The 57,519-nt window shown below is 56.8% G+C and carries 51 protein-coding genes, 1 tRNA gene and 1 pseudogene (1 of these 53 running past the window's edge); 29 read left to right on the forward strand and 24 right to left on the reverse strand.

Translation table 11 applies throughout. The features are described 5' to 3' along the window. The 4 genes in view from JYG33_RS16470 to coq7 are tightly spaced (at most 31 nt apart) and all read left to right on the forward strand, a layout consistent with a single transcriptional unit that may run on beyond the window. Window positions 1-213: the 3' end of a cytochrome c gene (locus tag JYG33_RS16470; protein ID WP_207873236.1), read on the forward strand. Its footprint begins 375 nt before the window's first position; the window shows 213 of its 588 coding nt (coding positions 376-588); its start codon lies beyond the left edge, outside the window; it ends in the stop codon at window positions 211-213. A 21-nt stretch (window positions 214-234) separates the two neighbouring features. After that, window positions 235-870 carry an SCO family protein gene (locus JYG33_RS16475; protein ID WP_207873237.1) on the forward strand — a complete coding sequence of 212 codons (636 nt, stop codon included), beginning with the start codon at window positions 235-237 and terminating at the stop codon, window positions 868-870. Next, window positions 870-1,505, forward strand: coding sequence for a hypothetical protein (locus JYG33_RS16480; protein ID WP_207873238.1), 636 nt, complete (start codon window positions 870-872; stop codon window positions 1,503-1,505). The genes JYG33_RS16475 and JYG33_RS16480 overlap by 1 nt, the downstream gene beginning before the upstream one ends. A 31-nt stretch (window positions 1,506-1,536) precedes the next feature. Next, window positions 1,537-2,205, forward strand: coding sequence for a 2-polyprenyl-3-methyl-6-methoxy-1,4-benzoquinone monooxygenase (coq7, locus tag JYG33_RS16485; protein ID WP_207873239.1), 669 nt, complete (start codon window positions 1,537-1,539; stop codon window positions 2,203-2,205). Window positions 2,206-2,341: 136 nt separating this feature from the next. Here coq7 and JYG33_RS16490 read toward each other — a convergent pair whose 3' ends face one another. From JYG33_RS16490 to gcl, 7 genes are all read right to left on the reverse strand, one after another. Further along, on the reverse strand, window positions 2,342-5,635 hold the full coding sequence (locus JYG33_RS16490) for an autotransporter outer membrane beta-barrel domain-containing protein (RefSeq protein ID WP_207873240.1): 3,294 nt from the start codon (window positions 5,633-5,635) through the stop codon (window positions 2,342-2,344). A gap of 832 nt (window positions 5,636-6,467) precedes the next feature. After that, window positions 6,468-7,889: a pyruvate kinase gene (pyk, locus tag JYG33_RS16495; protein ID WP_207873241.1), complete on the reverse strand. Its 1,422-nt coding sequence runs from the start codon at window positions 7,887-7,889 to the stop codon at window positions 6,468-6,470. A gap of 29 nt (window positions 7,890-7,918) precedes the next feature. Further along, complete coding sequence (locus JYG33_RS16500) at window positions 7,919-8,317, reverse strand: heme-binding protein (protein ID WP_207873242.1); 399 nt, start codon at window positions 8,315-8,317, stop codon at window positions 7,919-7,921. A 23-nt stretch (window positions 8,318-8,340) separates the two neighbouring features. Then, the gene (locus JYG33_RS16505) at window positions 8,341-9,618 is read right to left on the reverse strand and encodes a glycerate kinase (protein WP_207873243.1); all 1,278 of its coding nucleotides are present in this window, start codon (window positions 9,616-9,618) and stop codon (window positions 8,341-8,343) included. 194 nt (window positions 9,619-9,812) lie between these two features. Further along, window positions 9,813-10,697, reverse strand: a complete 885-nt coding sequence (locus JYG33_RS16510; RefSeq protein ID WP_045930827.1) for a 2-hydroxy-3-oxopropionate reductase — start codon at window positions 10,695-10,697, stop codon at window positions 9,813-9,815. Between the two features lie 40 nt (window positions 10,698-10,737). Then, window positions 10,738-11,526, reverse strand: coding sequence for a hydroxypyruvate isomerase (gene hyi / locus JYG33_RS16515; protein WP_207873244.1), 789 nt, complete (start codon window positions 11,524-11,526; stop codon window positions 10,738-10,740). Window positions 11,527-11,554: 28 nt separating this feature from the next. Next, the gene (gene gcl / locus JYG33_RS16520; protein WP_207873245.1) at window positions 11,555-13,330 is read right to left on the reverse strand and encodes a glyoxylate carboligase; all 1,776 of its coding nucleotides are present in this window, start codon (window positions 13,328-13,330) and stop codon (window positions 11,555-11,557) included. A gap of 110 nt (window positions 13,331-13,440) precedes the next feature. Here gcl and JYG33_RS16525 point away from each other — a divergent pair, with 110 nt between their 5' ends. Further along, on the forward strand, window positions 13,441-14,358 hold the full coding sequence (locus JYG33_RS16525; RefSeq protein ID WP_026485032.1) for a LysR family transcriptional regulator: 918 nt from the start codon (window positions 13,441-13,443) through the stop codon (window positions 14,356-14,358). 58 nt (window positions 14,359-14,416) lie between these two features. Here the strand turns inward: JYG33_RS16525 and JYG33_RS16530 are convergent, their stop codons facing one another. The 6 genes from JYG33_RS16530 to uraD form a co-directional block, all read right to left on the reverse strand. Then, window positions 14,417-15,292, reverse strand: a complete 876-nt coding sequence (locus tag JYG33_RS16530; protein WP_207873246.1) for a hypothetical protein — start codon at window positions 15,290-15,292, stop codon at window positions 14,417-14,419. Window positions 15,293-15,490: 198 nt separating this feature from the next. After that, window positions 15,491-16,975, reverse strand: a complete 1,485-nt coding sequence (locus tag JYG33_RS16535; protein WP_207873247.1) for a nucleobase:cation symporter-2 family protein — start codon at window positions 16,973-16,975, stop codon at window positions 15,491-15,493. Window positions 16,976-17,349: 374 nt separating this feature from the next. Beyond that, on the reverse strand, window positions 17,350-17,535 hold the full coding sequence (locus JYG33_RS16540; protein ID WP_153229067.1) for a 4-oxalocrotonate tautomerase: 186 nt from the start codon (window positions 17,533-17,535) through the stop codon (window positions 17,350-17,352). Between the two features lie 25 nt (window positions 17,536-17,560). Further along, window positions 17,561-18,352 carry a class II aldolase/adducin family protein gene (locus JYG33_RS16545; RefSeq protein ID WP_207873248.1) on the reverse strand — a complete coding sequence of 264 codons (792 nt, stop codon included), beginning with the start codon at window positions 18,350-18,352 and terminating at the stop codon, window positions 17,561-17,563. After that, complete coding sequence (locus JYG33_RS16550) at window positions 18,349-18,861, reverse strand: ureidoglycolate lyase (protein ID WP_207873249.1); 513 nt, start codon at window positions 18,859-18,861, stop codon at window positions 18,349-18,351. Before JYG33_RS16550 ends, JYG33_RS16545 begins: the two co-directional genes overlap by 4 nt. 147 nt (window positions 18,862-19,008) lie before the next feature. Beyond that, entirely contained in the window at window positions 19,009-19,539 is a 531-nt protein-coding gene (gene uraD / locus JYG33_RS16555; protein WP_207873250.1) for a 2-oxo-4-hydroxy-4-carboxy-5-ureidoimidazoline decarboxylase, read from the reverse strand. A gap of 289 nt (window positions 19,540-19,828) precedes the next feature. On the opposite strand from uraD, the gene JYG33_RS16560 reads away from it, so the two are divergent. The 9 genes and pseudogenes from JYG33_RS16560 to JYG33_RS18780 all read left to right on the forward strand — a co-directional run bounded on the left by JYG33_RS16560 (window position 19,829) and on the right by JYG33_RS18780 (window position 30,567). Beyond that, window positions 19,829-20,785 (forward strand): LysR family transcriptional regulator, encoded by a 957-nt coding sequence (locus JYG33_RS16560; RefSeq protein ID WP_207873251.1) that lies wholly within the window; start codon window positions 19,829-19,831, stop codon window positions 20,783-20,785. A 199-nt stretch (window positions 20,786-20,984) separates the two neighbouring features. Further along, on the forward strand, window positions 20,985-22,109 hold the full coding sequence (locus JYG33_RS16565; RefSeq protein WP_207875905.1) for a glycosyltransferase: 1,125 nt from the start codon (window positions 20,985-20,987) through the stop codon (window positions 22,107-22,109). Between the two features lie 55 nt (window positions 22,110-22,164). Further along, window positions 22,165-23,439, forward strand: coding sequence for a Vi polysaccharide biosynthesis UDP-N-acetylglucosamine C-6 dehydrogenase TviB (gene tviB / locus JYG33_RS16570; protein WP_279382254.1), 1,275 nt, complete (start codon window positions 22,165-22,167; stop codon window positions 23,437-23,439). A gap of 14 nt (window positions 23,440-23,453) precedes the next feature. Next, complete coding sequence (locus JYG33_RS16575) at window positions 23,454-24,479, forward strand: SDR family oxidoreductase (RefSeq protein WP_207873253.1); 1,026 nt, start codon at window positions 23,454-23,456, stop codon at window positions 24,477-24,479. Continuing rightward, on the forward strand, window positions 24,476-25,837 hold the full coding sequence (locus tag JYG33_RS16580) for a lipid II flippase MurJ (protein ID WP_207873254.1): 1,362 nt from the start codon (window positions 24,476-24,478) through the stop codon (window positions 25,835-25,837). Before JYG33_RS16575 ends, JYG33_RS16580 begins: the two co-directional genes overlap by 4 nt. 39 nt (window positions 25,838-25,876) lie before the next feature. Continuing rightward, the gene (locus JYG33_RS16585) at window positions 25,877-26,986 is read left to right on the forward strand and encodes a glycosyltransferase family 4 protein (RefSeq protein WP_207875907.1); all 1,110 of its coding nucleotides are present in this window, start codon (window positions 25,877-25,879) and stop codon (window positions 26,984-26,986) included. Window positions 26,987-27,049: 63 nt separating this feature from the next. Beyond that, a complete protein-coding gene (locus JYG33_RS16590) occupies window positions 27,050-28,177 on the forward strand; it encodes a glycosyltransferase family 4 protein (RefSeq protein ID WP_207873255.1) in 1,128 nt (375 codons plus the stop codon). Beyond that, window positions 28,174-29,196, forward strand: a pseudogene (locus JYG33_RS18775) (glycosyltransferase); the annotation flags it as partial. The gene JYG33_RS16590 and the pseudogene JYG33_RS18775, both read left to right, overlap by 4 nt. A 255-nt stretch (window positions 29,197-29,451) precedes the next feature. Then, window positions 29,452-30,567, forward strand: a complete 1,116-nt coding sequence (locus tag JYG33_RS18780; RefSeq protein WP_347708954.1) for a glycosyltransferase family 4 protein — start codon at window positions 29,452-29,454, stop codon at window positions 30,565-30,567. 265 nt (window positions 30,568-30,832) lie between these two features. On the opposite strand, the gene JYG33_RS16600 is transcribed toward JYG33_RS18780, so the two are convergent. Continuing rightward, window positions 30,833-32,221 carry a phosphomannomutase/phosphoglucomutase gene (locus JYG33_RS16600; RefSeq protein WP_207873257.1) on the reverse strand — a complete coding sequence of 463 codons (1,389 nt, stop codon included), beginning with the start codon at window positions 32,219-32,221 and terminating at the stop codon, window positions 30,833-30,835. 128 nt (window positions 32,222-32,349) lie between these two features. Here JYG33_RS16600 and JYG33_RS16605 point away from each other — a divergent pair, with 128 nt between their 5' ends. Further along, window positions 32,350-33,765, forward strand: coding sequence for an FAD-binding oxidoreductase (locus JYG33_RS16605; protein ID WP_207873258.1), 1,416 nt, complete (start codon window positions 32,350-32,352; stop codon window positions 33,763-33,765). A 21-nt stretch (window positions 33,766-33,786) separates the two neighbouring features. Beyond that, window positions 33,787-34,473, forward strand: coding sequence for a phosphatase PAP2 family protein (locus JYG33_RS16610; RefSeq protein WP_207873259.1), 687 nt, complete (start codon window positions 33,787-33,789; stop codon window positions 34,471-34,473). Between the two features lie 164 nt (window positions 34,474-34,637). Here JYG33_RS16610 and fahA read toward each other — a convergent pair whose 3' ends face one another. The 6 genes from fahA to mutM form a co-directional block, all read right to left on the reverse strand. After that, a complete protein-coding gene (fahA, locus tag JYG33_RS16615; RefSeq protein ID WP_207873260.1) occupies window positions 34,638-35,963 on the reverse strand; it encodes a fumarylacetoacetase in 1,326 nt (441 codons plus the stop codon). Then, on the reverse strand, window positions 35,960-37,264 hold the full coding sequence (gene hmgA, locus JYG33_RS16620) for a homogentisate 1,2-dioxygenase (protein WP_207873261.1): 1,305 nt from the start codon (window positions 37,262-37,264) through the stop codon (window positions 35,960-35,962). Before hmgA ends, fahA begins: the two co-directional genes overlap by 4 nt. A 15-nt stretch (window positions 37,265-37,279) precedes the next feature. Next, window positions 37,280-37,489, reverse strand: a complete 210-nt coding sequence (locus JYG33_RS16625; protein ID WP_207873262.1) for a DUF2783 domain-containing protein — start codon at window positions 37,487-37,489, stop codon at window positions 37,280-37,282. After that, entirely contained in the window at window positions 37,477-39,150 is a 1,674-nt protein-coding gene (locus tag JYG33_RS16630; protein WP_207873263.1) for an FAD-dependent oxidoreductase, read from the reverse strand. The genes JYG33_RS16625 and JYG33_RS16630 overlap by 13 nt, the downstream gene beginning before the upstream one ends. Window positions 39,151-39,174: 24 nt before the next feature. Next, window positions 39,175-40,131 carry an MBL fold metallo-hydrolase gene (locus JYG33_RS16635; protein ID WP_086069418.1) on the reverse strand — a complete coding sequence of 319 codons (957 nt, stop codon included), beginning with the start codon at window positions 40,129-40,131 and terminating at the stop codon, window positions 39,175-39,177. A 165-nt stretch (window positions 40,132-40,296) separates the two neighbouring features. Further along, on the reverse strand, window positions 40,297-41,124 hold the full coding sequence (gene mutM, locus JYG33_RS16640) for a bifunctional DNA-formamidopyrimidine glycosylase/DNA-(apurinic or apyrimidinic site) lyase (protein ID WP_207873264.1): 828 nt from the start codon (window positions 41,122-41,124) through the stop codon (window positions 40,297-40,299). Window positions 41,125-41,246: 122 nt separating this feature from the next. On the opposite strand from mutM, the gene JYG33_RS16645 reads away from it, so the two are divergent. From JYG33_RS16645 to JYG33_RS16695, 11 genes are all read left to right on the forward strand, one after another. Beyond that, window positions 41,247-42,992 (forward strand): tetratricopeptide repeat protein, encoded by a 1,746-nt coding sequence (locus tag JYG33_RS16645; RefSeq protein WP_243430210.1) that lies wholly within the window; start codon window positions 41,247-41,249, stop codon window positions 42,990-42,992. Beyond that, a complete protein-coding gene (locus JYG33_RS16650; protein WP_207873266.1) occupies window positions 42,989-43,585 on the forward strand; it encodes an outer membrane lipoprotein LolB in 597 nt (198 codons plus the stop codon). Before JYG33_RS16645 ends, JYG33_RS16650 begins: the two co-directional genes overlap by 4 nt. Before the next feature lie 20 nt (window positions 43,586-43,605). After that, window positions 43,606-44,544, forward strand: coding sequence for a 4-(cytidine 5'-diphospho)-2-C-methyl-D-erythritol kinase (gene ispE / locus JYG33_RS16655; protein ID WP_207873267.1), 939 nt, complete (start codon window positions 43,606-43,608; stop codon window positions 44,542-44,544). A 5-nt stretch (window positions 44,545-44,549) separates the two neighbouring features. Next, window positions 44,550-44,626, forward strand: a tRNA-Gln gene (locus JYG33_RS16660). 105 nt (window positions 44,627-44,731) lie between these two features. Then, window positions 44,732-45,682 (forward strand): ribose-phosphate pyrophosphokinase, encoded by a 951-nt coding sequence (locus tag JYG33_RS16665; protein ID WP_042483022.1) that lies wholly within the window; start codon window positions 44,732-44,734, stop codon window positions 45,680-45,682. Window positions 45,683-45,779: 97 nt separating this feature from the next. Then, window positions 45,780-46,379: a 50S ribosomal protein L25/general stress protein Ctc gene (locus tag JYG33_RS16670; protein WP_207873268.1), complete on the forward strand. Its 600-nt coding sequence runs from the start codon at window positions 45,780-45,782 to the stop codon at window positions 46,377-46,379. Window positions 46,380-46,507: 128 nt separating this feature from the next. Beyond that, a complete protein-coding gene (gene pth, locus JYG33_RS16675; RefSeq protein ID WP_207873269.1) occupies window positions 46,508-47,104 on the forward strand; it encodes an aminoacyl-tRNA hydrolase in 597 nt (198 codons plus the stop codon). 3 nt (window positions 47,105-47,107) lie between these two features. Then, window positions 47,108-47,926, forward strand: coding sequence for a CPBP family glutamic-type intramembrane protease (locus JYG33_RS16680; RefSeq protein ID WP_207873270.1), 819 nt, complete (start codon window positions 47,108-47,110; stop codon window positions 47,924-47,926). A gap of 130 nt (window positions 47,927-48,056) precedes the next feature. Further along, window positions 48,057-49,148 (forward strand): redox-regulated ATPase YchF, encoded by a 1,092-nt coding sequence (ychF, locus tag JYG33_RS16685; protein ID WP_207873271.1) that lies wholly within the window; start codon window positions 48,057-48,059, stop codon window positions 49,146-49,148. A 177-nt stretch (window positions 49,149-49,325) separates the two neighbouring features. Next, complete coding sequence (locus tag JYG33_RS16690) at window positions 49,326-49,478, forward strand: hypothetical protein (protein WP_243430354.1); 153 nt, start codon at window positions 49,326-49,328, stop codon at window positions 49,476-49,478. A 71-nt stretch (window positions 49,479-49,549) separates the two neighbouring features. Further along, on the forward strand, window positions 49,550-50,326 hold the full coding sequence (locus JYG33_RS16695; protein ID WP_207873272.1) for an aminoglycoside adenylyltransferase domain-containing protein: 777 nt from the start codon (window positions 49,550-49,552) through the stop codon (window positions 50,324-50,326). Window positions 50,327-50,415: 89 nt separating this feature from the next. Here the strand turns inward: JYG33_RS16695 and JYG33_RS16700 are convergent, their stop codons facing one another. Further along, window positions 50,416-52,029, reverse strand: coding sequence for an ABC-F family ATP-binding cassette domain-containing protein (locus JYG33_RS16700; RefSeq protein WP_207873273.1), 1,614 nt, complete (start codon window positions 52,027-52,029; stop codon window positions 50,416-50,418). A gap of 361 nt (window positions 52,030-52,390) precedes the next feature. On the opposite strand from JYG33_RS16700, the gene JYG33_RS16705 reads away from it, so the two are divergent. Continuing rightward, window positions 52,391-53,032: a DsbA family protein gene (locus JYG33_RS16705; protein ID WP_207873274.1), complete on the forward strand. Its 642-nt coding sequence runs from the start codon at window positions 52,391-52,393 to the stop codon at window positions 53,030-53,032. 85 nt (window positions 53,033-53,117) lie between these two features. On the opposite strand, the gene JYG33_RS16710 is transcribed toward JYG33_RS16705, so the two are convergent. Further along, complete coding sequence (locus JYG33_RS16710; RefSeq protein ID WP_207873275.1) at window positions 53,118-54,917, reverse strand: autotransporter domain-containing protein; 1,800 nt, start codon at window positions 54,915-54,917, stop codon at window positions 53,118-53,120. Window positions 54,918-55,179: 262 nt separating this feature from the next. After that, window positions 55,180-55,830 (reverse strand): carbonic anhydrase, encoded by a 651-nt coding sequence (locus tag JYG33_RS16715; protein WP_207873276.1) that lies wholly within the window; start codon window positions 55,828-55,830, stop codon window positions 55,180-55,182. Window positions 55,831-55,938: 108 nt separating this feature from the next. On the opposite strand from JYG33_RS16715, the gene cynR reads away from it, so the two are divergent. Further along, the gene (gene cynR, locus JYG33_RS16720; RefSeq protein ID WP_207873277.1) at window positions 55,939-56,826 is read left to right on the forward strand and encodes a transcriptional regulator CynR; all 888 of its coding nucleotides are present in this window, start codon (window positions 55,939-55,941) and stop codon (window positions 56,824-56,826) included. A 45-nt stretch (window positions 56,827-56,871) separates the two neighbouring features. On the opposite strand, the gene JYG33_RS16725 is transcribed toward cynR, so the two are convergent. Then, on the reverse strand, window positions 56,872-57,408 hold the full coding sequence (locus JYG33_RS16725; RefSeq protein WP_207873278.1) for an ureidoglycolate lyase: 537 nt from the start codon (window positions 57,406-57,408) through the stop codon (window positions 56,872-56,874). Window positions 57,409-57,519: the final 111 nt, after the last annotated feature.

Here is a 57,519-nt window from a genome sequence, read left to right on the forward strand (position 1 = left end):
AAGGGTAATAAGTACAATGGTGCGATGCCGGAATTCCGCGAGAAGTTCAACGACGAGGAAATGACGGCAGTTGTTAACTACCTGCGTACTGAATTAGGTGGCAACAGCGCCGATCCGGTGGATATGGCCTTTGTCAAAGCCGAACGTGAAAAAACAGCCGATAAAACCGATCATTGGAATGGGGACGCCGACCTGGCTCCCATGGAAGAGTAAGACTGAAATGATGGGCCAGCGATGAGACTATTTATCAGTATTCTCCTGGTTTTTGCCCTGGGTATTGGGGCTCTGGCCCATTTGACGCAAGGGTTTAACGCCCTGACAGCCGAGACAGCCCGTCGCAATGATGTGGCTGCCTCACCGCGTCTTATCTCCGATGTCGAAGTACTGCTCCCGGCCGGGGGCAGTGCGCAGCTCAGTTCCCTGCTGCAAAATGATGGTCGCATCACCATCGTCAATTTCATCTATACCCGCTGCGTCACGCTATGTCTGGCGATGGGCTCGGAGTATCAGCAACTGCAAAAAGCGATTGTGGACGAAGGCTTGCAGGACCGTATCCGCCTGCTAAGCATCAGTTTTGATCCCACCGATTCGCCCGATCACTTGCGCCGTTACAGCAAAACCATGAAGGCCAATCCGGACGTCTGGCAGTTTGTCACCATGATGCCCGGCGAGCAGCGTCAGCGCGTGCTGGACGATTTTGGCATTGTGGTCATTCCCGCTCCCTTTGACGAGTACGAGCATAATGCGGCGTATCACGTCGTCAGCTCCGAGCCGCGTTTGGGCCGCATTGTGGATTATGGCGAACCTATGCTGGCCTTGGCTTATGCCAAACGTGCTGTCGAGGAACTGGATCAGAAGGGGGCGATGTAATGTCTTTGAAGCGTGTCGTCGAAGCCACCAAAGTCCGGCCTTATCTGGGTAGTGCCCTGGCCTTGCTGGCCGCCTTGTTGTTTGCGGCAGCGGCTTTTTGGGACCGTCCCCTGACGGCATCCATGAGTCTGCACATGCTGGTGCATATTCCGCTATTGGTGCTCTCTGGCGTTGCCTTGCAGCTTTCCATGCGCTATCAGGGTGTGGGGCGCTCTCCCGCCATGCAGGCCTTGCTGCGCCCTTATTACGCCCTGAATGAATATGGTTTGCCCGGCCTGATCCTGGTCAGCTTTGCGGCGGCTTACTGGATGGTGCCCAAGGCGCTGGACGATGTGCTGGTGTCGCCTCCCATGGCCACTGCCAAGTACATTGGACTGGTGCTGATGGGTATGTTGTTCATGGAGTCCTGGCGACGCGCCCATCTGGTGTTTCGCCTGTTCTTCTTCGGTAACTTCAGTTGGATGATGGCAATTGTTGGCCTGCTGTATTACGACAATCCGGTTCGGCTCTGTAATTTCTATCTACAGTCCGACCAGGAGATTGCCGGCATAGGTCTGGTCATTATGGCTTGTGTGCTGCCATTGCTTTGGCTCTTGTCCGAGAGCAAGGCAGTGATCGGCTTTTTGCGGCAATAATACCCATCCATTTTGTTTTGCAGGTGTCCTCATGAGCCATACCGTTTCCAACAGCGATACCCGTCTGTACCGACGTAACAGCTTTTTTGACCAGATTCTGAGCGAGACGAATCGGGCCCTGGAAGTCCTGGGACGTTCGGCACGCGCTTCGCGTCCGAATCCCGCAGGCAAGGAAGTGTCCGAGATCAGCACCGACGAAGCTCGCCATGCCGCAGGCTTGATGCGTGTGAATCATGTGGGCGAGATCTGCGCCCAGGCCTTGTATCGTAGTCAGGCCATGCTGTGCAAAGATCCGCAAGCGACTGAAGTGCTGTTGCAGGCCGCTCAGGAAGAGGTCGATCACCTGTCCTGGTGCGACGACCGTCTGCGCGAGCTGGACAGCCGCCCTAGCGTCTTCAATCCTTTGTGGTATGCCGGTTCCTTCGCCTTGGGCTTGCTCGCCAGCCGGGCAGGGGTGCCGTATAACCTGGGTTTTATGGCCGAGACCGAGCGTCAGGTTGAAGAGCACCTGGAAAGCCATCTGGAGTCTTTGCCTGCCAGCGACAATCGTTCGCGTCGCATTGTGGAAAAAATGCGCGATGACGAAATTGAGCATCGTCGTACTGCCGAGAATCATGGGGCTGTAGGTTTGCCTCCACCCGTTAAAACCTTGATGCGCATGATGTCCAAAGTCATGACGACGACGGCTTATCGCTTGTAATTCATTTTTCTCAATTGGCGGCTGTGTGCAGCTTGCTGGATGAGCTAAGAAAAGAGGGGCTGTTCCTGGAACGGCCCCTCTTTTTTGTTCAAGCCGCCGGTTTGTGAAAAAAATGCAGTGGCCGGAGTCTATTGCTTTACCAGCGGTAGTTCAGATTCACCATACCGCTCATGCCGTAGGACGAACCCGAGCCTTGCTCACGGATAAAGCGGGCCGAGACCAGGGTGCTCTTGCTGATTTCGCCATCTACACCCAGTTGGATCTCGCCTGCATTGCGCGCGTTGCTGGCTTTGAAGCGGCTGTCGCCCACGTAGATGCCCGTGTCATTGAAGCGGTGTACCCAGGCCAGTTCCACGAAAGGACGCAAGGGCAGGGTGGTGGTGTCCGGGGCAGCCTCTACTCGCACACCAATGCGGGATTGGGTCGTGCTCTTGCGTTGAACGGCGTAGCTGGTGCCTTGCACTTCCCCTTCATCACCCGACAAGTGGCTGTATAGCAACTGGGCCTTAGGAGTGATCAGCACGGCGCTGTCCGGCGCGTACTTCCAGCCATAGCCGGTTTCAGCCGCCACTTGCCACAGATTGTTATTGTGTTTCAGCTCGCCCAGATCGCTGGTGAGCTTGCCACGGTAGTGCGTGAATTGCAGGGAGCTATCGACGAACCAGCCCTGGCGACTTTGAGCATCTTGCAGGTAGGTCGCGTATGCGCCCACGTTGTAGCCGGTACGTTTGTCCTTGGCATGCAGAGTGCTGTGACTGTTGAGATTCGCCGGGTCAATGAACTGGTTGCGAGACTTGGCCGAGATTTCGCCTACACCCGCCATCAGGCCGGTACGAAAATCGCCTTTTTCAAAGTTCTTGCCCCAGACATCACCGCCAAGCTGGAACATGCTGCTGTTGACCTTGGCATCGACGGAATCGTAATCCTCAAATCCCATCTTCTTGTCTGTACGCACTTGTGCGCGAGCCCAGATTTTGCGCTGCCCGGCGGCCAAACCTTGCTGGTTCAGCTCGCGCTCGTGGAAGGTATGGGCAAACAGATTCTGAGAAACGCGGTGGGCGGCCAGGTAAGCAGGGGCTTCCGGGGAGACGTTAACGTGCCCATCGGTTTCCGGGTCGGTGGGAACTTCGGGGTCCGGATTGTTGGTGGAGGAGGTCAGATACCACTGGTGGTTGTTGCTTTGGTCTTTGTCTCGGCTGACCAGACTGTATTCATAGCCATTGGCTGAGACGGTGTGTGTCGCAGGGCGGTAGCCGCTGGATTGGGTGCTCAGGGTGAAGGCGTCGTTGGCAATCGTCGCGCCAGTACCACTGACGACGAGCGGAATGCCGTGAACGGTCTGGCCGCCTGGGCCGCGCACGTTCAGGATATGCAGCTCGGTGTTGCCTGTCACTTTACCGTTGTCGCCAATCACCAGTCGGTCGGAGCCGGAGCCATCGCCTTCCAGGTAGACGCTCATGGCCATGTGGCCGCCACCTTCGTACTCATTCACGCTCAAGGTTTTAAAGCGCGTGCTCAGGTCTGGCTGGAACAGCAGGTAGCCGTCTTTATTGACGACCTTGTCCAGTTGGGAGGAGCGGGTCATCAACCAGGTGCTGCTGTTTTGCAGGTTTAGCGTTCCGACCGAGCTGTCCGCATCTTTATCAATACCGCCGACCCAGGCACTGCGTTCGTCCAGCGTCATGCTGTCCAGCTTGGCACCATTGCGTAGCTTCAGGTTGCCAGCCAGGGTGGAGCGTGTGCTGTTCAGGCTGGAGGAGCCCAGATTGGCTTGTGTGCCGTCCAGGGTCAGGAGCTGGCGACCATGAATGTTGCTGTCGCTGATATCCAGTGCCACGCCCACATTGCTGGCGCGCAGCGCACTGGCTTTGGCCGAGATGATGGAGCTGTTCTTGATGCTCTTGGCAATCTGAGTGCCGTCATTGCTGGCGTTACTCAAGCGGAAACCGTCGGCGTTGTTGCCGGAGGTTCGGACATTGAGCTGCTCAAAGTTGAAGATGGGATTCTCGCGCAAATACACACCTACGGCGCCATCACCCAGGGTGGTAATGTTGGCGACACCTTTCATGTCCAGGCGCGGGGTGCCGACGTCAGTACCGTCAAACATATGGACACCGTGGGCGCTGTTGCCTTCGGTCAGGATGTTGATGTTTGTAGTGCTGGCCGCTACATCCAGGCCGACGCCGTTATTGGTCAAGATATAGATGCCAGCGGCACCGGCGGCTTTGGTGTGGACATTGATGTCCTTGCCGTGGAATACAGCCAGGTCTTGACCGGGAGTTCCAGCCCAGGCGGGGTGCCCTTGCACGTAAATACCGTGTGCCGCTACGCCGTTAGCTGTGGTGGTGATGTTCACGCGCTCAAAAATGGCCAGACCCTGGCGCATATCAATCCCGGCGCGACCCACTTCCATGTCCACGTCCTGCATATGGATGGTGGCGTCATCCACGACCCAGACGCCAATAGCCGTGTTTCCGTTGGCCGCGCCCGTATCCTTGATGGATGTCTTCTTGACCGTCATGGTGCCGCCAGGCTGATCTAGTTTGAGGATCTGGCTACTATTGGCGCCTTCATAAAAGATTTTGCTGTCTGTAATCGTGGCGGTGCCACCATAGACACCAACACCGGAGGTGGCAGCCCGGCTGCTGCTGTCTTTCAGATCTGCGCCACCAATGTGAATTTCGCTGTTCTTGATGTTCAGTGTGCCGTCTCGATTGGCGCTGACGGACTGACCAAAAGAGCGCAAGACAGAGTTTTCAATATTCAGGGTGCTATCGCGGGGAACGGAAGCGATTCCCCCCGCTGTGTTCACTTGCACATTGCTCCAGTTCTGTGTGCTGCCGGAACTCATGTCCATCAGCGTGGATGCGCCGTTGCGGTGATTCAGGACCGTATCTTGCAGCCTGAGCGTGGAGTTCGAGCCTTGAGCAATCAGGTATTGTCCGTTGCCGCTGATGGTGCTGCCTTCAATGGTGGCGGTGCTGCTTCCGCCCAGACGAATGGTGGGAGCCTTGCGATTGTCGCTGGAGATCTCGCTGTCTTTGACCTTGAGTGTGGCATTGGAGCCGCTCAGGTGAATGGCTGCGCCCTGAGAGTTCGTGCCATTGCTGATGGTGCTGGTGACACGGCTATTATTCAACTCGACCGAAGTATTGCTTTGCCCTGAACCAATGGCGTAGACACGTTCGCCTTCTGCGCTGATCTGGGAGCCGTTGGCAGTGAAACTGTGGCCATTTCCTAAAATGACGGCGCCGCCTGTGGTCGTGCCCTGAAAAATAACCTGATCATCGGGGCCAATAAAGTTGGGCCCTCCGGCAGCGCCTTGGGTCAGATCGATCTGACTATAGGTTTCGGCCTGTGCCGAAATAGTCCCTGCGGCCAGTGCCACGCCGCTCAGCAAGCTGAGCATGATGGGGTTAAGTGCGAACATCTTTCATACTCCCTGTTGTTTTTGTCATCAGGGTGTTGGTTGGCAACTTCAGCCTTAGGCGGTGCGCAACTACACCCTATCTGAAACCAAGCATTTATCGAGCAAAGAAATCGCCATTTTGGTGCCCACCGTTGCGTGAGCTGAGCCAAGATGTGAAAACGGGCCTAGTGTTGTGCTAGGCCCGCCTGCGTATGATAGTGAAGCTTGTCTGGCTTTGTATCGAAGGGTGTCGTTTATTTGTGGTGTTTTTGTTTACGAACGTCACATTTTCCGCATCAAGAAAATTTCCTTGACGAAGCGGCCTATATACGGCGGCTTACAGCGGAGCGGGTTCATGATTTGGTGGCTTAGGGTTAACGACTAGATACCTGGTGGAGGATTTGCGCTAGGAAATTGATGCTTTAAAGCGACAAGATAAGCAAGCAAGGGTTTTCCATAGCATTTATCTTGCATTGCACCATTTTTGTGGGTAGACTTTAGTTATTGGATGTTGAAAAGAAAGCGGGAAAACAAGCGTAATAACCCTTAGCTTTCAGGCTCGATACTTTATCTGGTAGCCCAACTTGCCACGATTGTCTCCTCCACCCTCCTCCTTTGGTGGATTTGCCCGAGATCTCTAGATCTCGGGTTTTTTTTTGTGCGTCCCTTTTTTGTGAATGCTCTGGTCGGAGAAGCCAGCGTTTAAGCGGCTTGTGGCCTTGTTGATGTGCTTGCTGCCCGCCGGAACTGCTTTGGCTTCGCACGGTAAAACATGCTTCACAGTCCGAATAGAAAAAGCCTTGCCCATCATTGCTGATGGACAAGGCTTTTTTACTGTCAGGGTCGAACGTACTTACTTCTGTGGAACGGTAGCCACATGCAGCAAGTTGGTTCGACCGCTGGTGCCAAAGGGAACACCAGCAATCATCACGATGGTGTCGCCAGCCTGAGCAAACTCATGCTGCGCCGCCATATCCGTAGCGTGATCGATCATCTCGCCCAGATCACTGACGTCCTCGCAAGGCACGGCATGCACACCCCAGGCCAAGGTCAGACGGCGTGCGGTTTCCACACGGGGTGTCAGGGCCAGGATAGGGGCGATAGGCCGTTCACGACTGGCGCGCAAGGCGCTAAAGCCGGTGGTGGTGTAGGCCACGTTCGTTGCTGGCTCCAAAATGCTGGCCACGCGACGTAGAGCGCAGCAGATCGCATCTGCGGTGCTGGCCTCGGCGGTGCTGTGGTTCGCTTCCAGAATGGTGCGCCAGCTAGGATCGTTCTCAATTTCCTTGATGATGCTGTCCATGATGGACACGGCTTCCAAGGGAAATTCGCCCGAGGCCGATTCGGCGGACAACATGACGGCATCTGCACCCGAATAGATGGCAGTAGCCACGTCCGATGCTTCGGCACGGGTTGGCACAGGTGAGGTAATCATGGATTCCAGCATCTGTGTCGCCACGACGACCGGGCGACCTGCCGCACGGGCCGTACGCACGATCTGACGCTGCAACACAGGCACGCGCTGGGGTGGGACTTCCACGCCCAGGTCGCCACGAGCCACCATGACGCCATCACACAACTGGACGATTTCTTCCAGATGCTCCAGGGCCTGCGGTTTTTCCAGCTTGGCCATGATCCAGGCCTTGTCACCGATCAGCTCGCGGGCTTCACGGATGTCGCCAGGACGTTGCACAAAGGACAGGGCAACCCAATCCACGCCCAATTCCAGTCCAAACTTCAGATCGATCAGGTCTTTCTCGGTCAAGGGCGAGATAGGTAGTACCACGCCGGGTACATTCACGCCCTTGCGGTCGGACAGCGGGCCGCCGACCATGACCGTGGTTTCTGCAAAATCTGGACCAAAGCTGTCCACACGCAGACGCAGCTTGCCGTCATCCAGCAGCAGGTCTGTTCCATCTTCCAGCGCTGCGAAGATTTCGGGGTGTGGCAGGTAGGCACGCTGGCTGGTCCCCTCGGCGGGGTCCAGATCCAGGCGGAATTTCCGGCCGGTTTCCAGTGTCACACGGCCATCTTTCATTTTGCCCACGCGCAACTTGGGCCCTTGCAGGTCCATCAGAATACCGATACTGCGACCGGTTTCCTTTTCAATCTGACGAATGGTGTGATAGCGCGCGGCATGGTCTTCATGTGTGCCGTGGCTGAAGTTCAGGCGGAATACATCAGCTCCGGCCTCGAACAGTTCACGAATGCGTTCTGGCGTAGAACTGGCAGGACCCAGGGTAGCCAGAATGCGGGAATGACGTTGACGTTTCATGGGTTGTTGTCCTTAGGGGGATCGATAGCTCAAAGAGCAGCGATACCGGCGCGGGCGATCTGAGCGTCTTCCGGTGCTTTCACGCCGGACACGCCGACAGCACCAATCACTTGACCGTCCACCACAATCGGTTCGCCGCCTTCCAGTGGCGTGATGGGCATGGACAGAGCAGCAAAGCGACCGTTATTGACCATGTCTTCAAACACCTTGCTGGACTTGCCGCCGCTGAGCACGCAAGTACGTGCTTTCTCAGGGGCAACCAGGGCGCTCATCATGGGGGCGCCATCCAGACGTTGCAGCCAGAGCGGATAACCGCCTGCGTCGCAAATGGCGATGCAGACAGCCCAGTTGTTTTTCAGCGCTTCCTGCTCGGCAGCAGCGGCGATCTTTTTGACATCAGTCAGGGTCAGTACTTTCGTGTCTCTCATGTCCAGTCCTTTATAAAAAAGCGTTAATCGCTAGGGGGTAAAACCAGAATTGCACGGAAATCGTTGACGTTGGTCAGGGTAGGGCCCGTAACCAAGGAATCGTCCAAGGCTTCAAAGAAGCCATGACCATCATTATTGTCCAGACTGTCCCTTGGGCGTATACCTTGTTGCCAGGCACGCTCCAAAGTGTCGGGACCGCAGAAGGCTCCGGCAATTTCTTCCTGGCCATCCACACCGTCGGTATCGCCTGCCAAACCGTAGATACCGGGCGCGCCATTCAAGGCAATGGCGGTGGATAGCAGGAACTCCACATTGCGACCGCCACGGCCCTGGCCGCGCAAGGTCACTGTGGTTTCCCCGCCTGACAGCAGCACGCAAGGGGCCTGTGCGGGTTGCTCGTGCTGAGACACGCTCAGAGCAATAGCCGCCATGACTTTGCCCACATCGCGGGCCTCGCCTTCAATGCTGTCACCCAGCAAGACCGGACGCACACCACGGGATTCAGCTACGCGGGCAGCCGCGAGCAAAGCCAGTTGAGGTGTGGCCACCAGATGGGTGGTGACATGGGCCAGGCGTGGATCATCGGGCTTGATGGTTTCGCCATCGCCGCTTTCCAGCAGGGCACGGGCAGCGGCCGGAATCTCGATGCCGTAACGGGCAATGATTTCCAGCGCCTGCTCGCACGTGGTGGGATCTGCCACCGTGGGGCCGGAAGCGATGTCCATGGGCTTGTCGCCGGGGACATCGGAAATAAGCAGGTTCAGGACTCGTGCAGGGGCGCACGCCGCTGCCAGTCGGCCGCCTTTGATGGCGGACAGGTGACGGCGTACGGTATTCATCTCACCAATCGAAGCACCGGACTTGAGGAGTGCTTTATTGATGGCTTGTTTGTCAGCCAGGGTGACGCCTTCTCCAGCCAGGGGCAGCAGAGACGAGCCGCCGCCGGAGATCAGGCAGATTACCAGATCGTCTTCATTCAGATCGCTGACCGTGCGCAAAATCTCGCGGGCGGCATCCTCACCGGCCTGATCGGGTACGGGGTGAGAGGCTTCCAGGATTTTGATATGGTCGCACGGCACGCCGTAGCCATAACGGGTTACCACGACGCCGCTGATAGGGCTCTTGTCCCAGTGGCGCTCCAGCGCCTGGGCCATGGCGGCGGATGCCTTGCCCGCACCGATCACAATCGTGCGTCCTTTTGGGGCCTCGGGCAGATAAGGCGGAATGCAATGTTCGGGCTGAGCCGCATTGACGGCAGCCTGAAACATTTTGCTGAGTAAGTCTTGTGGCTCGATCTTCATGGGTCAATCCTAATGCAGGGCGATGGCAGCAGACCATCTTACTGCGCGACAGGGATGTGACTGCGTGAGAGCAGGACATCTTTGCTGCTAACTGGAAAAAAAAGCGGGCCGCAGCCCGCTTGCTGGATGTCCTGGCCGTGCTGGCGTGATGCCTGGAAAAAACCAGCCCGGACGGGAGCATCCTTGAACTGATCTTATTGACCAATCTCGTAGTTGGCCATGATCTCCAGAGCGCGGACCATGGCGGAGTGGTCTTGTGCTGCGCCACCGTGAGCCGCGCAGGTATTGAACAACTCCTGTGCTGTTGCGGTGTTGGGCAGAGCCACGCCCAGTTGACGCGCGGTGGTCAGAGCCAGGTTCAAGTCTTTCTGGTGCAGTTCAATGCGGAAGCCGGGATCGAAAGTGCGCTTGACCATGCGCTCGCCGTGGACTTCCAGAATGCGCGAGTTGGCAAAACCGCCCATCAGTGCTTCACGAACCTTGCCTGCATCGGCACCAGCCTTGGAGGCCAGCAACAGGGCTTCGCCCACCGCTTCAATGGTCAAGGCCACGATGATCTGGTTGGCCACTTTGGTGATTTGACCGTCACCGTAACCACCGACCAGGGTGATGTTCTTGCCCATCAGTTCAAACAAAGGCTTGACCTTGTCGAAGGCTTCTTGCTTGCCACCGACCATGATGGTCAGCGAACCGGCCTTGGCACCGACTTCGCCACCGGACACAGGAGCGTCCAGGTATTCGCAACCCAGTTTGACGATGCGCTCGGCAAAGCCTTTGGTAGCCACCGGCGAGATGGAGCTCATGTCCACCACGATCTTGCCAGCGGTAAGACCGGCGGCAATGCCGTCTTCGCCAAACAGGGCGTCTTCCACGTGAGGGGTATCAGGCACCATCGTGATGATGATGTCAGCCTGACGGGTGACTTCGGTGCCGTTGGCGCAAACGGTTGCGCCGGCTTCTTTCACGCTTTTGGGGAAATCGCCACGGGTGTAGGCAAACAGCTCATGACCACCCTTGATCAGGTTGACGGCCATGGGTGCGCCCATGATGCCCAAACCAATAAAACCGATTTTAGCCATTGTGTAATCTCCTAATAATTATGTGCAGATGTCCGGACGATCAGGCCGTGACTTCTGTTAATTCAGTCATCCAGCCCAGACCGTCCTTGGTCACGCCAGCGGGTTTGTACTCGCCGCCGATCCAGCCCTGGTAACCCAGGCTGTCGATGTACTTGAACAGCCAGGCGTAGTTGATCTCGCCTGTGCCCGGTTCGTTGCGACCTGGGTTATCTGCGATCTGGATGTGTGCAATCTTGTCCAGGTGCTTTTTCATGGTGGCAGCCAGCTCGCCTTCCATGCGCTGAGCGTGGTAGACGTCGTACTGGATGAACAGATTGTCCGAACCCACGTCCTGCAACAGAGCCGCGGCCTGTTCGGTGCGGTTCAGGTAGAAACCTGGAATGTCGAAGGTGTTGATGGGTTCAACCAGCAGGCGCAGGCCAGCGTCTTTCAGCTTGGCGGCAGCAAACTGCAGATTGCTGACCAAGGTCTTGTGAGCCAGTTCGCGGTCTGCGCCTTGGGCCAGCTTGCCAGCCAGGCAATTGACTTGCTTGCAGCCCAGCGCGGTGGCGTATTCGATGGCACGGCCTACGCCGTCCTGGAATTCACCCACGCGCTCGGGCAGGATTGCAATGCCGCGCTCGCCGCCGTCCCAGTCGCCCGCAGGCAGGTTATGCAACACTTGGGTCAAACCGTGTTGTTGCAGTTTGTCAGCCAGTTGCTGTTTGTCGTAGGCGTAGGGGAACAGGTATTCCACTCCCTTGAAACCGGCGTCGGCCGCTGCCTGGAAACGATCCAGGAAGTCGTGCTCGTTAAACAGCATGGTCAGGTTGGCGGCAAATTTTGGCATAGTGCTACTCCGTTTTTTAAATCAGCAATCAGTCCATCAGCGAGATGGCGGTGGGGGCGTCAATACCCGCTTCGGCCAGGGACTCGAATTCCGTCACATTGTGCAGTTCGGTGCCCATGGCAATGTTGGTGACGCGCTCCAGGATCAGTTCGATCACAACCGGCACGCTGAACTCTTTCATCCATGCACGAGCCTGTTCAATGGCGGCCTGGATGTCTTCAGGTTTGTGTACGCGGATCGCTTTGCAACCCAGGCCCTCAACCACGGTGACGTGATCCACGCCATAGCCTTCGGTTTCAGGGGCATTGATGTTGTCAAAGGCCAGTTGGACACAATAGTCCATCTCGAAGCCGCGCTGCGCCTGACGGATCAGACCCAGGTAGGCGTTGTTGACCAGAATATGGATGTAAGGCAGCTTGAACTGGGCGCCTACAGCCAACTCTTCAATCATGAACTGGAAGTCGTAGTCGCCGGAAATGGCCACCACTTCACGGCCTGGCTCAGCGGCAACCACACCCAGAGCAGCGGGAATGGTCCAGCCCAATGGGCCTGCCTGACCGCAGTTGATCCAGTGACGTGGCTTGTACACGTGCAGGAACTGGGCGGCCGCAATCTGCGACAGACCAATAGTGCTGACGTAGGTGGTCGAAGGGCCAAAGGCGCGGTTCATTTCTTCGTATACGCGCTGAGGCTTCAAAGGCACGTTGTCGAAGTTGGTCTTGCGTTGCAAAGTGGCTTTGCGTTTCTGGCAGTCGGCTACCCAGGCGGCGCGATCGCTCAGCTTGCCAGCGGCTTTGTATTCTTTGGCGACTTCAATGAACAGTTTCAGTGCAGCGCCTGCGTCCGAAGCGATACCCAGATCAGGGCCGAAAACGCGACCAATCTGTGTGGGCTCGATGTCCACGTGCACGAATTTGCGGCCTTCGGTGTAGACGTCTACGGAACCGGTGTGGCGGTTGGCCCAGCGGTTACCGATACCGAATACGAAATCCGATGCCAGCAAGGTCTGGTTGCCGTAACGGTGCGAAGTTTGCAGACCGACCATACCCGCCATCAATGGGTGATCGTCCGGCACGGTGCCCCAGCCCATCAGGGTTGGGATGACAGGTACGTTGACCAGTTCAGCAAATTCTTGCAGCAGGGCAGCGGCGTCAGCGTTGATCACGCCACCACCGGAGACGATCAGTGGACGCTCGGAAGCGTTCAGCAGTTCGATGGCTTTTTCAGCCTGGGCGCGGGTGGCGGTCGGCTTGTACGCTTCCAGTGGCGAGTAGGTGTCCAGATCGAATTCGATCTCGGCCATCTGCACGTCGATAGGCATATCGATCAGCACAGGGCCAGGACGGCCGGAGCGCATGATGTGGAAGGCTTGCTGGAACACGCGTGGGATCAGGTCTGGCTCGCGTACGGTCACGGCCCACTTGGTCACAGGCTTGGCAATGGATTCGATATCCACGGCCTGGAAGTCTTCTTTGTACAGGCGCGAACGGGGAGCCTGGCCGGTAATGCACAGGATTGGGATCGAGTCAGCCGATGCGGAGTACAGGCCGGTGATCATGTCTGTGCCAGCGGGGCCGGAAGTACCGATACATACGCCGATATTGCCGGGATTGGCACGAGTAAAACCTTCGGCCATGTGGGAAGCGCCTTCCACGTGGCGGGCGAGAATGTGATCAAAGCCACCTTCTTTGCGCAGTGCGGAGTAGAAGGGGTTGATGGCGGCGCCGGGCACGCCAAATACGGTGCTCACGCCTTCTTTACGTAAAATTGCGGCGGCGGCGTCCACTGCTCTCATTCGAGCCATTGATATCTCCTAGATCATCGTTTGACGAAATTCACAACTCGATAATAAGGAGTGATGGACCTGCCTAGAAATGGTGGTACGATTGTTTCTATCGATACTTGGAGTATTGAATGAGCCGTTATACCGAAATTAGAAGTTTTGCACTGGTCGCTGAAAAAGGCAGTTTTGCAGCCGCTTCCGTGATCGAAGGCGTCACCCCCGTGGTCATGGGCCGCCGCCTGGATGCGCTTGAGCAGCGCCTGGGTGTGCGCCTGATGCACCGGTCTACCCGTGGGCTCACGCTGACGGATCTGGGCGAGCAGTTTCTGGAGCAGTGCAAACAAATTCTGAAGGACTTTGAAGAGGCCGAAGCCAGTATCAGCGCCCAGCGCAAAGTAGTGCGTGGGCACTTGGTGGTATCGGCCCCAGCGGCTTTTGGGCGTCGCCATGTGGCGCCCCATGCCTTGTCCTTCAAAAAGCGTTATCCCGAGCTGAAGCTGTCTTTTAACTTTACGGACAGCGTGGTGGATCTGGTGCGTGAAGGCTACGACATGGCCTTGCGGATTGGTGAGGTCACTGACCCCAACTATGTGGCGGTGCGTCTGTATCCGAACCGGCGCGTGGTGTGTGGCACACCCGAGTATTTTGAGCGTCACGGTGTGCCGCGTGTACCGGAAGATCTGGCTCGTCATAACTGCCTGGCCTTTAACCTGCAAGGCGGGCAGCAACGCGGCTGGACCTTCTTGCGGGATGGTCGACCTTTGGCGGTGCGGGTTGATGGCGATCTGGATTGCAATGACGGTGAACTGCTCTTCAATTGGGTCAAGCAAGGTTGGGGTATAGGCTGGCGCTCCACCTGGGAAATTCAGCCAGAGCTCAAGCGGGGCGAGCTAGTGACGGTGCTGAACGAGTTCGAGATTCCCAGCTACGATATTCAGGCGGTGTATCAGCAGCAGCGCTATTTGCCTGCGAAAGTGCGACGCTTTATCGACTATTTGCGAGCCATCTACAACACGCCCGGTTATTGGGATGGCGAGGTGCAGTTCTAGGCTTCCAAAACAAAAAAAAACCGCTTCGAGAAGCGGTTTTTTTTATGCTGTGCAGGGCTTAGAAGTGCCATTCCACCTGGACGGTGGGGGCGCTGGTTTTAATGCCTGGTTTCAGGTTGCCGTTCGCCATGTAACGGTTGCCGAACTTGTTGTACCAGTACTCGTAGCCAATCCCGACCCACAGCGTGTTTTTCTTGTCGAAAGCGACTTTACCCACGTCAGCCATCAGGGAGGTACGGACCAGCACTTCAGACTTGGTGCTGATACCGGCGTAGTCGTCACCCTTTGGGCCCGCGTAGTTGGCAAAGCCCTGGAACTTCAGCGGGACCGAACCCACATCGAAGGGCAGATTCCAGTTCAGGCTAGCCAGAAACTGGGTATGAAAAGAGCTGCGGCTATCGGGGCAAGCAGGGGCACCCAGACCGCAGTGGTTCCACTCTTTACCTACCATCAGGCTCAGGTCCACAAAGCCTCGGGGCACATCAAACTTGAAGGTTGGGCCCAGCACCAGCAGGCGTTTGCGCGGTGCAAAGGCGGTGTTTTTGGTGTTCAGATCAAAGCCCGCCGTAATCGCTACATCTTTCACGGGACCAAAGCTGATGTCCTTGTCGAACACCTTGCCCATGGAGAGCTGGTGGCGGTAGGTCGCGTAGAACTCGGTGGCGCCATTGCTGCCGTTGCCGCTGGAAGGATCGTAGCGGTCCGACTGCAGAATATCCAGGTTAAAGAAGTTCTGACCCAGGCTGTAGCCGTTGACGTGTGTCAGGCTCAGGATGTGCTTCTGGATTGTCCGGTCATTCATGGGCTCGGTGTATTGCGTGCTGAAGCGGTAACCCAGGAAGGTGTCGCTCCAGTCAGCGGCCAGAGCCGGGGTGGACAGGATAGGGGCAGCCAGCAGGGCACATGCCCAGCGTGCAGGGTGTAGGTGTTTCATGGTGTCTCCTCTTTGTTTGAGCGCAAACAGGTCCTTGGGATCTGATGTCCCTTACGGCCTGCGGCTTTGGTTTTCTTTGAGTGGGTGTTACTGGCCTTACTTAGATTAATTATGGACAGTCGATACTTTTTTATGGGTACTGCAGAAATTTGAATAGCCGCCCGGTTTCATGCTTGGGCGGCTATTCAAAAGGGGGACTTAGCCGTTTTGTGAGGCTAGTTGATTGCTGTTTTCTTCAGCCGCTTTTTGAGCGTTGGCCTGTTTGCGAGCCTGAGTGGCTGCAGACGATTCGACGGTGTGGCCTTGGTCGGCATATTTTTCAATGCCGTTGAAAAACAGGTTCAGCACGATGGCAGATACGGCAGCCAACAAGATTCCGCTATGCAGCAAGGGAGCCAGGGCAGGGGGCATCTTGTCCAGCAGGTGCTCGGCAACCAGGGGAATCATGCCAAAGCCCAGGCTGATCGCCACGATGTAGGGGTTGTAGGGGTTGCGGTTCAGATTGGCAGACATCAGGATCTTGATGCCGGTGGCGCCCACCATGCCAAACATCACAATGCCAGCCCCACCCAATACATAGTTGGGAATCGAGGCGACGACGAAAGCCATCTTGGGGAACAGGCCCAGCATGATCAGGAAAGCACCGCCCATCACACATACCCAGCGGCTGCGTACGCCGGTCACGCTGACCAGGCCTACGTTTTGCGAGAAAGAACTGTGCGGGAAGGTGTTCATGATGCCGCCCACCAGTGTGCCCAGACCGTCGGTACGCAGACCACGGACCAATGCTTCACGGTCGGTAGGGCGTCCACAGATGGAACCCAGTGCCAGGAACATGCCCAGAGACTCAACCATGATCACAACCATGATCAGGGACAGCACGGCAGCCGCACCCAGCAAGGCCCAGCTAAAGGTCGGTACACCAAAGTGAAACGGAGTCACGATGGCGAACCAACTGGTCTGGTCCAGACCTTCAAAGCTGATGCGGCCCATGGCCAGGGAGACGAAAAAGCCAACCAGCAAGCCAATCAGGACGGCTACGTTAGCCAGAAAGCCGCGAGCAAATTTGGTGATCAGCAGGATAACGGTCAGCACCATCAAGGCAATAGCCAGGTTTTCCAGCGAACCGTAATCCGGGTTGGGCATGGACAGGCCGGTCGCAGGATCGGTGATCGTGGGGGCTCCACCGCCAATCCAGTTCAGACCCACGCGCATCAAGGTCACACCAATCACGGTGATGATGATGCCGGTCACAACCGGGGGAAACAGGCCCATCAGGCGACTGAATACCGGCGCAATCAGAATACTGAAGATACCGGCCAGGATGGTGGCACCGAAAATGCCGGGTAGACCCAGTTGCGGGTCCAGGCCGATGGCAACCATCGGGCTGACGGCTGCAAAGGATACGCCCATCATGACAGGCAGTTTGATGCCGAAGATACCGGCGCCGCGAGCTTGAATAATCGTGATCAGGCCACAGCACAACAGGTCGGCGTTAATCAGGAATGCAATCTGCTCTTTGGTCAGGCCCAGGGCCTCGCCAATGATCAGGGGGACAGCGACTGCGCCCGCGTACATCACCATGACGTGCTGCAAACCAAGGGTTGCCAGGCGTCCCGTTGGTAGGCGTTCGTCCACTCCGTCACAATCAGCCGGTGTGGACACTTCTGGGTTGGCGGACATCAGGGTCTCCTTATTAATACGTTATGCGCAGCCGATGCCTGGGCCGCGTAAGCATAAAGTTATCGGATGGGCAGTATCACTGGAAGGCAGTACGACTTGATAAGTAGAATACGGAAAAGCGTATGGCAGGCCGCTCTCCACAGGAGGGAAGGATATAAGCCCGGTAGATAGGGGCTGTGTTCAGGCAGAGCGCTAGCAGATTCCTGCTTTTTTCATGCGTTTTGCAGCGCTAGGGGTATTGCCCACCTAGTCCAGCATAAAAAACTATGTTACTAGCTTCCAAACTACTGTTTTATTGCAGGGATTGAGGTGGCTTAAGGTATTGAAAGATATAAAAAAAGCGGCATTCAAGCCGCTTTTTTTGAGGGTCCTGTTTATTTGTCCGACCACAGGACACCGGCTGTCGCCCAGTCCTCGCGTTTGACGTCGGTAAAGATCACATCGACGGCATCCGGGGTACAGCCCAGGACGCGACAGGCTTCTTTAGTCAGGGCCTGGGCGAGTTCGCGCTTGATCTCCACGGGACGGCCGTCGAATAGTTGTACGTTAATAGAAGGCATAAAAGCTCCGTAGGGGGAAAGGGTGTTAGCGGCAAAAATCCGGCTCGCTCTGATAGAGCTTGCGTAGCAAGGCTGGCCATTCTAACAAGCCCTCTGGCTCGTCCCCAGGCAAAAGCTGGCGATGTGTCAAATCCAGCACGTCCTCAGGGGGCAGATGCAGTTGTGGGCTGGCCGCCATGGCCGAGAGCTGAATGCGGCAGGCGCGTTCCAGGGCATCCATCAATACATACGCTTCCGCGACCGTGCGTCCACAGGTCAGAGCGCCGTGATTACGCAAGAGCAGGGCGGGATAGGAGCCTAATTGCTGCAACAGGGCTTCTTGTTCCTGGGGCGGGAAGGCCAGACCGGCATAGTCGTGGTAGCCAATGTCCCGCCAGAAGCGCATGGCATGTTGAGACAGAGGCAGCAGTCCACAGGATAGGGCCGAGACCGCAATCGAGGCGTCGGTATGCAGGTGAATGACGCAGTGGGCATCGTCACGGGCGCGGTGTACGGCACCGTGAATGGCAAAACCGCTAGGATTGGCACGGCGTCCTGTGCCGTCCACGACCTGACCCTGGGTATCAATCAAGAGCAGATTGGAGGCGCAGATTTCATCAAAGCGCAGGCCGAAGGGATTGATCAGGAAAGTGTCATCGTGGCCGGGCAGGCGCAGGGAGATATGCGTATAGATAATATCGTCCCAGCCCTGGCGGGCCGCCAAACGGTAGGCGGCAGCCAGATTGACGCGGGCGAGCCAGTGTTCGGGGTCTATATCGGCCGGACGGTGGGTATAAATGGCCTCGATGTCCGGCGTGATGGGACAGGACTGGCTCACGCTGTGGTGGTTTCCAGTTCAGCGATGATGGCTTTTTCTTCCAGTTGAATCACGTCGCAGTTGTCACCGGGGCCTTTACGGTCGATCACGATGAAGTCAGCCACTTGATTCAAGGCCATCAGGGGGTGATGCCAGACGCCGGTTGCGTAGTTCACGCCCTGGTCTCCACGGGCCAGGAACAGGCGCAGATCCGCCGCTTTGGGTGTGGGGCCTGCGGGGGCCACGATTACCAGGTAAGGCTGGCCGGACTGGGGAATGAAGGCCTGGCTACCTTTGGGGTGGCGTTCCATCATTTCCACGGTGAAGGGCAGGGTGCGCGGCTGACCACGGAAAATGGACACGATCGCATGACCGTCTGCGCCGGGCTCGATCTTGGCCAGGTCGTGGTAGCGCTCGGTATTGCCTTCGTTAATCGTGAAGTGTTGAACCGTGTCGGAAGCCTCAATAACGTCACCATAGGGGGTGAAGGCTTCGGCGTTCAGGGTTTCCAGTTTCAATGTGATTGTCATGACAGATCCTTTATTAGGCAGAACGGCGTGGGGCTGGATGCAGCCGCACCACGTACAGTCAGAGGAAACAAGGGGTAGCGTGCCCGTGAGCTTGCGCTACCCCGTGAACCGCAGGGATCAAGGATTTGATCCGGCATGCAGCAAAAATCAACCCAGCAGGGCGTCCAGACGGAAACGGGCAATTTTGCCGATTTGGGTCAGGCAGGCCTGGAATTCGGTTTCAGCGCTATTGTTCAGGCGAGCTTCTACTGTATCCATGATTTGGTAACGGCTCAAACCCTTGACGGCAATCACGAAGGGAAAACCGAAGCGTTCACGGTATTGGGCGTTCAAGCCACGCAGACGAGCCAGCTCTTCGGCCGAGCACTGATCCAGGCCAGCGCCCCGTTGTTCGCCCGTCGATGCGGTGGTCAGCGTTCCTTGCTCGGCTTCTTTCCCCGCCAGTTCGGGGTGAGCACAGATCAGGTTCTTTTGCTCTTCGTACGATGCGTCCTGGACCACTTGCACCATGCAGGCGTGCAGTTGATCCACGCTTTCAAACGGACGCTGGTGCCAGCTACGCTCAGGGACCCAGGGGGAGTGTTCAAAAATACCTTCGAGCTTGTCCACGAATTGGCTCTGGTCCAGGCTGGAGAGTTCGGTCAGCGCCTGTGTGGTGGTAAGGGTTTGAGTAGTCATGTGTCAGTCCGATTATCTAAGCGTAAATAGTGCGAGCCGAGGCGGCTCCAGGGGCAAGCCTGGGGGCCGTTTTATCAAGGGTAGTGGGTGGGCGTTTACACGGTCTGTTTGATTTATTCAAACCCTTATAAACCACCGCCTGTGGGCTATGATTTTCTTATATGGGACCAGTTTAAGTTTTCTGTTTATAAATAAAATAGAATTAGGCGTATAAATGATATATGCCATCTCGTATTGTGCATGTGTGTCATTATCATGCTGGAAAAAAGCGTAAGAAGGAGAGAATAAGATGGCCGCCCGACGTGGGGATAACCCGCTTGATACCTATCTTCTGAGGGTATTTTGCTTACTCGTTACCGAGCGCAGTGTCTCGCGTACCGCGTTCAAAATGAACCAGTCGCAGCCTGCTATCAGTGCGGCCTTACGACGCTTGCGTGACATTATTGGCGATCCCTTGCTGGTTCGGGAGAAGGGCGGCATGGTGCCGACCGAGCGCGCCATTGGCCTGCTGGCTCACGCCAAAGGAGCCCTGGCCGAGATCGACTGTATGGTTAATGCCCCCGACAGTTTCGACCCCCAGGTCAGCCGTAGTGAATTCCATATTGGTGCGCCGGACTATCTGGCGCCTGTGTTTATTGGTGGAGTGGTCGAGCGCATGCGTCGCGAGGCACCCGGTGCCCGCCTGAACCTGCATTCGCTGGACGCCAGCTTTGATTTCGAGCGTTCTTTGGCCGAAGGCGATCTGGATATGGTGATCGGCAACTGGCCCGAGCCGCCGGATCGCATGCACTTGTCGGTACTGCTGGAAGATCAGATTGTCTGCCTGGTGGCGGCCACGCATCCGCTGGCCCGTAAAGGGCTGACGATGGATGACTATATACGTGCGCGCCACGTGGTGCCCATGCCGTATTCCATCAATCAGCGCGGTGTTATTGATACCACCCTGGCAACCTTGCGCATCCAGCGTGATGAGAGCGTGGCCGTGCAGTCTTTTTCTGCCGCTCCTTATTTGCTACAGAATACAGACCTGATTTTTACGACTTCGCGTCACTTTGCCGAGTTTTATTGCCGTTTATTACCTCTGGCGATTTTGGAAGCGCCGCTGGAGTTTCCGCCCATGCGCTTTTATCAACTCTGGCATGAACGTAACCGGCATTCGCCCAGCCATCGCTGGTTACGGCGTCTCCTGACCGAATGCGGTAACCAGTTAGCCTCGACCGAACCCCTGCCACAACCCGACGCCTGAGCCCCAATCCCGCAAAATACTTGCTTTCGGGCTCGCGCTCGGGCAAATTAGCGAGCTACTCCTGTCTACACGAAAGTGATACGGAACTTGACGAAAATTGTTGCATTTAAAGCGACTAGTCACGGACACAAGCCGGAAGGCAGGTTGATAATAAGTAGTTCCTAACCTTGCAGGGTGTTTCGCGGTGTCTTTACCTCAGATGGGGGAGTCCTTTACCTGGTTGTATATCTGTGTCGTGGCTTTTATGGTCGGCGGGCTTATTGTGGCTTCCGAACGTTGGCACGGCCGCTTAACCGGGGACAGTGATCTCAGTAAACCTCAAGCGTCCCATTCCCGGCCTACCCCTCGTGTGGGTGGCCTGGCGGTGGTGGCAGGCAGTTTGGCTGGTTTGCTGGTGTTGGGCCCCAGCAATATGACGCTGACTTGGCTGTGGCCGGTCTTGTTTCTGGCGGCGATGCCCGTGTTTGTCGCGGGTCTGGTCGAGGACATCACCAAGGATGTGGGTTCCTTGAAACGCTTGCTGGCCGCTTTCTTGTCGGCTGCTATCGCCTGGTGGTTGCTGGGTGGCGTGTCTCGCGTTGGCGTAAGCTGGGCCGACTGGATTCTGGGTTTCTGGCCCATTTCGCTGCTCTTTACCATGATTGCCGTGGGCGGCTGTACCCATGCTCTTAATATTATTGATGGCATGAATGGCCTGGCAGGCATGATCGCCACCTTGATGGCTCTGTCGCTGGCGCTGGTCGCCTTGCAGGTGCAGGACATCCCGATTTTCCTGATTGCCGCCTCGCTGGCCTCGGCCACCCTGGGTTTTCTGGTGTGGAACTTCCCCTTTGGACGAGTTTTTCTAGGGGATGGCGGCGCGTATTTCCTGGGCTTCATGCTGGCTGAGCTGGCCGTGCAGTTGGTGGTGCGTAACCCCAGCGTCTCGCCCTTTTACGCCTTGGCCGTGCTGTTTTACCCGGTTTTTGAAACCCTGTTTTCGATCTGGCGCCGTCGTTTCAAACGGGGTGTGCCCGTGGACCAGCCTGACGCGCTGCATTTGCACCAACTGGTGTTTCGCCGTCTGGTGCGTTCCACGTTCAGTCGTGACAGTAGTGGGGCCTTGCCCGCGTTTTGTAATGCCATGACCTCGCCTTACCTGTGGGTTCTGGCTTTGATCGGTTTGGTTCCGGCCACGATCTGGTGGGACAATACCTGGGCCCTGTGCGCCAGCATGCTGGTCTTCTCACTGGTATATATCTGGCTCTATTCCCGCCTGGTGTCGTGGCGTCGTCCTTCCTGGTTGCTGCTACCCTCGGTACGGCGGCGAGTAGACCGGGACTGATACTGTTCGGCGTTCAAGATTATTCCTTGCGCATAGCGCTAACTGGAGAATGAAGTTGCAACTTGAGAATGTGAAACTGGCCGTCATCGGCTTGGGATATGTCGGTTTGCCTTTGGCAGTGGAGTTTGGCAAAAAGCGATCCGTTATTGGTTTTGACATTAACGCGCGTCGTGTCGCCGAACTCAAGGAAGGGGTGGATCGTACCTTGGAGGTCGACAGCGCGGAACTGGCTCAAGCCAGTGGCTTGAGCTACTCCTGCGAAGCCGATGAACTGGCCCAGGCCAATGTCTTCATCGTGACTGTGCCTACGCCGATTGATGAATTCAAACAGCCCGATCTGACCCCGCTGGTACGTGCCTCTGAAACCATCGGTAAGGTGCTCAAGCGCGGCGACATCGTGATTTACGAATCCACGGTTTACCCAGGTGCCACCGAAGAAGTGTGTGTGCCCGTGCTGGAGCAAGTGTCGGGTCTGCGCTTTAACGAAGATTTTTACGCGGGCTACAGCCCGGAGCGTATCAATCCAGGTGATAAAGAGCACCGTGTCTCCACGATCAAGAAAGTGACATCGGGCTCGACGCCAGAAGTTGCTGAATTGGTGGACTCCTTGTACCGCGAAATCATCGTGGTAGGCACTTTTAAAGCCAGCTCCATTCGCGTGGCTGAAGCGGCGAAGGTGATTGAAAACACGCAGCGCGACGTGAATATCGCCTTGATCAACGAACTGGCCCTGATCTTCAACCGCCTGGGTATTGATACCCTGGACGTGCTGGAGGCTGCGGGCACCAAGTGGAACTTCCTGCCTTTCCGTCCCGGTCTGGTTGGCGGTCACTGCATTGGCGTGGACCCCTACTACCTGACGCACAAAGCACAGGCTATTGGCTACCACCCCGAAATCATTCTGGCGGGCCGTCGTCTGAACGACTCTATGGGTGGCTATGTGGCTTCCCAGTTGGTCAAGGCCATGACCAAACGTCGTATCCAGGTGCAAGGCGCCCGTGTGCTGTTGCTGGGTCTGGCCTTTAAAGAAAACTGCCCGGATCTGCGTAACACCCGCATTGTCGATATCGTGCACGAGCTGAAGCAGTACGACGTGCATGTGGACGTGTATGACCCTTGGGTTGATCCTAAAGAAGCCGAGCACGAATACGGTATTACCCCTGTCGAAACCCCTAAAGCGGGCGAGTACGACGGTGTGATCGTGGCCGTGGCCCACAAGCAGTTCAAGGAACTGGGCGTGGAAGGCGTACGTCAATGGGGCAAGCCCGAGCATGTGCTCTACGACTTGAAGTATGTGTTTGATCGCGAACAGTCCGATCTGCGTCTTTAATTTTGGAAAGCATCATGAGCTCTGCATTTGAACAGGCGAGCCAGCAACTGCGTAACCAGCCTAAAACCTGGCTGGTTACGGGTTGCGCTGGCTTTATTGGTTCCAACCTTCTGGAAGCCCTGCTGAGGCTGGATCAGCAGGTGGTGGGTCTGGATAACTTTGCAACCGGTCATCAATACAATCTGGACGAAGTCCGTGATCAGGTGGGTGCCGAGCGTTGGGCGCGTTTCCGCTTCATTGAAGGGGATATCCGCAATCTGGAAACCTGTCGCGAGGCCGTCAAGGGTGTGGGCTATGTCCTGCACCAGGCGGCTTTGGGCTCGGTACCTCGTTCCTTGGACGATCCGTTGACGTCTAATGACGTCAACGTGACCGGTGCTCTGAATATGATGGTGGCGGCGCGTGATGAACAGGTGAAGGCCTTTGTTTATGCCGCTTCCAGCTCTACTTATGGGGACCATCCCGGTCTACCTAAAGTGGAAGATGCGATTGGCCGCCCGCTGTCCCCATATGCGGTGACCAAGTTCGTGAACGAGCTGTATGCGGACGTATTCGCCCGCGCTTACGGTTTCTCCAGCGTAGGCCTGCGTTACTTCAACGTATTTGGCAAACGTCAGGACCCCAATGGGGCGTACGCCGCAGTAATCCCTAAATGGGTATCGGCCATGATCCAGAACCAGGATGTGCAAATCAATGGGGATGGGCAGACCAGCCGCGACTTCTGCTTTATCGAAAACGTCATTCAAATGAATATCCTGGCCGCTGTGCAGCAAAAGCCTGCTGTGGCCGAGGTTTATAACGTGGCCGTGAATGCCCGTACCAGCCTGAACGAGCTGTTCGAGCATTTGAAGCAAACCTTGAATGCCAACGGGGTGAGCTATACCAAACAGCCCATTTATGCGGACTTCCGTGCCGGTGATGTGATGCACTCGCAGGCGGATATCTCCAAAGCCCGCACACAACTGGGTTACGAGCCGACTCACACGATTTTGCAGGGCTTGAACACTGCCATGCCCTGGTACGTGGCGTTCCTGAGTTGATTTGGGCTGGCCTGAAAGCACGTCTGTCTAGTCTGCACGACGACCACCGTCGCATCGCTCTGGGAGCGATGCGGGTGGCGTTTTTTCTATTGCTGGGCAAGGCAGCGGGCGCTTTCAAAGAAATGGCCGTGGCGTATCGCTACGGCGTCAGTGATGTAGTCGATGCCTATCAGTTCACGATGGTCATGGCCAACTGGCTACCGGTGACGATCGTGGGCTCCATGTCCGTTGTGCTGATCCCCGTTCTGGTACGCCTGCATAGGCTGGAACCGGCGGCGCGCAGCCGTTTTCTGGGTGAGCTGAAAGCCTGGTGCATTGTGCTCGGTTGCGTGCTGGGTGCATTGATCTGGATTAGCTGGCCCTGGGTTCTGGAGTGGACCGGGCAAGGTTTAAGCCCTGCTGTTCATGAAATGAGTCGGGAGCTGCTGTTTGCTTTTGCGCCTGCTGCGGTTCTGACCTTGATGATCGGCCTGAGTGCGGCCCGTTTGCGAGCACATGAACGGCATATCAATACCTTGCTGGAAAGTGTCCCTGCCTTTGTCATCCTGATCTGGGTGCTGGCGGCGGGCGGAAATGCCGGTATTGGCCCCTTGTTATGGGGCACTTTGCTGGGCATGACGATTCAAGCTGTCTGGCTGATGATTCTGGCCTCGCGTGCTGATCAGATCTGGGCTCGTCCAACGGTCAGCTTGCGTGCCGAGCAGTGGCCGGATTTGCTCAAGGCGGCCACCATCATGCTGGTGGGGCAGGTAGCCATGAGTTTCGTGGGGCCCATTGACCAATATACGGCTGCCAATCTGGGCGCCAATGCCAATGCGACGCTGGGCTATGCCACTCGCTTGCTGGCTCTGGTTCTGGGGGTAGGTGCTGCCTCGGTAGGCCGTGCCGCTTTGCCAGTGCTGGCCGATATTCAAAGCCGTGGTGACAATGCCCGTGCTCGCTCCATGGCCTTGAAATGGTCGGTCATGATGGTGCTGGCTGGGGGAGTCGCCGCAGCCGTGGGAGTTTTGCTGGCTCCTTGGGGGGTTGCCCTGTTGTTTGAGCGGGGAGCCTTCACGGCGCAGGATACCGCTACCGTCGCCCAGGTTTTTAGCTGGGGCCTGGTGCAGTTGCCGTTTTATTTTGGGGTGCTGATTCTGGTGCAGTTGCTGGCCAGTCAGAATCGCTACAAGTCCATGGCGATTATTGCCGTGATCAATTTTTTGGTGAAAGCCGCTTTGAATCCAGTGTTGGCCGCACGCATGGGGCCGTCGGGCATCATGCTGGCTACCAGCCTGATGTATGCGGCGTCTTTCACTTGTTATTTCATCTTGGCCTTGAAGCCAGCCAGTGCGGTCGCGCCTGGTTCGCAGGAATAGGAAAACGTGCACAGTCATTCCACCGTTCGCCCTCATATCATGTTGCTCATCCACTCTCTGGGTGGGGGCGGGGCCGAACGTGTCGCAGTCGATCTCAGTGCCGCCTGGGTGGCGCGCGGCTATCGAGTGTCCCTGGTGACTCAGGCGGGTCGTGAAAAAGATGCGTATACCGTGGCTGAAGGGGTAGAGCGTCATGTTTTGAATACAGCGGGTAGCAGCCGTGGCCGTCTGGATGCCTTGTGGAAAAACTGGCGTCGGGTCAGCCGATTGCGCTCCTTGATGCGCAAGACCAAACCGGATGTGGTGCTGGGCATGATGACCACCTCATCGGTGTTGGCGATCTCCGCTGCCAAAGGCTTGCCGTGCAAGGTGATTGCAACCGAGCATACGCATCCTCCCTCTCAGTCCTTGTCTTCTTTCTGGCAAAAAGCCCGTCTGCGCACGTATCCTCAAGCGCATGCTGTGATCGCTCTTACAGCCGGTACGGCAGACTGGCTGCGTGAGCATGTGCCAGGCAGCCAGGTACAGGTGATTCCCAATGCCGTGCGCTGGCCTATGGACAGTGCCGAGCCTGTTGTCCCGGTGCCGGAGTTGCCAGAAGGACGTAAACGCTTGCTGGCGGTGGGGCGGCTGCACCCGGTCAAGGGTTTTGACACCCTGATCGAATCGTTTGCCATGCTATCCAATTACTTTCCCGATTGGGATCTGGTGATTCTAGGCGAGGGAGAGCAACGTGCTCTTTTGGAAGCCCGGATTGAAGAGCTGGAACTGCAAGAGCGGATTCAGCTTCCCGGCCGTGTTGGCAATATGGTGGACTGGTACGAGCAGTCTGATCTGTATGTGCTCAGTTCCCGTATGGAAGGGCTCTCCAACAGCTTGCTGGAAGCGATGGCTAGCGGTCTGACCGCTGTTGCCTTTGATTGCGATACCGGCCCACGCGAGATCATCCGCGCCAATATCGATGGTGTTCTGGTACGCCCCATCGAAGACGTAGAAGCCTTGGCCGCCCACTTATCCGACCTTATGTCCAACGACGACAAGCGCCAGCGATTGGCGCGCCGTGCTACGGATGTGCGTGACCGCTTCTCCTCGGCCCGAGTTCTGGCGCTATGGCAGCAAGTGTTGGAACAGTGCTTGCGTCGGCCTTAAAATGGCGCTTTGCTTAGTGCCAGCAGGCCCAAGCTACCCGGTCGATGAGCCCACGGAGGCCCAGTGAATATTCTGTTTTTCGTCAGCTCCCTGAATGCAGGCGGTGCCGAGCGCGTCGCCTCTACCCTGGCTAATGCCTGGGGTTTGCGGGGCGACCAGGTCACCCTGGTGCCTACTTATAGCGGGGGCGGCAGCGCTTTTTACCCTATCGACTCCAAGGTAGAGCTGGTGTGGCTGGCCCATCGCATGCGCGGTAGCTGGCTGCCTAAACCGTTAGCCAAGCTGCGCGCCATGCGCAAGCTGGTGCGTGAAAAACAGCCTGATGTCATTGTGTCTTTTCTGACCAATGTGAATATCAATGTCTTGCTGGGGTTGGGCGGTATGGGCGTCCCTATTGTGGTGGGTGAGCGTACCAACCCGGCTTTCAGCAGCAGCGCGGGTAAGGTATTGCAAAACCTGCGTCGTCGCTTGTACCCCAAGGCACAGGTGGTCACTGTGCAAACGCGAGCCAGTGTGGCGGCGTTTCAGGCCATGGTGCCGGGCATGAAACAGGTCATGGTGGTGCCCAACCCCTTGCCGCAAGCGCTGGATAATGTGCAGCGCGAAGTGCGGGTGGAAGAAAACCGCCATTGCACTTTGATGGCGATGGGCCGACTGGTGCCGTCCAAACGCTTCGATGTCTTGATTCGCGTATTTGCCAGCCTGGCTGCCGAGCATCCTGAGTGGAAACTGAAGATTTGGGGCGATGGCCCGCAACGTGCTCAATTGGTGCAGCAGATTGCCATGTCCGGTGCGGGCGACCGTATCGAACTGGCTGGTAAAACCGCCCAGCCCTGGCAGGAAATGGCGCGTTCTCACGCCTTTGTCATGACCTCGGAAGTAGAAGGTTTTCCTAATGTTCTGCTGGAAGCCATGGCGATGGGCCTGCCTGCCGTGACCGTCGATTGCCCCAGCGGTCCGCGTGAGATCAGCTCCGATGGCAAAGATGCCTTGCTGGTGCCGGTAGGGGACGAGGGTGCCTTGACCGCCGCCCTGGCCGAATTGATGGGTGATGGTGTTTTCCGGGGTGTCTTGGGTCGCCGTGCCGCTGCTGCGGTGCGTCAGCGTTATGAACTAGAACAGGTTTTGCTTAACTGGGACCAGGTCTTTCAGGCCGCCCGTGGCGGCATCGAAGAGGGAGCCAAAGCATGAGTGCATTGCAGCCAGCGTCGTTAAATCAGGACACGGACGCCGTGGACGGCAAGCCGGAGAAAACAAGCCCAGCCTTGCGGGTCGTGCATATTATTGCGGGCCTGGGGCAGGGTGGTGCAGAAACGGTCTTGTTCCGCTTGGCGACAGCGCCCGGGCAAGAGACTGAACATATTGTGATTTCGCTAGGTGGGGAAGACGTCTTTGGGCCGCAATTGCGTGCTGCAGGCATTCCCTTGTATTGCTTGAACATGCATTCGCCGCTGGGCTTTTTGAAAGGCCTGCGTGGCCTGACCCGAGTGCTGCGCGACGTGCAGCCGGATGTGGTGCAGACCTGGATGTACCACTCGGATCTGATCGGTGGCGCCGCTGCGCGGCTGGTTGGCATCCCTGCTGTTTCCTGGGGCATCCGTAACTCGGGGGCCAATCTGTATCAAGGCAGCCCCAAGGCGCGAATGGTGGCCTGGCTATGTGCTCGCTTGTCGCGTTTTATTCCCAAGCTGATCGTGTCATGCGCAGAAAACGCGGCCCGACGCCATAAGCAGTGGGGCTATCGCGCCGACATCATGAAGGTGATCCCCAATGGCTATGACCTGAGTCGTTGGCATCCCGACCCGCAGGCCCGTGAAGAAGTGCGTGAAGAATTGGGGCTGTCACTCGATACGCCTGTTATTGGTAGCGTGGCCCGCTGGAATCCGCTGAAAGATCATCCCAATTTGTTGGCTGCTTTAGCCCGTAGCCTGCACCGTCATCCCGGTTTGCGTTGCCTCTTGATTGGCGATGGCATGGACAGCAATAACGAAACTCTGATGCGCTTGCTGGATCAGCACCAACTGCGCGAAAGCGTCATCTTGATGGGCCGACGCAGCGATGTACCGCGCCTGATGAATGCCTTGGACGTACACGTCTTGTCCAGTTCCGCAGAAGGCTTTCCGAACGTGGTGTGTGAAGCCATGGCTGCCGGGGTGTCGAATGTGGTCACCGACGTAGGGGATGCAGCCCTGATTGTGGGTAATGAGGGCTGGATTGTGCCTCCCAGCAATGCGGAAGCTCTGGCTGGTGCTATTAACAGTGCGGTAGATGAGCTGGGCGCACCTTCCTGGCAAGCTCGTCATGAGCATGCGCGTGAGCGTGTTGCCCGCCTGTTCTCATTGGAAGGCATGGTCAAGAATTACACGCAGGCCTGGAAGACACTGACAGCGCAGTACCCGCCCAAGCGCAAGCGTAGTCGTCAGGCCTTGAATGTGTTGACGGATGAATCCGGCAACAAGACGCGCATGTTGATGTTTGTGGTCAACAACCCGGCGTTTTTCCTGTCGCACCGTTTGCCTTTGGCTCTGGCTGCACAGCGTGAGGGCTATGACGTACACGTGGCCACCATGGACGGTCCGGCGGTTGCCGAGATTGAGCGTCACGGCCTGCAACACCATGCTTTGCCCATGACACGTAGTGGGACCAATCCTTTGCAAGAGTTGCAAACCATCTGGGCCTTGTGGCGCTTGTTTCGCCGGGAGCGGCCTGAGCTGGTGCATGCGGTCACGATCAAGCCTGTTTTATATGGTGGAATTGCGGCTCGCTTGGCCGGTGTGCCGGGTTTCCTGGCGGCGGTTTCGGGGCTGGGCTATGTGTTTACCAAGCGCGACAAGTCATTTGATCCGGTACGCTGGATTGCTTTGCAGCTATACCGCATGGCCTTGGGACACCCTAATAGCCGTGTGATTTTCCAGAACAGCAATGACCGTGATGTCTTGCTGGAAGATCGCGTCGTCAAACGCGATCAGTGCATCCTGATTCGCGGTTCAGGCGTAGATCTGAACGAGTTTCAAGCCCTTCCAGAGCCTGAAGGCCCACCCGTCGCCTTGATGGTGTCGCGCCTGCTGGTGGACAAGGGCGTACGAGAGTTTGTCGAAGCAGCACGCATCAGTGCCGCTGCAGGCAGCCCGGTCAAATGGGTATTGGCAGGTAGCCCGGACCCTGGCAACCCGGCCAGTATCAGTGAGCAGGAATGGCAGAGCTGGAAAAAACAGGGTGTGGTGGAGTGCCTGGGCGAGCGTAGCGATATTGCTCAGCTTTATGCTCAATCGCATATTGCCGTACTGCCTTCCTACCGTGAAGGTTTGCCCAAATCGCTGGTTGAGGCGGCCGCTTGCGGGCGCGCAGTGGTGACGACGGATGTGCCTGGCTGCCGGGATGCGATTGATCCTGGTGTCAGTGGTGTACTGGTGCCGGTGCGTAATGCGCAGGCTTTGGCGGCAGCCGTGATGGAACTGGGTGAGGACACGGCTCGTCGTCAGACGATGGGGGCTGAAAGCCGACGATTGGCGGAAGAGGCTTTTGATATTGGCCGCATTAGCGAAGCCCATCTGGATCTGTATCAGTACTTGAGCCGCTAAGGTTGTAGCTGCCTTGGCCCCAGGATCAAGGCAAAAAACGGGCTGAACTGCCTGCTGTGACTTGGGGTTGAATCCAAGATTTCAGTGACAGTTCAGCCCGTTTTTTTACCGCCGGGCCGCACTAAGGCTCGGCGTCCCCGGTAAAAAGCGCCCTCGGGGGGGGGGCAGCAAGCCAAAGGCGCGTCGTGGGGGCATTTTTTTATACTGCGCTAGAGATTAGAAACCAGCAAACAGAGATGCTGGGTTCTAGCGAGTTTTCTCTGCCTTAGAAAGGCAAAGCGGCGTCTGGCTTGAGGGCCAGCAATGCCGCCCGGAATTCTGCCTGAATGCGGTCCAGCGCCTCCTGGGATTGGGCTTCAAAACGCAGCACAATGACTGGTGTGGTGTTAGAAGCACGGGCCAGACCGAAACCATCCGCGTATTCGGCACGTACGCCATCAATGGTGTTGAGCTGATTGGCGCTGGGGAAGCGGCCCTCTTTTTGCAGGCGGGCAATCAGGGCATGTGGCTCGCCTTCGGCCAGAGGCAGTTTCAGTTCTGGCGTGGACAAGTCTTGTGGTAAGGCTTCCAGCACGGCGCTGGGGTTGTCACCGCGCGAGAGAATTGCCAGCAAACGTGCCCCGGTGTACAGGCCGTCATCAAAACCGTACCAGCCTTCCTTGAAGAACACGTGGCCGCTCATTTCACCAGCCAGAGGGGCGCCCGTTTCGGCCAGCTTGGCCTTGATCAGCGAATGGCCGGTTTGCCACATCAACGGCTCACCCCCGGCCTTGGCCACTTCCAGGGCAACGTGGCGACTGCATTTCACGTCAAAAATAATGGTGGAACCGGGCTCGCGCTGCAAAATATCGCGCGCGTACAGAATCAACTGGCGATCTGGCCAGATGATCTGACCGGAGCGTGTCACCACACCCAGACGGTCGGCATCGCCATCAAAGGCCAGGCCTACTTCGCAGTCCGTGTTTTGAACATGGGCGATCAGGTCCTGCAGATTGTGCGGCTCGGCGGGATCGGGGTGATGGTTGGGGAAGCTGCCATCGACATCTTCAAACAGCATGTCCACGTCGCAGCCCAGGGCCTTGAACAGACGGGCCGCGACCACACCACCCACGCCATTGCCACAGTCCAGGGCAATCTTCATGGGGCGGGCCAGCTTCACGCGCTCGGCAATCGTGCTGACGTACTGGTCCAGCAAATCTTTCTTGTGGCCTGTGCCCGCTTGGGCAGCAGGTTCAACACCCGCCTGCATACGCTGTTTCAAGGCTTGAATGTCGCTGCCGTGCAGCGTTTTACCGGCCATCATCATCTTGAAGCCGTTGTAGTTGGATGGGTTGTGGCTGCCTGTAATGGCGACGCCTGAACCGGTTTCCAGCACATTGGCCGCAAAATAGACGACAGGAGTGGGCACCATGCCCAGATCTACCGTGTTGACCCCACCGGCCTGAATCCCTTTTTGCAGCTCGCGTGACAAGGCGGGGCTGCTGTGGCGGCCGTCATAGCCCACCACCAAAGTCTGTACACCCTGTTCACGGGCCGAGGCTGCCAAGGCTAAACCCAATTGATAGGCGAAGGCCGGGTTCAATTGTTCGGGAACCGTGCCTCGAATATCGTAGGCCTTGAATACAGCGGTCGGTAGGGCAGGGGTTTGGGTCACTGTCGCGTCCTGGGTAGATAAACAAAGAAGCAGTTTAGCGCGAATGCCATTGGCTTTCGTGAGTTACCATTAAGAGCTGTAGCGCGACAGCAAGAGCGCCTGATTGTTTTTCTTGAGTGGCTTGGGTCATGACTTTTCTAAACGAACTTGAACAGCGTATTGGTCAGCAACATGTGTTGACCGGGCAATCCATGCAGCAGTATCTGGAGGATTGGCGCGGACGCTATACCGGTACTGCCCTGGCGGTGGCCCGGCCTGCGACCACAGAGGAAGTCGCCCAGGTCGTGCGCTTATGTGCCGAGCACCGGGTGCCTATCGTCCCCCAAGGCGGCAATACCGGGCTGTGCGGGGGCGCGACCCCGGATAACAGCGCGACTGCACTGGTCCTGTCTCTGGAGCGCCTGAACAAGATTCGTAGTGTGGACACCGATAACGACACCATGGTGGTGGAAGCAGGCTGCATTTTGCAAAACGTGCAGCAGGCCGCCCGCGATCATCAGCGTTTGTTCCCCTTGAGCCTGGCCGCAGAAGGTAGCTGCACCATTGGCGGCAATCTGGCCACCAATGCGGGCGGCACACAGGTACTGCGTTACGGTAATGCCCGTGACCTGACTCTGGGTCTGGAGGTGGTGACTGCGCAAGGTGAAATCCTGCATGGTTTGCTGGGTCTGCGTAAAGACAATACCGGTTACGACCTGCGCAATCTGTTTATTGGTAGCGAAGGCACGCTGGGCATTATCACGGCAGCCACCATCAAGTTGTATCCCCAGCCTGTGGCAGCGTGCACGGCTTTGCTGGCCTTGAACACGATTGAAGATGCCGTACAGGTGCTGGCCCTGGCACGTCAGGGTCTGGCCGCTTCCTTGACCGGCTTTGAGCTGATTGCAGGCAATTGCTTGCAAGCTGTGCTGCATTGCTACCCCGATCAACGCATGCCTTTCCAAGGTCCAGCAGAAAAGGCCGCTTGGTACGCCTTGCTGGAGTTGTCGGATAGCGAAAGCCTGGAACATGCTCGCGAGCGTTTTGAAACGGTGATTGGACAGGCGCTGGAGCAGGATCTGGTGCAAGACGCAGTTATTGCCGAGACCATCGCACAAAGCAAAGCGCTCTGGCATTTGCGCGAAAGCATCCCGCTGGCTGAAAAGGCCTATGGGAAAAGCATCAAGCATGATGTGTCCATCCCCGTGTCGGTGATGTCCCAGTTCGTGCACGAGACTGACAAGGCCTTGCAAGAAGCCTTCCCCGGTCTGGAAAACGTGACCTTCGGGCATTTGGGCGACGGCAACCTGCACTACAACGTGGCACGCGGCACGGCTTTTACGGAAGAAGAACTGTTGCGGCGCCAGGACGAGGTCTATGCCTTGGTGCATGACAGCGTGCACCGCTTCAATGGTTCCATCAGTGCCGAGCATGGCGTGGGCCAGCTCAAGCGTCAGTTGTTGCCACGTTATAAAGACCCTGTCTCCCTGGCCTTGATGAAGCAAATCAAGGTGGCACTGGATCCTTTGGGGATCATGAACCCCGGTAAAGTTTTGCCTGATTGATTGAAGTTATCTGGTATTTAGATGTTTTTTCGCCCTTATATCCTTGGTAGTGCCGTCTTGTTTATTGTTTTGGGAATAGTCGCGTCGGTGACGCTGGGTTCGGCAACGGACCTGTCACTCAGCGCTTATTTCTACGACCCTCAGGCTCAGGACTTCCCCTGGCGTTTGCAGCCTTTTGTCGATTTGTTCGGACGCAAGCTGGTCTGGTTCGTTCCTTTTGGCGGCGCTGTTATCTGGACGATAGTGGCCTGGCGGCAAACCAGGGGCTCTCGCCGCCAACTGGCCTGGGCGGGGGCGGCCTTCTTCATGGGCAGCGGCCCTTTGTTGATTGGCGTGTTGAAACATCTCACTGCCATGCCACGACCTTTTAATCTGGCCATGTTCGGTGGCACAGAGTCCATGCCCACCTACTTTTGGGCTCACTCCTGGGCTGAAGCGGGCAATGCTTTGCCCAGTGCCCATGCCGCATCCGGCTTTGTGCTCTTGTCACTGTTTTTTGTGGGTGTCCTGATCGGCTGCCGCAAATTGGCGGCCTGGGGCTTTGTGCTGGGTATCAGCGCAGGCTTGCTATTCGGCTTTTTGCGCATCATGCAGGGCTACCATTTTCTTAGCCAAGTCCTGGCGTCTGGCGCTGTCCTGGGGCTGTATGGCTGCGTGCTGTTTTATATCTTGTGGTCTTGGGCCAGACACAAGCAATTGCCCGCCTAGCGGCTCTCTGAATCTGGAAAAGGGGGCTTCAAGCCCCCTTTTCTGTTTTTACGAGCCCCACTGCGATAGGTTTTACGTAAAAACACCCCGAAGCCAGAGAGCGGTTTCGGGGTGTCGTTTACAGGCAAGCTTATCTTGCCAATCAGACCCTCGCGGGCCTGAGCTTAAAGAACGGCAGGCAACACACGACCGGCACATTCACCAAAAGACAGCGTGGGATAGCCATCTTGACGGCATTGGCCCTTCAAAATGATCTCGTCCTGATCTTCCAGGAATTTGCGCTGTTCACCCCAAGGCAGATCAATGGGGTTCTTGCCGCCCTGGTTCATCTCCAGCAAAGAGCCTTCCTGACCTTTGGCCGGGCCGGACAAGGTACCGGTACCCAGCAGGTCGCCGGTTTGCAGATTGCAGCCGTTGACGCTGTGGTGCGCCACCAGTTGGGCCACAGTCCAGTAGGCTTCCTTGAAGTTGCTGCGCGAGAGCAGAGCGGGGTCTTTCTTTTGCTGACGGGACTGCTCGGTGCTCAGATACACCTCCAGCTCCACGTCCAGAACACCGCCGTCCAGATTCGCCTGATCTTGCAGATAGGGCAAAGGTTGTGGGTCAGACTCGGGGCGGCTGAAGGGGCGACGGAAGGGGGCCAGAGCTTCCAGCGTGACTACCCAGGGAGAGATGGTAGATGCAAAGTTCTTGGCCAGGAATGGGCCCAGAGGCTGGTATTCCCAGGCTTGCAGATCGCGCGCCGACCAATCGTTGAACAGGCACAGACCGAAAACGTGCTCGTTGGCTTCACCGATAGGGATACGGCGACCCGCCTCGTTTCCCTTGCCGATCAGAATGCCCATTTCCAGCTCGAAGTCCAGGCGCTGGCAAGGGCCGAAATTCGGCGTTTCCTGACCTTCAGGTGGACGAGTTTGCCCAATTGGACGCGGGAATTGCTGACCAGAGACTCCAATGCTGGACGCACGGCCGTGGTAGCCGATGGGCACCCATTTGTAATTGGGCAGCAGCGGGGCATCCGGGCGGAATTGCTTGCCGATGGCCGTGGCGTGGTGCACGGAAATGTAGAAGTCGGTGTAGTCGCCAATCTGCGCGGGCAGGGCGTACTCCAGCTTGCTGCGTTCGATCAGCATGGGACGCAGGCGCGATTCGGCGGACGAGCCTTCGCGCAGATCGTGAGACAGCGCTGCACGCAAGGCGCTCCAGTGTTCCTGCCCCAATGCCATCAAGGGATTCAAAGCCGGTTTGACGCAAGCGGCCAAGGCTTCAGCCGCCTTGCCTTTCCAGGGGGTATCGCAGGCCAGCAGGCCCAGGTCCAGCGCGTAAGGGCCAATGGCCACCATGACGCGGAAGTCCTCCTGATTGTCACGGCGACGGGCCACGGCAAAGGGCAGATTCTGGATGGGGAAACCGTTGTCGGTCTCGTTCGCGCCGGGCACCCAGCTTTGCAGCTTGGGGTCGTGTGTGTCATTCAGATAAATACGGGTCATGCCTTTTGTTCCGTAGAGAAGTGTTTTTCCAATCCGTCCCAGACGGCATCGTAATTGGCCTGCAGGCTGCTGCTTTGCAAGGCTTGTGGCGAGGGGCGGATGACTTTGCGGGTCTCGAACATAAAGGCCATCGTACCGCGCAGATAGTCTGCCTTGCTCAGATCCGCACTGCTGGCCTTGTCAAAGGTGCTGGCATCGGGGCCGTGCGGGCTCATGCAATTGTGCAGGCTGGAGCCGCCAGGAGCAAAACCGTCGGCCTTGGCATCGTACACGCCCTGGATCAGGCCCATGAACTCGCTGGCGTAGTTACGGTGGAACCACGGTGGGCGGAAGGTATTTTCCATGGCCAGAATGCGAGGCGGGAAAATCGCAAAGTCCAGGTTGGCGGTGCCGGGGGTGTCGGATGGCGAAGTCAGCACGCTGAAAATGCATGGATCGGGGTGATCGTAGCTGATCGAGCCAATCACATTGAAGTCGCGCAAATCATATTTGTACGGTGCGTGTGTGCCGTGCCAGGCCACAACGTCCAGTGGCGAGTGCGTCAGTTGGGCGACCCAGAAGCCACCCGTGAATTTGGTGATCAGCTCGTGAGGTTCGCTGACATCTTCGTACCAGGCAACCGGGGTTTTGAAATCGCGGGCATTGGCCAGACCGTTGGAGCCGATGGGGCCCAGTTCAGGCAAACGCAGGGGAGCACCGAAGTTTTCCAGCAGATAGCCACGAGCGGTATCGTCCAGCAACTCGACCTTGAAGCGCACACCGCGCGGCATGACAGCAATCTCGCAAGGCTCGATCTCCATGATGCCCAGTTCGCTGACCAGACGCAGGCGGCCGTGGTCGGGAACGAACAGCATTTCGGCATCGGCGTTGTAGAACACGCGCCGTCCCATGGACTGGTTGATGGCGTACAGATGGATGGCAATACCGCTTTGCGAATCACTGCTGCCATTGCCTGCCCAGGTGTGCACCCCAGCCAGAAAATCTGTGGGGGTGCTGGGGTGGTTCAAGGGGCTCCAGCGCAAACGATTGGGATTGGCTGGGCCCTGGCCGAAATCTTCATTCCAGTGAGGAGCACCTTCAAAAGCCGTAAACGCACCTTGTTTGGCGCTGGGACGAATGCGGTACAGCCAGGAGCGGCGATTCTCGGCGCGTGGCGCGGTAAAGGCCGTGCCGGACAACTGCTCTGCATACAGGCCGTAGGGGCAGCGTTGCGGCGAATTGCGTCCAATCGGCAGGGCACCGGGCAGGGCCTCGGTGGCAAAGGCGTTACCAAAACCAATCTGATAATTCAAAGAGCTCATCGTGGGTCTCCAGATTCAGGCAGCCTGCTCCAGGCAGGTCTGGCGGGCGGCGTCCAAGGCTTGCTTGATCACATCCAGCGAGCCGACATGATTGCACAGCAAGAGCACCAAAGCAGCATTCATGGCATGGCTTTGTGCCGTGCTCAGGCCTTGGTGAGCATCAATCAACATTTGGTAGAAATCATCAGCCCGTTCCAGGGGGGTATCGGTATTCAGTGTAGGCATGAAGCACTCTCCAGGAAATGGCCACAGGCTTTGTGTACGGCAGCCTGGACAGCATGACCATCCAGATGACGCCAGCGGGCGCACAGGTGTTGGTCGGGGCGAATCAGATAGCAGGTGCCGGGCTGGGCGTCATAACGCTGGCGCAGCATATCCTGGCTGTCGATCAGGCCACCTTGGGCTTGTTCGGGGCTAGTGCCAATAGGCCAGACGCGCACGCGGCTTAACAAGCCCTGGGCAATCAGCTCATCCACGGCTTCGGGATGGCTGACTTGGCTTTCACCAAACTCCAGCAGCGTAAAACCGGCACCCAATTGACCCAGCCACCAACCTTCCTGACCGTTTTGTTCGATAGGCGCGTCGGGCACGCACGCACCCAGTGGCGTGGAATTAGGAGCAAATTTGTGTTCGTCAGCCGTATTCAAGGGGCTGTCCGGGTAGGCGCTAGGCAAAGACAGGCGACCGCTATTGACCAGCACACGGGCAAAGGCGTGGCGGCGAGCCAGAATCAGGGCGGCATCACGGAACAGGCGGCTAATTTCGCTTTTGGGGGTGATGAAGTCGGTCGAACGGCTGGAGTGGCGAATATTCTCGTCCGCGGCCAATTCACGTTCATGGCTGTAGCTGTCCAGCAGGCTGTCGGGAGCCTGGGCATTCAGAACCAGATTCAGCTTCCAGGCCAGATTGTCGGCGTCCTGGATGCCGCTGTTGGCACCGCGTGCGCCAAAAGGCGATACACGGTGGGCCGAATCACCGGCGAATAGAATACGGCCATGGCGGAAGCGCTCCATGCGCTCGCAGGCAAAGGTGTAAATGCTGACCCATTCCAGCTCAAAGGGGGCGTCGGCACCCAGAAGGGCGCGAATGCGGGGCAGCACGTTTTCTGGTTTGACGGCGTCAACCGGGTCGGCATCCCAGCCCAATTGAAAGTCGATACGCCAGACATTGTCCGGCTGGCTGTGCAGCAGAACAGATTGATTGGGATGGAAAGGCGGGTCAAACCAGAACCAGCGCTCGGCGGGGAAGTCGGCCTGCATGCGTACGTCTGCAATCAGAAAACGGTCTTTGAACACGCGTCCGCTGCTGCTCTCGCCCAAGGCACGGCGAATGGCCGAGCGCGAGCCGTCGCAGGCCAGCAGCCATTCGGCTTCCAGTGTGTAATTGCCTTGCTGGGTTTCTACATCCAGATGCACGCCTTCTTTCTGATTCACCACGTTCAGCACTTTATGGCCGGAACGCAGCTCGATCAGGGGCTGGGCGCAGACGGCTTCGTACAGATAGCCTTCGCAGTAGTACTGCTGCAAATTGATAAAGGCGGGGCGCTGGTGGCCTTCTTCGGGCCGTAGATTAAAGCTCCAGACTTCCTGGTTGCGGAAAAAAACCTTGCCCACATTCCAGGACACTCCTTTGTCCATCATGCGTGAGCCCACGCCTAATCGGTCCCAGATATCCAGAGTGCGTTTGGCAAAGCAAATGGCCCGTGATCCTTTGGACAGACTGGTGTCATCGTCCAGGACCACGACCCGGTGGCCTTTGGCCGCCAGGTCCAGGGCCATGGTCAGCCCCACCGGGCCCGCACCCACCACCACAACAGGGTGGCGGGTATGGCTGGCTGGTGGAGGCGCTTGCGTCAGCTCCAGGGTCTGGTAATTAATGTCTCCCATTTTCTTTCTCCCTGGTCTTGCGTCTTACTGGCCTTCGAGCTGTTTCCACATTTCCAGATCGCGCTCGGCGGTCCAGATGCGTGGGTCTTCGTGGCCGTTCACTTCGTCGTAGGCACGGGACACGTCAAAGGGCATGCAGTGATCAAAAATGACCCAGTCTGCGTAGCGAGGCTTCATGAAATCGTAGGTTTCGCGGTAAATGGTCTTCAGATCTTTACCGGCGGCTGCGCCTTGCTGCACGCTGGAGTACAGGTCTGTCAAAAACGCGCGTGTGCCAGCCAGGGCTTGGCGCACTTCGGTGGCGTTCTTCAGGGCAGGGCCACGGCCAGGCACCATTTGTTCGGCTTTGAAGTCGCCCAGGCGGTCCAGTGTGCGGGGCCATTCGCGGAAGTAGCAGTCGCCTGCGTATGGGGTGGATTGGTATTCAACCAGGTCACCGGCAAACAGGATTTTTTGTTTGGGCAACCAGGCAATGGTGTCGCCCTTGGTGTGGCCACGGCCCACTTGCATCAGGTGCACTTCCAGATTGCCCAGGTCTACCGTCATGTGACCTTCAAAGGTCATGGTGGGCCAGGTCAGGCCGGGCGGAATGGATTCGGCGTTGCGGAACAGGCGGGGGAAGCGGCCAATTTCGCTGGCCTTGTCTTGCTCGCCACGTTCCACGATCAGGTCGTAAGTATCGCGGCTGGCCAGGATTTCCTGAGCATCGTAGGCCGAGGCACCCAGCACGCGTACCGCGTGGTAGTGCGACAGCAAGACATATTTGATGGGTTTGTCGCTGACTTCGCGGATGCGGCGAATCACGTCTTCGGCCATGACAGGCGTGGCCTGGGTGTCGATCACCATAATGGCCTCGTCACCGATGATGATGCCCGTATTCGGATCACCTTCAGCCGTATAGGCGTAGGCGTTGTCGGACAGTTTTTCAAAGGCAACGACTTTGTCTTCCAGGTCGTTATGCGAGGCGAAGGACTTGCTCATGAAAATGACTCCACAGTCGATAGGGATGGCGTCAGATTAGTTTATGGCGAATCAGTTAGATATAGGTGAATACCTGAATAGGGTAGGGACAATTGAAAAATGCAGACGAGCGCCTGCCTGCCGTATTTGGCATCAGGCGCTTTATAGATAGAGAGGGAAGGGAGGCTAGCGGCGCTGGCAGCGCGAGCAGTAATAGGTCGCGCGTTGGCCTTGGACTATCCGTTTGATAGGCTGTTGGCAGCGCGGGCAGGGTTTGCCGACACGCTCATAGACATTGGCGTAAATATCGAAGTAGGCGCCCGGTTCGCCGCTGGCGTTGACGTAATCGCGCAAGGTGCTGCCGCCAGAGTCCAAAGCGGATTGCAAGGTGCTCAAGACAGCCGCATGCAGCTTCTCGCAACGGTGTAAAGAAACTTCGCCAGCAGGCAGTTCCGGGTGGATACCGGCTAGAAACAGGGATTCAGAGGCGTAGATATTGCCCACGCCCACCACAATCTTGCCGCCCAACAGAGCTTGTTTGATGGCCACCCGTCGCCCTTGCAAATGCCGGTGCAGATGTTCGGGCGTAAACAAAGGATCAAAAGGTTCGACACCTAAAGTACGTAGCAACGGGTGGTTTTCCAGAGGGCCGTCCCTATGGGCGTGCCATAATATCGCACCAAATCGTCGTGGGTCGTGCAGCAGGAAGCGGGCCTCATCAAAGATCCATTCCGCATGATCATGTTTGCGGCGCTCTTCATCCAGGGCCACACGACGCAAGGAACCGGACATGCCCAAATGGATGATCTGGACGCCTTGTTCAAAATGCAACAACAAGTATTTGCCGCGACGCGTGCAGTTCTGGACAGCCTGGCCTTCAATCCATTGCGGCAAAGAGGCAGGCACGGGCCAGCGCAGACGAGGCTCGTGAACCAGGAATTGCCGGACAATTTTTCCCTGGATAAGCGTCGCAATTCCGCGACGAGTTGTTTCAACTTCTGGCAGTTCAGGCATGGGGGGGTGATACCATCAACAAATCTGATTCCTTTATTGTGCCACCGGGCGTTTTATCGCACGTATCACGGCACGGGTTTTTCTGGATGAATGCTCTGACCTTAGCACTAAAGCTGGGCCTGATGTCGTTGCTTGCAGCGGTTTCGGTGCAAGCACAACCATCACTTCCCATACTCAAGGCGGAGCCGCCTGCTGACAAGATCCGTTTGCGCAGTGGGCAATTGCCTTTGGTCGGCCTGACCCCGGATATTCTGTATCGCATTCTGGTTGCCGAAGTGGCTGCTTCGCGTGGTGAATACGACGTTGCCAGCCAGACCTTCCTGTCCTTGGCGCGTGACACCAGCGATCCTCGTCTGGCTCAAAATGCCTTTCAATACGCCATGGCCGACCGTGATCTGGGCCGTGCCTTGCGAGCTGCCAAAGAGTGGGCTTTGCTCGCTCCCAATGATCCCGAAGCTAAAGCGACAGCTCTGGCCCTGGAAGCTTCCAGCGGTCAGACCGAAGGCTTGGCCGATGCCTTGTGGCTGCGTATCTCTCGCGCCCAGGATAAAGAGCAGGCCGTAGTGCAAGCCATGAGCATGGTCAGCAAGATGGTGGATCGCCGTCTGGCGCTGGAAGTGCTGGACAAAGCTCTGCAGCAACCGGTGCGCTCATTGCCTATCGCTCGTTTAGCCTTGGCCGATACAGCCTGGAGTGCTGGCGACATGGCGCGGGCGGACCGTGAGGCGCGTGAAGCCCTGAAACTGGACCCGCATTCTGAAGCCGCTGCTCAGCGTGTGCTGGAATACGGAATCAAGATTGATCCTTCGGCTGCCTTGCAAAGTGCGCGTACGTTTGTGCGAGCCAATCCGGACAGCCGAAAACTGCAACTGCTGCTTGCTAATCGCTTGGTGGAGCGTCAGCAGTTTGACGAGGCCCAGGCCATTGTCACTGCTTTGCAGCGTGCCAATCCCGAAGATTTTGATTTGCTCTATACCCAGGCCGAAATTCATATTCGCGCCCAGGAGTTTGATCAGGCCCGCCAACTGCTGGAGCAATATATTGCCGTTCAGCAGCAGCGCCGCCAGTCTTTGAATGATGCCGTCAGCACGGCCTTGGCCAGTATTTCTGAAGCCCGCTTGTCCCTGGTACAGATTGCTGAAGCCCAAGGTGACATGAATGAGGCCATTCGTCAGTTGGATCTGATTGAAGAGCCAGCCTTGCGCTTTCAGGCTCAGATTCATAAAGCTGTCTTGCAAGCCCGCCAGGGCAACTTGCCCCAGGCGCGTCGTACCCTGGAAAACTCCCGCCCGCGCGACATGAGTGAGCAGGTCGTGGTGGCCTTGACCTATTCCTCTATCTATCAAGATAGCGGCCGTACGGATCAGGCGTTGGAAGTGCTGGAGCGTGCCGACCGTGAGTTGCCTGATAGCGCCGAGATCAAATACAACCTGGCCATGCTGTACGAGCAGCGCGCCAAGCACGATCAGTTTGAAACCTTGATGCGTCGCGTCATTGAGTTGCGCCCGGATCATGCCAACGCGTATAACGCCTTGGGCTATACCTACGCAGATCAGAACCGTCGCATGGATGAGGCGCAGGACTTGCTGGAACGCGCCATGGAGCTGGAGCCGGACAATCCCTATATTCTGGATAGCGTAGGCTGGTATCTGTTCCGTATTGGTGACTTGCAAGCGGCACTGGAATATTTGCAGCGTTCTTACGAACGTCTGCCTGAAGCCGATGTGGCGGCTCACCTGGGTGAAGTCTTGTGGGTGAAAGGCCGCCGTGATGATGCTCTCTTGGTATTCCGGGCAGGCTTGAGCAAAGATGCGGAGAACCGCACATTGATGGAAACCATTAAGCGCCTGGGAGTGCCGCTGCCGTGAGTATCTTGAAACAGCGAGTTTGGTCCCGAGCAGGGGCCCTGGCCTTGGTGGCTTTGCTCAGTGCTTGTGCGACTCCTCCCAAACCTGAAATTGGCGGCGCTACCGATGCAGCGTCTGCGGCATCGACCTTGTCGCGCTCCGGCCGTTTTGCACTGAGCGTGACTCATTCCAGCTCTCAGGTGGAGGCCGTGCAGGGTGGATTTTCCTGGCGCGATGATGGTCACAAGCTCATGCTGGACTTGAGCAATCCTCTGGGTAACACCTTGGCGCGTGTCTGGGTCTTGCCCGGCCAGGCCATGCTGGAGCGTACGGACGGCAGCCAGGAAGTGGCTTCCCATCCCGATGCTCTGGTTGAACAGGTTCTGGGCAGTCCCGTGCCTGTCGCTGGCCTGCGTGACTGGCTGCATGGCCGCACGGGTAACGCCCCGGTTCAGAGCGAACGCCGGGATGATCAGCAAAAGCTGAACAGTTTCGAGCAGTCTGGCTGGCGCGTGACGCTATCGCGTTACGACGAGCAGGGGCCGCGCTTGCTGCAACTGAATCGTCATGAATCCAGCCGCTCTATCAGTGTGCGTCTGGTTGTGGATCAGTAAAGCCCGAGCAGGTTTGTGTAATGGCGCTCTATCACGTCCCGGCTCCGGCCAAAATCAATCTGTTTTTGCATGTCACGGGCCGTCGAGACGACGGCTACCATTTCCTGCAAACGGCCTTCCGTTTTGTTGATCTGAATGACTACCTGAGCTTTGTGCCGCGCAGTGATGGTCAGATCCATCGGGCACACAGCACCTTAAGCGATGTAGAGCCCGAACAAGATCTGGTCATCAAAGCCGCCCGTGCCTTGCAGCGGGCGACCGGGACCCATCAGGGCGTGGACATCTCTTGCATCAAGAACATTCCTTCCGGTGCAGGCATGGGAGGAGGCTCCAGCGATGCGGCTACCACCTTGATCGCGTTGAACCGCTTATGGGGGCTGGGTCTGAGCCGTCAGGCCCTGATGGATATTGCCTTGCCCTTGGGCGCCGATGTTCCCGTATTCGTATTTGGGCAGGCCGCTTTTGCCGAAGGGGTAGGCGAGCAGTTGCAAGCTATTCAGATGCCTCCCCGGGATTACCTGATCATCCGGCCACCACAATTTATATCCACCGGGAAAATATTTAGCTCCGAATGCTTGACACGTGATGAGAAACCTATCACAATGACGTTCTTTACTGATTGGCAAGAAAAATTCTGGCAAGCCAAGGACAACAATCCTTATTTTGGCAGAAACAATCTGGAGTCAGTCGCATTCAGTCTTTATCCTGATTTAGAAAATTTAAAACAGGGTTTGCAAAGTTTAAAATTGAATGCTAGAATGACGGGCTCAGGTTCTTGTTTGTTTGTTGAGTGCAGAGACAAACAAAGTGCCATGAACGGTCAAGTTGAAATTGACCGAAATAGCAGTAAAATAGATTTTTCTGGTAGCACAGAAATAAGTGGTGATAAGTTGCTGGTCGAACAAACTTGGGTTTGTTCTGGATTGCAAGATCATCCACTACGCTACTGGATTAAGTAAGTATTTGGGGAATCGCCAAGCTGGTTAAGGCACTGGATTTTGATTCCAGCATGCGAAGGTTCGAATCCTTCTTCCCCAGCCACCTTTCAGGCCTAGCCTGCGATAATGTAAAGCTGTTGAGTCGTTGCCTTAACGAGGTCCCGATCAACAGCTTTGCTTTTCCTGCATCAAAAATCTATCTCCCATCATGGCACAAGACCGATTCATGATCTTCACCGGCACGGCTAATCCTCGCCTTGCTGTCGATGTCGTCAACCACCTTGATATGTCGCTGGGGAAAATGACGGTGGGTCGCTTCTCTGACGGGGAAGCCATGGTTGAAATTAACGAGAACGTGCGCGGTCGCGATGTTTTTGTTCTGCAACCCACCTGCGCTCCCACCAACGACAATCTGATGGAAATCATGGTGATGGTCGATGCCTTGCGCCGTGCTTCGGCCGGTCGCATCACTGCTGCCATCCCTTACTTTGGTTACGCCCGCCAGGATCGACGCCCCCGTTCGGCGCGTGTGTCGATCTCTGCCAAGGTCGTAGCCAATATGTTGCAAGTGGTTGGTGTTGATCGCGTCATGATGATGGATCTGCACGCTGACCAAATCCAGGGTTTCTTCGATATCCCTGTCGACAATATCTACGCTTCCCCCATTTTGCTGGGCGATATCTGGCGCTGTAACTACCAGGACATGGTGGTTGTTTCGCCTGACATCGGCGGTGTAGTGCGCGCACGTGCACTGGCCAAGCAACTGGAAGTGGATCTGGCTATTATCGACAAGCGCCGCCCACGCGCCAACGTCTCCGAAGTCATGAACATCATTGGTGACGTCAACGGACGCACCTGCATCCTGATGGATGACATGGTGGATACGGCCGGTACGCTGTGCAAGGCGGCTGAAGCGCTGAAAGAGCGTGGTGCCAAGGCGGTTTACGCCTACTGTACGCACCCAGTGCTCTCGGGCGAGGCCATCGAACGTATTACGCATTCTCAATTGAACGAGCTGGTTGTGACGGACACGATTCCTTTGTCCGCCAAGGCCCGCGAGTGCAGCAAGATCCGCCAACTGTCCTGTGCAGCACTGTTGGGCGAGACTATCTTGCGTATCTCGAACGCCGAGTCCGTCAGCTCCTTGTTCACTGACTAAGTTTTTTTAGCGTGTGCTGGTCGCGGCACACGTCAACTAGGTAGGCAACTACCGTTTTTTCGCAGTGATCTGATGATCCTGCAAATTGGAGTTTTCCATGAAATTCACCGCTACGTCGCGTGATGTACAAGGTACGAGTGCGAGCCGCCGCCTGCGTCACGCTGGCCGAGTTCCTGCTATTGTTTACGGTGGCGAAGAACAGCCCGTCGTGATCTCTCTGGATCATAACGAGACTTACCACAACCTGCGCAAAGAAGCCTTCCACGCTTCCATCCTGACGATGGAACTGGACGGTAAAGCTGAAAAAGTGCTGTTGCGCTCGGTTCAGTGGCACCCATACAAGCAGCAAGTTCTGCACGTTGATTTCCAACGCGTTCTGGCTTCGCAAGCCATCACCACCAAAGTTCCTTTGAACTTTGAAGGTGGCGATGTGTCCCCAGCCGTCAAGCTGAGCAGCCAAGTTATCAGCCACATCCTGACCGACCTGGAAATCACCTGCTTGCCAGGTAACCTGCCTGTGTCCATCACTGTGGACCTGAGCGGCATGACTGCCAACGCCAACTTGCACCTGGACAGCATCAAGCTGCCACGTGGTGTGACTTACGCTGGCAACGACGCCAACCCTCTGCTGGCTGCTGCTCTGCCAGTTGGTGGTGGTGCTGCTGTTTCGGAAGAAACAGAAGAAAGCGCCGAGTAATCAAGATTGCCTGCTGGCTTCGGTCGGCAGACAGCTTGGCGAATCAACCCCTGTCAGCGTATGCTGGCGGGGGTTTGTTATTTGTGCCTGCATCCTTGCCGATGTAGCTGCTTCCTGCGAAAACATTCATGTCTGAGCCTATCCGTTTGATTGTCGGCCTGGGTAATCCTGGCCCCGAGTACGAAACCACCCGTCACAATGCGGGTTTTTGGCTGGCAGACCAGTTGGCCGATGATTTGCATGCGACGTTCAACCTGGAAAAGTCCTTTTTCTCCTGGGTGGCCAAAGCGCGTTTTGAAGGTGAAAACGTCATCATCGCCAAACCCATTACCTTCATGAACAAGTCCGGGCAAGCCGCCGGTGCTTTGATGCGTTTTTACAAGCTCAAACCCGAGCAAGTGCTGGTCTTGCATGACGAGCTGGATTTGCTGCCCGGTCAGGTGAAGATGAAAAAAGGCGGTGGACACGCTGGGCACAACGGCCTGCGCGACATTCAGTCCGCGTTTGGTACACCGGATTTCTGGCGTTTACGCCTGGGTATCGGTCATCCCCGTACCTTGGGGCTGGCCCAGCAAGTGGTGAACTTCGTGCTGCATACCCCCCGCAATGAAGAATTGCGCGAGATTGAAGACGGTATGAACCGTTGCCGCATCATGATGCCTGCTTTGCTGCGTGGCGACTTTGAACAGGCGACCCGCCAGCTTCACGCGCCGCAGAAGGCCTGAAGCATGACGCCAGCGCCAAGCAGCCAGATGCGTTTCCGGGACGAACTCAAAGATTTTTTCCATTTTCTGCGTCATCCCCGTAGCGCCCGGCGCTTGCCCGGCAGAGTGCAAGGAGATGGCTGGTATCTGGATTGGTTTGCTCCCTTGCCCTGGAAGCGCATGCTGCAATGGGCGGGCATGCTGTGGCTGATTAACGCTCTGGTGCTGGGGCCGATTGCGGTCTCCGTAGCAGGAGTAGGCGGTGCTCAACACCGGCTGGACCCTACTAATATTCCTTGGGTACAAGCCATCATCTGGGCACCCATCGTGGAAGAGCTGGTTTTCCGCTTTGTACTCCGACGGCCATCACAATGGCTGACGGTAGTCCCGCTGGCGGTGCTCTTGATGTTCCAGGGCCCAAGCTGGTTCATGCAGGCCTTGCTGGCATTGGGGCTGGCGCTATGGATTAGCCGTTACACCGGCCTGTCTCGTACCGCCTTACCCGCAGGAAGTCCTTGGTGGCGCAAGCTCCTGGCGGCCTTGCAAGGGCGAGCCTGGCGATTTTCCTCCATGCGGCGTTATTGGCGCTGGTTCCCCTGGGTGTTCTACGGCATGACCCTGGCCTTTGGGGCGCTGCATTTGTATAACTTTCAGCTCAACAGCACGAGCTGGTTCTTGTTGCCCATGCTGGTACTACCCCAATGTATGACGGGTCTGGTACTGGCCTGGCTGCGCGTGCGTCGCGGCATTGGCGCGTCGATTGTGTTGCACGCCATCTTCAATGGCGGTCCGGTCTTGCTGATTATTGGCTTGCTCAAGCTCTTTGACGGCATCCCCGTCTAAGCAAATCGGCATCTCCACGCGCTATCCTGTGTCCCCGGCACGACTGTTCTGAGCCGTCTGCAGGCCCTGCAGCGCCCAAGGGCGCTACAATAGCGCATCGTTTTATAACTCTTTGATTTTCAGGATACTCATGGCACTGCAATGCGGCATCGTTGGCTTGCCCAACGTTGGTAAATCCACTCTGTTCAACGCTCTGACCAAAGCCGGCATTGCGGCTGAAAACTACCCCTTCTGCACCATCGAACCGAACGTCGGTGTGGTCGAAGTTCCTGATCAGCGTTTGCAAGATCTGGCCAAGATCGTGAATCCCGAGCGTATTCTGCCTGCCGTGGTGGAATTTGTAGACATTGCTGGTCTGGTCGCCGGTGCATCCAAGGGCGAAGGCCTGGGTAACCAATTCCTGGCCAACATCCGCGAAACCGATGCCACCGTGCACGTGGTGCGCTGTTTTGCCGATGACAACGTGATTCACGTTGCCGGTAAAGTGGACCCCCTGGCTGACATCGAAATCATCAACACCGAATTGGCATTGGCTGACTTGGGTATCGTGGAAAAAGCGGTACACCGCAACCAGAAGCTGGCCCGCTCTGGCGACAAAGACGCGACCAAACTGGTAGCCTTGCTGGAGCGTATTGAGACAGCCTTGGGTCAAGGCAAGTCCGTACGTTCGCTGAAGCTGGACGAAGACGAACTGTTGCAGATCAAATCCTACGGCTTCATCACCGCCAAGCCCACCATGTACGTGGCCAACGTGAAAGAAGACGGCTTCACCAACAACCCCCACCTGGAAGCCGTGCAGAGTTACGCTGCTGCTGATGGCGCTCCTGTTGTGGCCGTATGTGCTGCCGTCGAAGCCGAAATCGCCGAACTGGACGACGCCGACAAGATCGAATTCCTGTCCGATCTGGGTATGGAAGAACCTGGCTTGAACCGTGTAATTCGCGCTGCCTACAGCTTGCTGGGCCTGCAAACCTACTTCACCGCAGGCGTCAAAGAAGTTCGCGCCTGGACCATCCGCGTGGGTGACACCGCCCCTCAAGCCGCTGGCGTGATCCACACCGACTTCGAGCGCGGCTTCATTCGTGCACAGACCATCGCTTTTGACGACTTTGTAGCCTGCAAGGGTGAGCAAGGTGCCAAGGAAGCGGGCAAGATGCGCGCTGAAGGTAAGGAATACATCGTCAAAGATGGCGACGTGCTGAACTTCCTGTTTAACGTCTAAGCTTCTTGCAAGTGGTGTAGATGTGGCAGGCCCCTGCTATCAGGCGCCTGCCATTTTTCTGCCATTATCTATAATACTTAGTGTTATAGATTCCGCTTGAGACTGTGGTGAGAGTTTTCAAAAAGCGCATGGTTCGAGCGGGTTGCCCGTAAGCAGGGCATTGCAGATCTGGCACTTCTGGATGCAGTAGCGCGAGCCGAGCGTGGACTTGTCAGTGTGGGTGAAAAAGTGACGTTCAAGAAGGTAGTCACGTATGTGTTTGGCTTGTCAGAAGCCCATTCAAGCAATCGCCTGATCATCCCCCCGCTGCTTGTTCAAGCAACATATTAGTTTAATAAACCGGTGCTTCCCTGCTCGCCCCGATTGTGTCGCTAATACTGTTTTTGAAGAGATCTTGTTGAATGCTGGATTTAGAAAACTCGAACAGCCAGTTGCAGGCTGTCTTGGCGCTTGTGCAAAAAATCCTGAACCTTGATTTGCAAGCTCTCTATCTGCACGGTTCGGCTGTGGTTGGCGGGCTCAAGCCACAAAGCGATCTGGATATATTGGCGGTGGCCGATGCTCCTTTGTCAGACACACAGCGTCAGGAGTTGATTGCGGCTTTGTTGCCTGTCTCTACCCCCCATCCCGCTACGCCGGGTGGTCCGCGTTGTATCGAGCTGGTGGTGTGTCGTCTGGCTGATCTTCAACGCAATATGCATCCGGCCAAGGTGGAGTTTATCTACGGCGAATGGTTGCGGGATGCTTTCAACGAAGGCTACTTGTCTGAAGCCGCCGCTGATCCGGAATACACATTGCTTCTGGCTCAGGCTTGCCAGCAGGCGAAGTTGTTGTGGGGGAGGGATGTGCTGGCTGAGGTTCCCGCCACGCCGATTGAGCATATACGCCAGGCAATGCGGGATGGCGCAGAGCCTTTGTACGAAGGGCTGCGGGGAGACGAGCGTAATGTTCTGCTGACCCTGGCACGGATGTGGCGCACAGGCGTGCACGGGGACTTTGTGACTAAAGAGCAGGCGGCAGCGTGGGCTATTCCCGAGCTGCCTTTGGACCTGGCCAGGACGTTGGAATATGCGCGTCTGGCTTATATCGGTGAGGTGGTTGACCGCTGGGATACAAGGGGCGAGGACGTAGAGCGCTTGGCACAGGAGTTACTTGGGAACCTTAAGCAGTCTTTGTAAGAGTTCGCCCTGAATTTGGCCCTCGGACCCACCGCCATCAGTGGTTGCCGTCCAGATAGCGGGGGGAGTGCCACTTATGTTTTGCGCCGCTACCAAGGTAGCAACCTCCAGCCTTCTTCACTAAATTCCAGCCGTTCCGTTAGCCCAAGGTTGTTCATGAAGGCATCGTCATGCGACACCACCATCAGCGTGCCCTGGTAGCTGCTCAACATGGTTTCCAGGGCCAAGGTGGAAGGCAGATCCAGGTGGTTGCTCGGTTCATCCAGAAGCAGTAATTGTGGCGGGGGATCAGCGTACAGGACGCAGGCCAAGGCGGCTTTCAGACGCTCGCCACCACTTAAGGCCCCGCTGGGGCCGGTGACTTTTTGGGCATCCAGGCCCAGTTGCGCCAGACGCATGCGCAGGTCCCCTTCACTACTTTTGCGGTTGACGGCTTGGAGCTGCTCCAGCACGGTTTGTTGAGGATTCAGATCAGCCAGACCTTGGTCCAGATAAACATGCTGTAGCACTACTTTGCAGATACCTGCCACGGGTTCCAATTGGCCTGCGATGAGTTTGAGCAAGGTGGACTTCCCGCAGCCGTTTGGGCCGATCACGCCGACGCGTTGCTGAGCACTCAAGAGCAGATTGAGGGGGGGCTGCTGCGTCGGGACAAACGGCAAGCTCACCTCATCCAGCTCGACGATTCGTTGGCGTGTCTGTGGCATCACAGGCAGGGCATGCAGATTAATGGCCGTGTCTTTATCGATCAGCTCAGCCGCCTCATGTACGCGCTGCGCCAGTTGCTTTTGAGCCGTAACATGTTGCTGACGCAGTTTTCCGGTGGTGGTTTCACTGCGGCCTTTTTGCCTGTCCAGCAAGATTTTGGCCTGATTAGCTTGTTTGCCTTGTTGATTGCCGCGTGCCTGTCTACGTTCCTGCCGCTGGCGCTGCTCTTGCATGGTGTGCTCGGCTCGTTGGCGCTCCAGTTTGCGGTGCTCCAACTGGTCCATGGCGCTTTGCTGTTCCAGTGCTTTCTGTTCGGCGTAGTGGCTGTAGTTGCCGCCATAGCTGCGCAGTCCCAGGGAGGACAGTTCCACAATCCGTTCCATTGTGTCCAACAGTTGACGGTCATGGCTGATAACCAGCAAGCCGTGGGGCCAGTGTCGTAATTGCTCGATCAGGGCAAGTCGGTTGTCGCGATCCAGGTGGTTACTAGGCTCATCCAGGATCAGGAAATCTGCCTGAGACAGCAAGGCATTGATGAGCGAGACCCGCATGGCCTGACCGCCACTTAGGGTATCGGCAGGCGTCTCTGCATTCAGATGTCCCAGTCCATTGCGTTCCAGCGCCTCTTGCAGTTGCTGCCGAATATCCCAACGGTCTTCGACCAGATTGAAATCTTCGACTGCGCTACTGCCTGCTTCAATCCGGGCAAGGGCATCCAGGGTGGGACCTATGCCCGCCAGATCAGCTACGCGCAAACCACTGACAGAGCTAACTTGCTGCGCCAGATAGTGCACTTTGCCCGAGCGTAGGCACCGCCCGCTGCTGGGCTGAATCTGCCCGGCCAGGATTTGAGCCAGAATGGTTTTGCCCACGCCATTGCGTCCGACCAGGCCTGTACGCCGCGAGTCGAAGGTTTCGTTCAGTTGGGTAAACAGAGTCTTGCCTTGTGGCAAGGTATAGGAGACGCCTTCCAGCGTCAGATAAGGATTCGTCATACGTGATGCTTCCATTAATGCCAAGAACTCCCCCTGCGTGATGGGGGCTGGTGGAGACTGGCCGTCGAAGGGACGGCGGCATTAGTGGCGCATTGGACGAATACCTCACGGGAAATGAATCGAAGTCACACTATAAAAGCATTTGGCTGTTGGGGCAAAGGGCTTGGCCCGCTGGTGGGGCAGGGTGTGGGGTCTGGATCACTACTGCTCTTGGGGAGTTTGATATCACGGACTGAGCGGCGTGGACCTTGATAGAGTCGTTGAGGTAGCCGATCCTGCATAAGTGTTGCTACCAAGTAGATCGATGCCGACTAAAATAAGGCTCAGTTTCCGGAAGACCGGACCACCTTGAGGGATAGTCATGAACACATTCAATTTACCCGCCCGTTCGATTGTGTATGTGCAGGATGTGTATTGCGGTTGGTGCTGGGGTTTTGCCGAACGCATGGTCGAGTTCGAGGCGGCCAACAAACACCGTATTCCCTTTACAGCCGTTTCGGGTGGCCTGTTCGTGGGCGAACGGGCTGCTCCCATGTCCCGTTACCCCTATATTTCCGAGTCCAACGAGCGTATCGCTCAGATGACAGGGGCGACATTTGGGGCAGCTTACAAAGCCTTGGCCGAAGAGGGCTCGACGGTCATGGATTCACTGGATGCGGCGACGGCGGTGGCGGTGCTACGTGATCAGGATCCCCAACGGGCTATTCATTGGATACACGAATTGCAGCAGGCCTTTTACCTGAATGGGCGCAGTCTGTCTGATCAGGAGGTCTGCCTGGAGATTGCGGCTGCTAATGGTTTGGATGTGGAGGCCGTACGGCGTCATTTGACCGACGGCTCTGGCAGGGAGCAAGCCTTGGCGGACTTTGCTTTGGCGCGGGCTTTGGGCGTGCAATCCTACCCGACCTTGCTATTTGTTGATGGCCGAAAAGTGACGCAATTACCGGCTGTCGGCACCCCTCTGGAAACGCTGAATCAGACCTTGGATTCATTACTGGCTTGATCAGAACTCAGGTACACAAGGCAGATTGAAATTGCGGCATCCGGGCCTGGCCCGGATGCCGCAATAGTTTTGAATACAAGCAGGCTTAGAAGCGGTAAGCCGTATTCAGGTACAAGGCCGTTTGTGCGCTGGTGCCTTTACCCACTTGAGTGCTGACGCCCGCTCCCAGCGTCCAGTTATTGCTGAGCTGACCTACGGTGCCCAGTTCCAGCAGGCCTGTATCGCGCACGCGCTCCTGGTCTGTAGGCAGGTAGAAGTGGCGGTTGTTGTAGACGCCGTCCTGCAAGCGCGCACCCAGCAGTGCTGCCGGTTTCTTGAACTCGTGCAGCCACTCTGCGGAGGCGAACACGGACCACTTATTGCTGACAGCAACATTGATCTGGTAGCCCAGGCTGCTTTGTACGGAGGTCTGGTCCTGGGCATCAAAACCCATGGAGGTCGATAGCCCTTGACCATCTTCTGACAAGGCCTTGATCTTGGATTTCTGCATGCTCAAGCTCAACAGTGGACCGTGGGTTACCGCCCCGGCCTGCCAGTCGTAACCAGTGCTGAGTTTGCCGCCGTACTGGCTACCACCTGCTTTGGCCTGGTGTTCACGCGTGGCGGCGCCCAGACGTAGATGACGGCGGGTTTTGTTATCCAGATCGCTGTAGAAAATCTGGGCGTTGACCCACAGATTTTCGGCTTGCCAGCGACCGTACAGACCTGCCGACTGACGCTTCTGGCTGTAGGTGCCTTCTTCGTCTGTATCACCATCCAGATTTTCATAAGACAAGTAGGCACCGACCGTCCAGTCATCCAGACGCTTGTCCAAACCCAGCTTCCAGGCGGCTTGCGTGCCATCCAGACGCGAGTTCGCGCTGCTGCTGTTGCGCGTGATCGCCTCTCCCTGGAACCAGACGGCCAAATCCCTATCCAGCGACGAGCTGATGGTCTGCAGTCGACGATCAATATGCTGCATCTGCATCTGCCCGGCGGTATTCGCTGCAGAGGCCAGCATGGCTACCTGACTGGGGGCGCTGACGACGGCGTGGGCATAGTCGGCAATGACGGCATGACCACCTGAAGTAGGATGCACGCCATCAGCAAACATATAGCTTTCGTCTGCGCCGGGAGCCAGCAGATCGGCGGGCGTACACAGGCGGGAAGACACACTGCCGCAAGCGGCTGTATTGACGTTGGTGAAACCGTAGGCTTGCGGGTCAGCAGCCACTTCGTGCAAAAGCGCCGAGACATTCAAGGGAATGATATTGGCGGAGCTGGAACTTAGCTGCTGGTTGAACGCCTGGTTATAGCTGTCACTGAGCAAGGTGGCGATACCCGCGCTGATCGGCGAGCCGGAGAATTCCGGGGTCATACCCAGGTCGGGGATATTGGGAACCAGAATGTAGCGTGCGCCCGCTTGCGACAGCGTATTGATCAATGCAGCTTGATTGCCAACGGAGTCCGCCACGATCTGGGACATATTGAACGGATCCTTGACTGCGGCAAACAAGTCATTTGCGCCACCCCACACGGTGTACAGAGCCTGTCCGTCCAGGCGTCCGTTGTGCATGGCCAGTAACTGAGCTGTCTGCGTAGTCATGGCGGGCAGGGGCGGGTTGGTGGGGCCGAGAGGGCTGCTAGGGTCCAGACGTTCGTCTACGGCTACGCGTGCTCCACCGACGGCGTAGTTGCTGCCGCCCTGGCTGCTTGGGGTCGCATCGGTTCCCAATTTCTGGGCCAGTACCTGGGACCAGACCTGACCAGGGTTGGTGGTAAAGCGCGAGCCAAATTGACCACTGTCAGTCAGGCTGTCGCCGATGAAGTAGGTATTGGAAAAGGCTTGGGCCTGTGTTCCAGCATGCAAAGCCATCAAGGCCAAGGCAAGGCAAGTTTTTTTCATGGATCAGCCATTAAAAAGAGTTCCCGAGTAGCAAGTCCTGAACAGTCCTTTGCTCTTTGTGTCGTGGCCTTCAGCCCTGAATAGCGACTCGGATGAAACTGGTGGATGAAAAGATCATCGGATCACTGGCCATCATAGTAAGGGGGCGTTTATTCCTGACACAGCCGGGCACACTGTTTCACTGGCAAGATAAACGCTAGCGGAGAGCAATAAAAAAACGCCATGCAAAAGCATGGCGTTTCTGGTTTGGTTCCGGGTGGGTTTAGCCGCGTACCAACGGCGCTACACACACATTCGGATTATCCGCCAGGGGCACAAATTTCATGCTGCCACCGTCATAGGCGTCGATGGTGCCCGACTCAATGTCATAGACCCAGCCGTGCAAGGTCAGGCGGCCTTCGGACATGGCCAGACGCACCGAGGGGTGTGTCTGGATATTGGCCAATTGGGCCACGACGTTTTCACGCACCATGGAGGAAATGCGATCTTGCTCGCTGGCGTGGGTACGGGCTTCATTGACCAGGCGGGCCGAGTCGGCGTAGCGCAGCCAGTGATCCACGGCAGGCATGTGATCCAGGCACTGACAGGTGGCGATGGCGGTCATGGCACCGCAATCGGAGTGACCACAGATCACGATGTCAGACACACGCAGGGCGGAGACGGCGTACTCGACCGAGGCCGTCACACCACCGGGTTCCGGGCCATAAGAAGGCACGATATTGCCAGCGTTACGAATCACGAACAGGTCGCCGGGTTCACGTTGTGTCACCAGCTCGGGAACCAGACGGCTATCGGAGCAAGAGATAAACAAAGCGCGGGGGTTTTGTTGTGTGGCCAGATTTTTGAAGAGCTTGGCGCGCTTGGGATAGGCTTCCCGTTGGAATTTCAGGAAACCGTCGATAATGTCTTTCATCCTTGTCCTTGTTATTCGGCTTGAACAGAAGATTACCCTTTCAAGGTCATAAGGTAAAATACCGATTTCTGATGCTTTCCATTGGGTTTGCTTATACAAAGGCCCCTTATGCTTTTGCGCCATCTTAATTACTTTCTGGCGGTTGCCCAGTATCAAAGTTTTACCCGTGCAGCACGTGCCTTGCATGTGTCACAGCCCGCTCTGTCGCAACAGGTGCGGCAGTTGGAAGAACACTTGGGGGCGCAACTGTTTGACCGTACTGGGCGACTGGTGCGTCTGACGGATGCGGGCGAGGTGTATTTGCGTTATGCCCGTCAGGCCTTGCAGGACCTGGAGGAAGGGCGGCGGGCGCTGCACGATGTTAGCGATCTGAGCCGAGGCTCTTTGCGGGTGGCTGTGGCGCCTACCTTTACGTCTTACCTGATCGGTCCTTTGGTAGAGGCTTTCTATCGGCGTTATCCCAATGTGCGGCTGGTGGTGCAGGAAATGCTGCAGGAGCGCGTGGAAACGCAACTGGTTGAAGACGAGCTGGATATTGGTATTGCTTTTGAGAAGCCGACGTCGGCCGCGGTGGAGTTTCAGCCTTTATTGGTAGAGACGCTGGCTTTGGTGATGAGCCGGACACACCCTTTGGCAGAGCGGCGCAGCATTGATAGAGACACCTTGATGCGTGAGTCCCTGGTGTTGCTGACACCGGAATTTGCCACGCGTGGGCAGATTGAACGCCATTGCCGCCAGCATGATCTGGACTTGAAAGTATCGATGGAATCGAACTCGCTCAATGCCGTGATTGAGGTGGTGCGGCGCACGGGTTTGGCGACCTTGTTGCCTGCCGCGATTGCCAGTAATAGTGAGTATCTGGTGGCGGTTAGTCTGGACCCGGCACCGCCGCAACGGCGGGCCATTCTGATGCAGCGCAAGGGCGCCTATCAATCTGCAGCGATGCGCGCTTTTATTGAGCTGGCGCTGAAATACGGCGCGGCATCGACGTTTTGATTTTTGGGTCCTGCAGAGCGATTTTTACGCTCTGCACCCGCTACTTTATAGAGTCACCACCACACTCTGTTCCAGAGGACGCAGCTCGCTTTCCACAGCGGGTTTGCCCTCGTTCAAATGGGCGACCAGATCTACCGTGGTAGAGATGCGCGTCAACATCAAACAGGCTACTTCACCCCCGGCAACACGGCTGCTGTGCCAGCAACCGGGACGCATGCACACGCCTTGCCCTTGAGGGAGGCGGAAAGCTTTCAGTGTGGACAGGTCCGGGCCGCCTTCGGCTTTGCTCTCGGCCACGATATGGATCACTTCACCTGTCAGCGGGATCAGGGCCTGTTGCGTCAGCAGATGGTTTTCCAGAGCGGTGATGTTCGGGTCCTGAATCCGGTAATTCACCCATAACACTTCGGTCTGACCGCTTGGGCCTGTGTCAAACGCATGTTCGTGCCAGAAGTCAGTGGCGGCATTGCTGAAGGCAGCCGTCGCAGGCGCAGTGGCCAAACCTTTACCCAACATCCAGCCATAAGGTGCAAAGGCCTCGGGGCTAAGGGGCTGGGGAGTCAGGGTGATAGGGGTGTTCATGATTTATTGCTCAAAGAAAGTACTAAGGCAGCATCTTATCAAGAATGCAGCCCCGAACCCGGATTGGCCTAGATCAATAAGCTGGAGTTTCTCGTGGGCTTTGCGGAACTA

This window comes from Alcaligenes sp. SORT26, from assembly GCF_017377875.1.
In the GTDB taxonomy this organism is placed as follows: Bacteria; Pseudomonadota; Gammaproteobacteria; order Burkholderiales; family Burkholderiaceae_B; genus Alcaligenes; species Alcaligenes parafaecalis.

Bases quoted from the DNA above. Each gene is read 5' to 3' on its own strand.
- JYG33_RS16475 (WP_207873237.1), top strand. From the start codon at position 235: ATGAGACTATTTATCAGTATTCTCCTGGTTTTTGCCCTGGGTATTGGG.
- JYG33_RS16480 (WP_207873238.1), top strand. From the start codon at position 870: ATGTCTTTGAAGCGTGTCGTCGAAGCCACCAAAGTCCGGCCTTATCTG.
- coq7 (WP_207873239.1), top strand. From the start codon at position 1,537: ATGAGCCATACCGTTTCCAACAGCGATACCCGTCTGTACCGACGTAAC.
- JYG33_RS16490 (WP_207873240.1), bottom strand. From the start codon at position 5,635: ATGTTCGCACTTAACCCCATCATGCTCAGCTTGCTGAGCGGCGTGGCA.
- pyk (WP_207873241.1), bottom strand. From the start codon at position 7,889: ATGAAACGTCAACGTCATTCCCGCATTCTGGCTACCCTGGGTCCTGCC.
- JYG33_RS16500 (WP_207873242.1), bottom strand. From the start codon at position 8,317: ATGAGAGACACGAAAGTACTGACCCTGACTGATGTCAAAAAGATCGCC.
- JYG33_RS16505 (WP_207873243.1), bottom strand. From the start codon at position 9,618: ATGAAGATCGAGCCACAAGACTTACTCAGCAAAATGTTTCAGGCTGCC.
- JYG33_RS16510 (WP_045930827.1), bottom strand. From the start codon at position 10,697: ATGGCTAAAATCGGTTTTATTGGTTTGGGCATCATGGGCGCACCCATG.
- hyi (WP_207873244.1), bottom strand. From the start codon at position 11,526: ATGCCAAAATTTGCCGCCAACCTGACCATGCTGTTTAACGAGCACGAC.
- gcl (WP_207873245.1), bottom strand. From the start codon at position 13,330: ATGGCTCGAATGAGAGCAGTGGACGCCGCCGCCGCAATTTTACGTAAA.
- JYG33_RS16525 (WP_026485032.1), top strand. From the start codon at position 13,441: ATGAGCCGTTATACCGAAATTAGAAGTTTTGCACTGGTCGCTGAAAAA.
- JYG33_RS16530 (WP_207873246.1), bottom strand. From the start codon at position 15,292: ATGAAACACCTACACCCTGCACGCTGGGCATGTGCCCTGCTGGCTGCC.
- JYG33_RS16535 (WP_207873247.1), bottom strand. From the start codon at position 16,975: ATGTCCGCCAACCCAGAAGTGTCCACACCGGCTGATTGTGACGGAGTG.
- JYG33_RS16540 (WP_153229067.1), bottom strand. From the start codon at position 17,535: ATGCCTTCTATTAACGTACAACTATTCGACGGCCGTCCCGTGGAGATC.
- JYG33_RS16550 (WP_207873249.1), bottom strand. From the start codon at position 18,861: ATGACAATCACATTGAAACTGGAAACCCTGAACGCCGAAGCCTTCACC.
- uraD (WP_207873250.1), bottom strand. From the start codon at position 19,539: ATGACTACTCAAACCCTTACCACCACACAGGCGCTGACCGAACTCTCC.
- JYG33_RS16560 (WP_207873251.1), top strand. From the start codon at position 19,829: ATGGCCGCCCGACGTGGGGATAACCCGCTTGATACCTATCTTCTGAGG.
- JYG33_RS16565 (WP_207875905.1), top strand. From the start codon at position 20,985: ATGGGGGAGTCCTTTACCTGGTTGTATATCTGTGTCGTGGCTTTTATG.
- JYG33_RS16575 (WP_207873253.1), top strand. From the start codon at position 23,454: ATGAGCTCTGCATTTGAACAGGCGAGCCAGCAACTGCGTAACCAGCCT.
- JYG33_RS16585 (WP_207875907.1), top strand. From the start codon at position 25,877: ATGTTGCTCATCCACTCTCTGGGTGGGGGCGGGGCCGAACGTGTCGCA.
- JYG33_RS18780 (WP_347708954.1), top strand. From the start codon at position 29,452: ATGTTGATGTTTGTGGTCAACAACCCGGCGTTTTTCCTGTCGCACCGT.
- JYG33_RS16605 (WP_207873258.1), top strand. From the start codon at position 32,350: ATGACTTTTCTAAACGAACTTGAACAGCGTATTGGTCAGCAACATGTG.
- JYG33_RS16610 (WP_207873259.1), top strand. From the start codon at position 33,787: ATGTTTTTTCGCCCTTATATCCTTGGTAGTGCCGTCTTGTTTATTGTT.
- fahA (WP_207873260.1), bottom strand. From the start codon at position 35,963: ATGACCCGTATTTATCTGAATGACACACACGACCCCAAGCTGCAAAGC.
- hmgA (WP_207873261.1), bottom strand. From the start codon at position 37,264: ATGAGCTCTTTGAATTATCAGATTGGTTTTGGTAACGCCTTTGCCACC.
- JYG33_RS16625 (WP_207873262.1), bottom strand. From the start codon at position 37,489: ATGCCTACACTGAATACCGATACCCCCCTGGAACGGGCTGATGATTTC.
- JYG33_RS16630 (WP_207873263.1), bottom strand. From the start codon at position 39,150: ATGGGAGACATTAATTACCAGACCCTGGAGCTGACGCAAGCGCCTCCA.
- JYG33_RS16635 (WP_086069418.1), bottom strand. From the start codon at position 40,131: ATGAGCAAGTCCTTCGCCTCGCATAACGACCTGGAAGACAAAGTCGTT.
- mutM (WP_207873264.1), bottom strand. From the start codon at position 41,124: ATGCCTGAACTGCCAGAAGTTGAAACAACTCGTCGCGGAATTGCGACG.
- JYG33_RS16645 (WP_243430210.1), top strand. From the start codon at position 41,247: ATGTCGTTGCTTGCAGCGGTTTCGGTGCAAGCACAACCATCACTTCCC.
- ispE (WP_207873267.1), top strand. From the start codon at position 43,606: ATGGCGCTCTATCACGTCCCGGCTCCGGCCAAAATCAATCTGTTTTTG.
- JYG33_RS16665 (WP_042483022.1), top strand. From the start codon at position 44,732: ATGGCACAAGACCGATTCATGATCTTCACCGGCACGGCTAATCCTCGC.
- JYG33_RS16670 (WP_207873268.1), top strand. From the start codon at position 45,780: ATGAAATTCACCGCTACGTCGCGTGATGTACAAGGTACGAGTGCGAGC.
- pth (WP_207873269.1), top strand. From the start codon at position 46,508: ATGTCTGAGCCTATCCGTTTGATTGTCGGCCTGGGTAATCCTGGCCCC.
- JYG33_RS16680 (WP_207873270.1), top strand. From the start codon at position 47,108: ATGACGCCAGCGCCAAGCAGCCAGATGCGTTTCCGGGACGAACTCAAA.
- ychF (WP_207873271.1), top strand. From the start codon at position 48,057: ATGGCACTGCAATGCGGCATCGTTGGCTTGCCCAACGTTGGTAAATCC.
- JYG33_RS16695 (WP_207873272.1), top strand. From the start codon at position 49,550: ATGCTGGATTTAGAAAACTCGAACAGCCAGTTGCAGGCTGTCTTGGCG.
- JYG33_RS16700 (WP_207873273.1), bottom strand. From the start codon at position 52,029: ATGACGAATCCTTATCTGACGCTGGAAGGCGTCTCCTATACCTTGCCA.
- JYG33_RS16705 (WP_207873274.1), top strand. From the start codon at position 52,391: ATGAACACATTCAATTTACCCGCCCGTTCGATTGTGTATGTGCAGGAT.
- JYG33_RS16710 (WP_207873275.1), bottom strand. From the start codon at position 54,917: ATGAAAAAAACTTGCCTTGCCTTGGCCTTGATGGCTTTGCATGCTGGA.
- JYG33_RS16715 (WP_207873276.1), bottom strand. From the start codon at position 55,830: ATGAAAGACATTATCGACGGTTTCCTGAAATTCCAACGGGAAGCCTAT.
- cynR (WP_207873277.1), top strand. From the start codon at position 55,939: ATGCTTTTGCGCCATCTTAATTACTTTCTGGCGGTTGCCCAGTATCAA.
- JYG33_RS16725 (WP_207873278.1), bottom strand. From the start codon at position 57,408: ATGAACACCCCTATCACCCTGACTCCCCAGCCCCTTAGCCCCGAGGCC.